This is a genomic window from Bacillus sp. 3G2, assembly GCF_044324725.1.
Classification (GTDB): Bacteria; Bacillota; Bacilli; order Bacillales; family Bacillaceae_G; genus Bacillus_A; species Bacillus_A mobilis.
The window spans coordinates 315001-372671 of record NZ_CP172246.1 but is presented as its reverse complement, the minus strand read 5'-3'; the positions used below and the strand labels follow the sequence as shown (position 1 = coordinate 372671).

The 57671-nt window shown below is 37.4% G+C and carries 49 protein-coding genes, 2 rRNA genes and 3 riboswitches (1 of these 54 running past the window's edge); of the genes, 13 read left to right on the top strand and 38 right to left on the bottom strand.

Going from position 1 to position 57671, the window contains the following annotated elements; translation table 11 throughout:
- The first annotated feature begins 271 nt into the window (after positions 1 to 271).
- Positions 272 to 901, top strand: a complete 630-nt coding sequence (locus ACHZK0_RS01955) for a hypothetical protein (protein ID WP_262741279.1) — start codon at positions 272 to 274, stop codon at positions 899 to 901.
- A gap of 55 nt (positions 902 to 956) precedes the next feature.
- Here ACHZK0_RS01955 and ACHZK0_RS01950 read toward each other — a convergent pair whose 3' ends face one another.
- From ACHZK0_RS01950 to rlmD, 4 genes are all read right to left on the bottom strand, one after another.
- Complete coding sequence (locus tag ACHZK0_RS01950; protein ID WP_395761095.1) at positions 957 to 2597, bottom strand: thiamine pyrophosphate-binding protein; 1641 nt, start codon at positions 2595 to 2597, stop codon at positions 957 to 959.
- A 24-nt stretch (positions 2598 to 2621) separates the two neighbouring features.
- Positions 2622 to 5411, bottom strand: coding sequence for an EAL domain-containing protein (locus tag ACHZK0_RS01945; RefSeq protein WP_262741277.1), 2790 nt, complete (start codon positions 5409 to 5411; stop codon positions 2622 to 2624).
- Positions 5412 to 5838: 427 nt separating this feature from the next.
- Positions 5839 to 6828 (bottom strand): tRNA dihydrouridine synthase, encoded by a 990-nt coding sequence (locus ACHZK0_RS01940; protein ID WP_270342109.1) that lies wholly within the window; start codon positions 6826 to 6828, stop codon positions 5839 to 5841.
- A 96-nt stretch (positions 6829 to 6924) separates the two neighbouring features.
- Positions 6925 to 8301: a 23S rRNA (uracil(1939)-C(5))-methyltransferase RlmD gene (gene rlmD, locus ACHZK0_RS01935; RefSeq protein ID WP_048529384.1), complete on the bottom strand. Its 1377-nt coding sequence runs from the start codon at positions 8299 to 8301 to the stop codon at positions 6925 to 6927.
- A 121-nt stretch (positions 8302 to 8422) separates the two neighbouring features.
- A riboswitch (purine riboswitch) is annotated at positions 8423 to 8524 on the top strand.
- A gap of 202 nt (positions 8525 to 8726) precedes the next feature.
- Between rlmD and ACHZK0_RS01930 the strand changes: the two genes are divergently transcribed.
- The 4 genes from ACHZK0_RS01930 to ACHZK0_RS01915 all read left to right on the top strand — a co-directional run bounded on the left by ACHZK0_RS01930 (position 8727) and on the right by ACHZK0_RS01915 (position 13978).
- A complete protein-coding gene (locus ACHZK0_RS01930) occupies positions 8727 to 9923 on the top strand; it encodes a NupC/NupG family nucleoside CNT transporter (RefSeq protein ID WP_001200509.1) in 1197 nt (398 codons plus the stop codon).
- A gap of 280 nt (positions 9924 to 10203) precedes the next feature.
- The gene (locus ACHZK0_RS01925; protein ID WP_270606268.1) at positions 10204 to 11307 is read left to right on the top strand and encodes a polysaccharide deacetylase family protein; all 1104 of its coding nucleotides are present in this window, start codon (positions 10204 to 10206) and stop codon (positions 11305 to 11307) included.
- 242 nt (positions 11308 to 11549) lie between these two features.
- Positions 11550 to 12632: a polysaccharide deacetylase family protein gene (locus ACHZK0_RS01920; protein WP_262741274.1), complete on the top strand. Its 1083-nt coding sequence runs from the start codon at positions 11550 to 11552 to the stop codon at positions 12630 to 12632.
- A 116-nt stretch (positions 12633 to 12748) separates the two neighbouring features.
- Positions 12749 to 13978: an aminopeptidase gene (locus ACHZK0_RS01915; protein WP_262741273.1), complete on the top strand. Its 1230-nt coding sequence runs from the start codon at positions 12749 to 12751 to the stop codon at positions 13976 to 13978.
- A gap of 40 nt (positions 13979 to 14018) precedes the next feature.
- On the opposite strand, the gene ACHZK0_RS01910 is transcribed toward ACHZK0_RS01915, so the two are convergent.
- The 10 genes from ACHZK0_RS01910 to ACHZK0_RS01865 form a co-directional block, all read right to left on the bottom strand.
- Complete coding sequence (locus tag ACHZK0_RS01910; protein WP_395761094.1) at positions 14019 to 14342, bottom strand: DMT family transporter; 324 nt, start codon at positions 14340 to 14342, stop codon at positions 14019 to 14021.
- A 47-nt stretch (positions 14343 to 14389) separates the two neighbouring features.
- The gene (gene gabD / locus ACHZK0_RS01905) at positions 14390 to 15841 is read right to left on the bottom strand and encodes an NADP-dependent succinate-semialdehyde dehydrogenase (protein ID WP_262741272.1); all 1452 of its coding nucleotides are present in this window, start codon (positions 15839 to 15841) and stop codon (positions 14390 to 14392) included.
- Positions 15834 to 17201 carry a sigma-54 interaction domain-containing protein gene (locus ACHZK0_RS01900; protein ID WP_061679426.1) on the bottom strand — a complete coding sequence of 456 codons (1368 nt, stop codon included), beginning with the start codon at positions 17199 to 17201 and terminating at the stop codon, positions 15834 to 15836. The genes gabD and ACHZK0_RS01900 overlap by 8 nt, the downstream gene beginning before the upstream one ends.
- A gap of 114 nt (positions 17202 to 17315) precedes the next feature.
- A complete protein-coding gene (gabT, locus tag ACHZK0_RS01895; protein WP_170956891.1) occupies positions 17316 to 18680 on the bottom strand; it encodes a 4-aminobutyrate--2-oxoglutarate transaminase in 1365 nt (454 codons plus the stop codon).
- Positions 18681 to 18834: 154 nt separating this feature from the next.
- Positions 18835 to 19581, bottom strand: a complete 747-nt coding sequence (locus ACHZK0_RS01890; protein ID WP_395761093.1) for an HAD family hydrolase — start codon at positions 19579 to 19581, stop codon at positions 18835 to 18837.
- A gap of 137 nt (positions 19582 to 19718) precedes the next feature.
- Positions 19719 to 20624, bottom strand: coding sequence for a diacylglycerol kinase (locus ACHZK0_RS01885; protein WP_061679429.1), 906 nt, complete (start codon positions 20622 to 20624; stop codon positions 19719 to 19721).
- 471 nt (positions 20625 to 21095) lie between these two features.
- Positions 21096 to 22523, bottom strand: coding sequence for an Asp-tRNA(Asn)/Glu-tRNA(Gln) amidotransferase subunit GatB (gene gatB, locus ACHZK0_RS01880; RefSeq protein WP_046958896.1), 1428 nt, complete (start codon positions 22521 to 22523; stop codon positions 21096 to 21098).
- A gap of 14 nt (positions 22524 to 22537) precedes the next feature.
- Positions 22538 to 23995, bottom strand: a complete 1458-nt coding sequence (gene gatA / locus ACHZK0_RS01875) for an Asp-tRNA(Asn)/Glu-tRNA(Gln) amidotransferase subunit GatA (protein ID WP_262741269.1) — start codon at positions 23993 to 23995, stop codon at positions 22538 to 22540.
- 15 nt (positions 23996 to 24010) lie between these two features.
- The gene (gene gatC, locus ACHZK0_RS01870; RefSeq protein WP_000086999.1) at positions 24011 to 24301 is read right to left on the bottom strand and encodes an Asp-tRNA(Asn)/Glu-tRNA(Gln) amidotransferase subunit GatC; all 291 of its coding nucleotides are present in this window, start codon (positions 24299 to 24301) and stop codon (positions 24011 to 24013) included.
- Positions 24302 to 24442: 141 nt separating this feature from the next.
- Positions 24443 to 24679: a YiaA/YiaB family inner membrane protein gene (locus tag ACHZK0_RS01865; RefSeq protein WP_001254393.1), complete on the bottom strand. Its 237-nt coding sequence runs from the start codon at positions 24677 to 24679 to the stop codon at positions 24443 to 24445.
- A gap of 231 nt (positions 24680 to 24910) precedes the next feature.
- Between ACHZK0_RS01865 and ACHZK0_RS01860 the strand changes: the two genes are divergently transcribed.
- From ACHZK0_RS01860 to ACHZK0_RS01850, 3 genes are all read left to right on the top strand, one after another.
- Positions 24911 to 25393 (top strand): MarR family winged helix-turn-helix transcriptional regulator, encoded by a 483-nt coding sequence (locus ACHZK0_RS01860; RefSeq protein WP_262741268.1) that lies wholly within the window; start codon positions 24911 to 24913, stop codon positions 25391 to 25393.
- A 75-nt stretch (positions 25394 to 25468) separates the two neighbouring features.
- The gene (locus ACHZK0_RS01855) at positions 25469 to 26650 is read left to right on the top strand and encodes an ArsA family ATPase (protein WP_262741267.1); all 1182 of its coding nucleotides are present in this window, start codon (positions 25469 to 25471) and stop codon (positions 26648 to 26650) included.
- A complete protein-coding gene (locus ACHZK0_RS01850; RefSeq protein ID WP_061679431.1) occupies positions 26643 to 26834 on the top strand; it encodes a DUF3926 domain-containing protein in 192 nt (63 codons plus the stop codon). The genes ACHZK0_RS01855 and ACHZK0_RS01850 overlap by 8 nt, the downstream gene beginning before the upstream one ends.
- Before the next feature lie 173 nt (positions 26835 to 27007).
- Here the strand turns inward: ACHZK0_RS01850 and ACHZK0_RS01845 are convergent, their stop codons facing one another.
- From ACHZK0_RS01845 to ACHZK0_RS01835, 3 genes are read right to left on the bottom strand one after another with little or no spacing between them, the layout of a single operon-like run.
- Complete coding sequence (locus ACHZK0_RS01845; RefSeq protein WP_262741266.1) at positions 27008 to 27862, bottom strand: MetQ/NlpA family ABC transporter substrate-binding protein; 855 nt, start codon at positions 27860 to 27862, stop codon at positions 27008 to 27010.
- A gap of 21 nt (positions 27863 to 27883) precedes the next feature.
- Positions 27884 to 28549, bottom strand: a complete 666-nt coding sequence (locus ACHZK0_RS01840) for a methionine ABC transporter permease (protein ID WP_001261881.1) — start codon at positions 28547 to 28549, stop codon at positions 27884 to 27886.
- Complete coding sequence (locus ACHZK0_RS01835; RefSeq protein WP_395761092.1) at positions 28539 to 29558, bottom strand: methionine ABC transporter ATP-binding protein; 1020 nt, start codon at positions 29556 to 29558, stop codon at positions 28539 to 28541. The genes ACHZK0_RS01840 and ACHZK0_RS01835 overlap by 11 nt, the downstream gene beginning before the upstream one ends.
- Before the next feature lie 123 nt (positions 29559 to 29681).
- Positions 29682 to 29787, bottom strand: a riboswitch (SAM riboswitch).
- Between the two features lie 241 nt (positions 29788 to 30028).
- Between ACHZK0_RS01835 and ACHZK0_RS01830 the strand changes: the two genes are divergently transcribed.
- Entirely contained in the window at positions 30029 to 30592 is a 564-nt protein-coding gene (locus ACHZK0_RS01830) for a cysteine hydrolase family protein (RefSeq protein WP_270342135.1), read from the top strand.
- A gap of 231 nt (positions 30593 to 30823) precedes the next feature.
- Here the strand turns inward: ACHZK0_RS01830 and ACHZK0_RS01825 are convergent, their stop codons facing one another.
- From ACHZK0_RS01825 to ACHZK0_RS01795, 7 genes are all read right to left on the bottom strand, one after another.
- Positions 30824 to 30973 (bottom strand): hypothetical protein, encoded by a 150-nt coding sequence (locus ACHZK0_RS01825; RefSeq protein WP_395761091.1) that lies wholly within the window; start codon positions 30971 to 30973, stop codon positions 30824 to 30826.
- Positions 30974 to 31166: 193 nt separating this feature from the next.
- Positions 31167 to 32714 (bottom strand): L-glutamate gamma-semialdehyde dehydrogenase, encoded by a 1548-nt coding sequence (pruA, locus tag ACHZK0_RS01820; RefSeq protein WP_000259556.1) that lies wholly within the window; start codon positions 32712 to 32714, stop codon positions 31167 to 31169.
- Positions 32715 to 32866: 152 nt separating this feature from the next.
- The gene (locus tag ACHZK0_RS01815) at positions 32867 to 33637 is read right to left on the bottom strand and encodes a TSUP family transporter (RefSeq protein ID WP_262741264.1); all 771 of its coding nucleotides are present in this window, start codon (positions 33635 to 33637) and stop codon (positions 32867 to 32869) included.
- Between the two features lie 95 nt (positions 33638 to 33732).
- Entirely contained in the window at positions 33733 to 34926 is a 1194-nt protein-coding gene (locus ACHZK0_RS01810) for a CamS family sex pheromone protein (RefSeq protein ID WP_262741263.1), read from the bottom strand.
- Positions 34927 to 34942: 16 nt separating this feature from the next.
- Positions 34943 to 36952: an NAD-dependent DNA ligase LigA gene (gene ligA / locus ACHZK0_RS01805; protein WP_395761090.1), complete on the bottom strand. Its 2010-nt coding sequence runs from the start codon at positions 36950 to 36952 to the stop codon at positions 34943 to 34945.
- Between the two features lie 15 nt (positions 36953 to 36967).
- A complete protein-coding gene (gene pcrA / locus ACHZK0_RS01800) occupies positions 36968 to 39217 on the bottom strand; it encodes a DNA helicase PcrA (RefSeq protein ID WP_270342130.1) in 2250 nt (749 codons plus the stop codon).
- Between the two features lie 12 nt (positions 39218 to 39229).
- Positions 39230 to 39919, bottom strand: a complete 690-nt coding sequence (locus ACHZK0_RS01795; RefSeq protein ID WP_270342131.1) for a heptaprenylglyceryl phosphate synthase — start codon at positions 39917 to 39919, stop codon at positions 39230 to 39232.
- Between the two features lie 337 nt (positions 39920 to 40256).
- Here ACHZK0_RS01795 and ACHZK0_RS01790 point away from each other — a divergent pair, with 337 nt between their 5' ends.
- The 4 genes from ACHZK0_RS01790 (at position 40257) to ACHZK0_RS01775 (ending at position 42470) form a co-directional block, all read left to right on the top strand.
- Positions 40257 to 40634, top strand: coding sequence for a DUF2892 domain-containing protein (locus tag ACHZK0_RS01790; RefSeq protein ID WP_000812333.1), 378 nt, complete (start codon positions 40257 to 40259; stop codon positions 40632 to 40634).
- A gap of 219 nt (positions 40635 to 40853) precedes the next feature.
- On the top strand, positions 40854 to 41699 hold the full coding sequence (locus tag ACHZK0_RS01785; RefSeq protein ID WP_000660678.1) for an SPFH domain-containing protein: 846 nt from the start codon (positions 40854 to 40856) through the stop codon (positions 41697 to 41699).
- A gap of 16 nt (positions 41700 to 41715) precedes the next feature.
- A complete protein-coding gene (locus ACHZK0_RS01780; protein WP_001085171.1) occupies positions 41716 to 41880 on the top strand; it encodes a toxin-antitoxin system HicB family antitoxin in 165 nt (54 codons plus the stop codon).
- Between the two features lie 107 nt (positions 41881 to 41987).
- Positions 41988 to 42470, top strand: a complete 483-nt coding sequence (locus ACHZK0_RS01775) for a DUF4362 domain-containing protein (protein WP_262741259.1) — start codon at positions 41988 to 41990, stop codon at positions 42468 to 42470.
- A gap of 52 nt (positions 42471 to 42522) precedes the next feature.
- Here the strand turns inward: ACHZK0_RS01775 and purD are convergent, their stop codons facing one another.
- The 14 genes from purD to ACHZK0_RS01705 all read right to left on the bottom strand — a co-directional run.
- Complete coding sequence (gene purD, locus ACHZK0_RS01770; RefSeq protein WP_395761089.1) at positions 42523 to 43794, bottom strand: phosphoribosylamine--glycine ligase; 1272 nt, start codon at positions 43792 to 43794, stop codon at positions 42523 to 42525.
- 75 nt (positions 43795 to 43869) lie between these two features.
- Positions 43870 to 45405: a bifunctional phosphoribosylaminoimidazolecarboxamide formyltransferase/IMP cyclohydrolase gene (purH, locus tag ACHZK0_RS01765; RefSeq protein ID WP_270342133.1), complete on the bottom strand. Its 1536-nt coding sequence runs from the start codon at positions 45403 to 45405 to the stop codon at positions 43870 to 43872.
- A 24-nt stretch (positions 45406 to 45429) separates the two neighbouring features.
- Positions 45430 to 46017: a phosphoribosylglycinamide formyltransferase gene (purN, locus tag ACHZK0_RS01760; protein WP_000088565.1), complete on the bottom strand. Its 588-nt coding sequence runs from the start codon at positions 46015 to 46017 to the stop codon at positions 45430 to 45432.
- Complete coding sequence (gene purM, locus ACHZK0_RS01755) at positions 46014 to 47054, bottom strand: phosphoribosylformylglycinamidine cyclo-ligase (RefSeq protein ID WP_262741256.1); 1041 nt, start codon at positions 47052 to 47054, stop codon at positions 46014 to 46016. The genes purN and purM overlap by 4 nt, the downstream gene beginning before the upstream one ends.
- Before the next feature lie 101 nt (positions 47055 to 47155).
- A complete protein-coding gene (gene purF / locus ACHZK0_RS01750; protein ID WP_000879028.1) occupies positions 47156 to 48571 on the bottom strand; it encodes an amidophosphoribosyltransferase in 1416 nt (471 codons plus the stop codon).
- The gene (gene purL / locus ACHZK0_RS01745; RefSeq protein WP_395761088.1) at positions 48556 to 50775 is read right to left on the bottom strand and encodes a phosphoribosylformylglycinamidine synthase II; all 2220 of its coding nucleotides are present in this window, start codon (positions 50773 to 50775) and stop codon (positions 48556 to 48558) included. Before purL ends, purF begins: the two co-directional genes overlap by 16 nt.
- Complete coding sequence (gene purQ / locus ACHZK0_RS01740; RefSeq protein ID WP_048375606.1) at positions 50759 to 51442, bottom strand: phosphoribosylformylglycinamidine synthase subunit PurQ; 684 nt, start codon at positions 51440 to 51442, stop codon at positions 50759 to 50761. The genes purL and purQ overlap by 17 nt, the downstream gene beginning before the upstream one ends.
- The gene (purS, locus tag ACHZK0_RS01735) at positions 51439 to 51693 is read right to left on the bottom strand and encodes a phosphoribosylformylglycinamidine synthase subunit PurS (RefSeq protein WP_000278820.1); all 255 of its coding nucleotides are present in this window, start codon (positions 51691 to 51693) and stop codon (positions 51439 to 51441) included. Before purS ends, purQ begins: the two co-directional genes overlap by 4 nt.
- Positions 51686 to 52405 carry a phosphoribosylaminoimidazolesuccinocarboxamide synthase gene (purC, locus tag ACHZK0_RS01730; protein ID WP_063261859.1) on the bottom strand — a complete coding sequence of 240 codons (720 nt, stop codon included), beginning with the start codon at positions 52403 to 52405 and terminating at the stop codon, positions 51686 to 51688. The genes purS and purC overlap by 8 nt, the downstream gene beginning before the upstream one ends.
- An 88-nt stretch (positions 52406 to 52493) precedes the next feature.
- The gene (purB, locus tag ACHZK0_RS01725) at positions 52494 to 53801 is read right to left on the bottom strand and encodes an adenylosuccinate lyase (RefSeq protein ID WP_395761087.1); all 1308 of its coding nucleotides are present in this window, start codon (positions 53799 to 53801) and stop codon (positions 52494 to 52496) included.
- Positions 53798 to 54949, bottom strand: coding sequence for a 5-(carboxyamino)imidazole ribonucleotide synthase (purK, locus tag ACHZK0_RS01720; RefSeq protein ID WP_061680296.1), 1152 nt, complete (start codon positions 54947 to 54949; stop codon positions 53798 to 53800). Before purK ends, purB begins: the two co-directional genes overlap by 4 nt.
- On the bottom strand, positions 54946 to 55431 hold the full coding sequence (gene purE, locus ACHZK0_RS01715) for a 5-(carboxyamino)imidazole ribonucleotide mutase (protein WP_000839367.1): 486 nt from the start codon (positions 55429 to 55431) through the stop codon (positions 54946 to 54948). The genes purK and purE overlap by 4 nt, the downstream gene beginning before the upstream one ends.
- A gap of 110 nt (positions 55432 to 55541) precedes the next feature.
- Positions 55542 to 55643, bottom strand: a riboswitch (purine riboswitch).
- A 462-nt stretch (positions 55644 to 56105) separates the two neighbouring features.
- Positions 56106 to 56221: ribosomal RNA gene (gene rrf / locus ACHZK0_RS01710) — 5S ribosomal RNA — on the bottom strand.
- Between the two features lie 48 nt (positions 56222 to 56269).
- Positions 56270 to 57671, bottom strand: a 23S ribosomal RNA gene (locus ACHZK0_RS01705) (it continues 1520 nt past the right edge of the window).

Below are 57671 nucleotides of genomic sequence, written 5' to 3'. Positions count from 1 at the left end.
GGTTTTGTAGTCTTAGGTGGATTAATGCGTGTAGGGATTAAACCTAAGAAGAGATTTGAATGCTTTTTGAGTCACCTTTACCTATATTATTTTTTTTATAACAATACACAAGTATTACTTAGTATAATAGAATAACAGCATTTTAAGGACTTTCAGTTAAGTGGAGAATATCCAGTCTATATTTTTGGTGGAAGGGGAAGAAAGTTTTAAACCCTTTCTATATTATTGATAAAAAAGCATACTTTATTTTTACGATTGGAGTTTGTTGTACATGTTAGAAAAAGGTTTAGACCGAGTAAAAAAAGTAGAATTAATGGACAAATATATTGATTCTCATCAAGGAAAAATAACTAGTACCGAGATTTGTAACATTGTAATGTCCATTTTCAAATTTGATTTAACAACTAAACCTGTCCTATCAAAAGAATGGATAATGGCAGGAGCGGTTTCCTCAACTGAAAATATTGCTAAAATAGCCATAGATTCTGCCCTTGCCCGTTACGGAGAAACGGTGACCGGAATAGAGATTCGCCAACTTATCAATCAAATTTTTGGTATTAACTTAGATGCGATATCCTCTTTAGAGGGAGCAAGAATTTCTTTATTTTCTAAAGATCAGTGGGTTGTTCAGGATGAACAAGACTTATTTGTTGTTCATACTGGGTTAGGAGATGTTGACGTGAAAATTTTCCCTACCGACTATTTCACTGAACAAACTGGATTAGAGGAATTGCCACAGGCCCTACAGCAATCATTAATAAGCTTTGGGTTCTCTTGCGGTGAAAGGACTGGATGTTACTATTACTCAAATCCATCTGGAGAAGCAATTCCAGATGCCTTTAAGGGTCAGATTATCGGAACGATCCTTAAGGAGATTCACGATTCATATCAATCTTTATAAAAAAATCATATAGGGATTCCCTATATGATTTTTTTAGTCGTTGAATACAACAACTTTATTTTCCGAAAGACGATAAAAATTTAACTCTATCTCCCATAGGAGGAGTATTGTTATCGACTAAAGCAACTTCTAGAACTGCTGGCCCATTTGAATTCATTAAGCCGTTTATAACATCTTGGTTAATATCTTCTAGTTCATTGATTCTGTAACTTGGTATATTCATAGACGCGGCCATTGCACTAATATTAATTGATTCCTGTTCAAAGGATGGATGAGTCCTACGGAACTGTAGCGAATGGCCGTGATATACCATTCCTAAACGGGCATTATTCATCACAACAAATAAAATTGGCAAATTGTATTCCTTTGCCGTCAATATTTCCATTCCGTGCATGAAGAAGCAACCATCACCCGTAATACATACAACAGGGCGCCCTGGTTCAGCCAGTTTTGAACCAATCGCTGAACCAATCCCGCTTCCCATTGCGCCAAAATGTACATTAATATTATAGGAATCAAAATCTATGACCTTCATGTGATGAATAACATACGCCATAAATTCACCAATATCAATGGTATACCTAGTAGTTGACGGTAAACATTTTTGAAGCGTCAGGAGAACATTTTTCGTATTATATTCCTCCGTATTCTCTTCCTCTTTCTTCTTTTCAGCGGTAAGCTCAGCGCTCTCCTTTTGCAATCCTAAAGCTTTTAATTCTTCTATTAACAATAATAAACTTAAATTTATATCGCCTAGTACTGGAATGTCCACTTTGTACTTCCTATTAAAGACAGATTGGTCAAAATCTATTTGGACAGAGAAGCGATCTTTTATCAAGTTTCCATTATAATTATTTGTCGCAGTTTCCCCCAAGCTGGAACCTACAATTAATAATGCTTTTCCATCCCCCTCATTAATCAATGCAGAAGCAGCCTCATGACCAGCAAATCCAAACACTCCGACTAAAAGCGGATGTTCCTCAGGGATATATCCCTTTGCTTGTGGAGTTGTTATAATCGGCCAATTCAGCATTTCTGCCAACTCTATTAATGACTGAGCAGAATTTCTTATTCCCTGTCCTGCAAAAATATAACCCTTATCCCTTTTTACTAGCTCTCTAGCTGTTTCTTTTATTGTACCTAGCTCAGGAACAATAGGAAGTCTTTTAGGAAGTGATGGCATTTCAACATTTTCTATATTCTCGTGTTGAATATCAATCGGTATTGCAACATGGACAGGTCCTGGCACTCCGGATAGAGCAATTTCGATAGCTAGTGCAACTTCTTTAAGTACGTCCTTTACATCATTAACCGTAACGCTATATTTTGTAACAGATCTGAAGACTGGTTCTACATCTAATTCTTGTGATGCATTCAAACCTACCGTATTCATAGGTACAGCACCTGTAATGAATAAAACGGGTAAATGCTCTCGCATTGCATTAGCAGCACCTGTTACAAGATTTGTGGCACCTGGTCCGCTACAACCAATACATACACTTAGCTGATTTGTATATTTAGCATAAGCGGCAGCCATGTAGGATGCTGCCCCTTCATGCTTTGCTACGATTGGTGTTAATTCAGGCATATCATAAAGTTCATCAAAAAACGCATTTACAGAACCAGCTGGGATACCAAATATATGTTTAACTTCATTAGCTATTAAATATTCTAATACATTTCGGGCTGCTCTCATGTGTATGCTCCATTCATTTTTAATTTATTTCTCTATTAAAAAAAGTTTTTCGATGTCTTCAGCTGGCATAGGACGGCTGAAAAAATACCCTTGCATCAAATAACAATTTCGTGCAGATAAAAATTCGACCTGTTCCTTTGTTTCAACACCTTCAGCAATAACATCAAGGTTCAAATTCTTAGCCAGCGTAATAATAGTATTCGTAATAGCTGCATCATCTTTTGTCATATCCTGTACAAAGGATTTATCAATTTTTAACGTTGAAATAGGCAATTTTTTCAAATACCCTAAAGATGAATAGCCAGTCCCGAAATCATCAATAGCGAGGTTGATTCCTAGACCTTTTAATTTCTTCATTGTTTTTAAAGTTGATTCCGTATTTTTAACAATTAAATTTTCGGTGAGTTCTAGTTGTATATACCTCGGAGATAGCTCTACTTCCTCTAAAACATTTTTGACCATAGAAAATAAATCACTTTGTTCGAATTGACGTGCAGATAAATTCACAGACATACTAATTAATGGGCAACCTTGATCGTGCCATTTCTTTAATTGCCTGCAGGCCTCTTTTAGAACCCATTCACCTATCTGGACTATTAATCCAGTTTCTTCAGCTATTGGGATAAATTGATCAGGCGGTATCATCCCATGTTCTCGATGGTTCCACCTAATTAAAGCCTCTACGCCCTCAATCTTATTCGTTTTACCATTTATTTGCGGTTGGTAATAAATCACAAGTTCTTCTTGTTCCAATGCCTTATACAAATCATTTTCTAGCTTGATGCTTTCAAAAGTTCTAGTATCCATTCCTTCACTGAAGAAATGATAGCTACTTCCTGATATTTCTTTCGATTTATACATAGCTGTGTCTGCATTTTTAACTAAGATTTCAGTCGTATCACCGTTATCAGGAAATATACTAATACCAATACTCGTTTTCATATAGATTTCATTGTCTACTAACTGAAATGGTCTTGAAAAAGAATCAATGACACGATTTACTACCTTTAACACTTCTTTTTCACTTTTGATATTCGGTAAATAAATAGTAAATTCATCCCCGCCCTGTCTCGAGACCGTAGCACTTTTAGGAACACAAGCACTTAATCGATTTGCAACTTCTCGCAACAGCAGATCACCGAAGCTATGCCCGAGCGTATCATTCACAAACTTAAACCTGTCTAAATCCAAATACAGAACTGCTAATTTTTCAGCATTTAATTGAGCATATGTCAGCCCTTGAGTTAGCCTGTCCTTTAGTAGAACTCTATTAGGTAGATCTGTTAAACTATCAAAATAAGCATGATATTTTATTTCTTCCTCCATTTGTTTCCTTTGGGTTATATCCTTAAAGGTAACGACTTCTCCGACAATTTCATTCCCTTCTTTTATAGAGGAAATGACATACTCCACCGGAAAACAGGATTGATCTTTTCTAAAAAACTGCTCAGTTTTATCGTAAAGATTCCAATTTTCATCGTAACCTGAGGCCACCTGCTTTTTCTTTCCTACTTCAATTCCGTTGAAAACCATACTGGACGGTTTTCCTATTAATTCATTTTTTATATCATAGCCTAACATGGAAGCACCAGCTGGGTTACAAAAGGTAATATTCCCATCAAGGTCTAAACCAAAAATTCCTTCTCCAGCAGAATTGAGAATCAATTCCTTCTCACGGCTAAGCTGCTGTAATTCAGTTATTACTCGTTCCAGTTCCTTATTTTTAACTGTAATTTCTGAGGTCCTCTCTTCGATAATAATTTCCTGTTTTTCCATATATAAAAGGTTTGATAGCGTGGAAGCAGTTGCATCGACAATAGATTGCGACAGCTGTATTTGCCCTTCAGAATAACTAAAATTACTATCTCCTAGATTGACCACGGATATTTGTCCTAATACCTCTCCCATTGAAACCAACGGCAACATAAAGAGTCCCTTCATACCAAAATTACGGCAAACATCATGGTTTGGGCGCGGATCTGCATAAACATCTGGAATCCAGATTGGCTTTTTTGTTTCAATGACCTCTTGCGTGACTCTATCATTACTTTTATCAAATTTTATCTTATCATGTGTCTTGATCCAATCTTCTTCTGTCCATTCTGAATCCTTACTTAACTTCACCGGTCTAATTTTCTTCTTAGCTAAAGGCTCTAGTAAATGAACCCCGATATTATAATTGTCTAAAACTTTTCCTAAATAGGAAAAACAGGTATCAAGACTTTCCTGCATGGAGGAACACATAGATAAGTCCCGTGTCACATCCAGCAAGAGCTGTTTTTCAGCAATAAGGTTTACCTTATGAGTTAAATTGTTCGCATTTTGAATCGCAACAGCCGCCATATTCACATATGCCTCAACTGTTTGAATTTCTGACTCTGTTAAGTTCATGGGAATTCCGTAATCAAATAAAAAAACTAGACCAAATAACTCTTCTTCAAAAGAGATAGGAAGAACGAATAAAGATTTAATTCGAAACCCTTCCACTGCTCTCGGATCTGGCCGGCTATCCTTAGATGTATCAGGTATATAGATGGCTTTTTTTGTTTCAATTACTTCTTTCGCCAGCAGGTCAATATCTGTATCAATGACATGCATATCCAATGTCCATCCGTTAATAACTTCCGGTTTTCCTACATACCCTCTAAAAGTCCCATCTTCCTGCGGCAAATAAATACCAACAGAATCGCATTGAACGATTTCTTCAGAAATTGCTATTGTGACTTGCTCTAAAACTTCACGTAAATCCAGCTTTGTATTAATCATTTTAGTTATATTCGCAAGTCGAGAATACCTCGTTTGTTCCTTCAACATAAAAACGAACTCCATTTCATTGAAAATATCCATTTATATCCAAAAACTTTTATCCAAAACCTATCAATACTATCATTTTACTATGCATTTATTACTAATTCGACAAAATATTTCATATTTCTCACTATTATAATGTTTTTTATAGATTTAATATAGGAATTGTTTGCATAATCATTTAATATTTTTATTACTCAGTTGCGCGATACATACGTTGTCATTACTAAAGGTCATACAGCCACAAAAATTCATTTACTGATGATACAACTCAGCTTACTTAAAATGAAACAAATACCACTACATTCAGGTAACAATGTACAACATTACTTATTGCTTTTTAATACATTAAAACAAAAAAACAGATGGGAATCCCTACTCATCTGAGTCAAGATTCCCATCTGTCTATTCAAACTACCTCTACTTCAGGGAGTTATACCGTTTCACTACCTTCTACCACATTCACACTCGCCTCAAACTTATCAAGTAATGCGCGTACTTCATCAGTTGATTTTGTGCTCATCAATTGATTTCTTAATTCAGCAGCTCCAGGGAAGCCTTTTACATAAATTTTGAAGAAGCGATGTAGTCCTGTGATGGAGCGTGGTAATACTTCTGCATATTGATCTTGAAGATCAAGTTGTAGTCTTAAAAGATCTAGGTGTTCTTTACTGCTATGCTCTCTTGGCTCTTTTTCGAAAGCAAACGGATTTTTAAAGATACCTCGTCCGATCATAACACCATCAATGCCGTATTTTTCAGCAAGTTCCAGTCCGATTTTACGGTCAGGAATGTCGCCGTTAATTGTTATTAGTGTATTTGGTGCGATACGGTCACGTAATTTTTTAATTTCCGGAATTAGTTCCCAATGCGCATCCACTTGGCTCATTTCTTCTCTTGTACGTAAGTGAATAGAAAGGTTTGCGATATCTTGTTTGAAAATATGCGTTAACCAATCTTCCCATTCGCTTAACTCTTTAAAGCCCAGCCTCGTTTTTACGCTAACAGGCAGTCCGCCCGCTTTTGCTGCTTGAATAAGTTCTGCTGCAACATCTGGACGTAGAATAAGGCCACTACCTTTTCCTCTTGATGCAACGTTCGGTACAGGGCACCCCATATTAATGTCGATGCCTTTAAATCCTAACTCTGCCATACCAATACTCATTTGACGGAAATATTCAGGATTATCTCCCCAAATATGCGCCACGATCGGTTGTTCATCTTCTGTAAAAATTAAACGGCCACGTACACTTTTCATACCTTCTGGATGACAATAGCTATCCGAGTTTGTGAACTCTGTGAAGAATACGTCTGGGCGACCAGCTTCACTTACTACGTGACGGAACACAACGTCTGTCACATCTTCCATTGGTGCAAGTACGAAAAATGGTCGTGGTAAATCACGCCAAAAATTATCTATCATTTCAAATTCAAATCCTCTCAATATGAATGCAATTTCAAACTCTCAATAAACCAAAAAGCAGATGGTATAGATTTTCCTATATCAACTGCTTTCCTATTATACCAACTTAAGCCAAGCTACACACTCTACATGCGTCGTATGCGGGAACATATCAACAGGTTGTACTTCCTGGGTTTTATATCCGCCTTCTTCTAGTACTTTTAAGTCACGTGCTAATGTTGCTGGATTGCATGAAACGTATACGACGCGTTTCGGTTTCATGTCGATGATTGTGTTTAGTAGTGCCTCATCACAACCTTTACGCGGTGGATCTACGACCATTGTGTCAGCGATTACGCCTTCTTTGTACCATTTTGGAATGACTACTTCTGCTTCTCCTACGCCAAATTCAGCGTTTGTCATGTTGTTTAGTGCTGCGTTTCGGTTTGCGTCTTCGATTGCTTCTGGGACGATTTCAACACCGTACACTTTTTTCGCTTTTTGCGCTAGGAATAAGGAGATAGATCCAATTCCGCAATAGGCATCAATTACTGTTTCGTTGCCATCTAATTTTGCATATTCTAGCGTTTTATCATATAACACTTTCGTTTGTTCTGGATTTACTTGATAGAATGAACGTGCTGAAATTGCAAATTTAATGTCACCGATAAAGTCATAAATATATTCTGATCCGTACAGTACTGTCGTTGTGTCTCCGAAGATTACGTTTGTACGTTTCGTGTTTACGTTTTGAACAATCGATTTTACTTCTGGGAATTTTGCAGCAATTTCTTCAATGATTGCTTTTTTGTTTGGTAATTCTGCTGTACGAGTAATGAAGACAAGCATAATTTCCCCTGTTACTTGTCCGTAACGAGCCATTACGTGGCGAAGTGTTCCTTTATTACGCTCTTCGTTGTATGCCGAAATACCGTGTTTTTCACAAATACGTTTTACTTCCTGGATTAATGTATCGTTTTCTTCTGCCTGAATTAAACATGATTCCATATTAATGATGTCATGTGTTCCTTGGCGATAGAAACCAGCGACAAGTCCACCTTCACGTTCTCCAATTGGTACTTGTGCTTTGTTACGGTATACCCATGGATTCTTCATGCCAAGTACAGGATGCACAGGAACATCGCTTAATCCGCCAATGCGCTGCATAACGTCACGTACTTGTTTTTCTTTCGCTTGTAATTGTCCTTCATATGTTAAGTGCTGAAGCTGACAACCGCCGCACTGATTGTACACTGGACATTCTGCATCTTTACGATATGGGCTCTCTGTATGAAGCTTCATTAAACGACCGAATGCGAAGTTTTTCTTCACTTTAATAATTTTAATTTGTGCTTCTTCACCTGGTAATCCGTTTTTAACGAAAATAGGATAGCCCTTTACTTTCGCAACACCGGCACCATCATGTGTTAAATCTTCAAATACTACATCTATAAACTCGTTTTTCTCAACTGGTGGCGTCATTTTTGTACTCATTTTCCGACCTCTCTTTTTCATAACACTGCGTTACATTTTATCATACTTATATGGTCTATTTCTATCGGAAGAAAAAAAGCTATTGACGATAGTTCTCTGTTAATGTTACGCTACTACTAATTTAATACGGACGATGTTACCTCATATATATTCGATAATATGGATCGAGAGTTTCTACCCGGCAACCTTAAATTGCTGGACTATGGGGAAAACTAATGAATATTAGCCTATGTGCAAAAAAAGACTCATATTGATTAGCTTTCTCTCATAGATGAAAGTGAATCCATATGGGTCTTTTTTTATTTTTATTTTTCTAAAAGGTCAGACATCTTACGTATGACATAAAACCTCTTTGTTTTATTTTTAGTAATATAACGAGCGTTTTATGTACAAACTTTATACGAACTTCTGAAAGGGGCAACTACATGCAATATGTAATGAGCATTATCGGTATTCTTGTCGTTTTAGGTTTATGCTTTGCTTTGTCAAACAATAGAAGTAAAATCAACTTCCGTGCAATTGCTATTATGATTGGTTTTCAAATTTTAATCGGTTGGTTTATGTTTGGCACAAAGATTGGTCAACAAATCATTATTTTCATTGGTAAAGTTTTCAACAAACTAATTAAACTTGGTACGACAGGTGTCGATTTTCTCTTTAATGGAATTCAAAGAGATTTTGTCTTTTTCTTAAACGTACTATTAATTATCGTATTTTTCTCAGCACTACTTTCTATCTTTAGTTATTTAGGTGTTTTACCATTCATCGTTCGCGTTGTCGGCGGTGCCATTTCAAAAATTACTGGTTTACCACGCGTCGAGTCATTCCACGCAGTAAACTCTGTATTCTTCGGTTCAAGTGAAGCGTTAATCGTTATTAAAAATGATTTACAACATTTCAATAAAAACCGTATGTTTATCATTTGTTGTTCTGCGATGAGTTCCGTTTCTGCTTCTGTTACAGCATCATACGTAATGATGTTAGATGCGAAATATGTACTAGCAGCTCTTCCGCTAAACTTATTCTCAAGCTTGATCGTTTGTTCGCTATTAACACCAGTTGATACGAAGAAAGAAGATGAAGTGATTCAAAAATTTGATAGAACTCTATTCGGAGACAGCTTTATCGGCGCAATGATTAACGGTGCGCTTGATGGTTTAAAAGTAGCTGGTATCGTTGCCGCATTAATGATTGCCTTCATCGGTGTGATGGAAGTTGTAAACTACGTAATTAGTGCCGCTTCAGGTGCAATGGGATATGCTGTTACTTTACAACAAATTTTCGGTTATATACTTTCTCCATTCGCATTCTTAATGGGTATTCCAACTCAAGATATTATCCCAGCTGGTGGTATCATGGGTACGAAGATTGTATTAAACGAGTTTGTAGCAATCCTTGATTTAAAAGATGTTGCATCAACATTATCTCCACGTACAGTCGGAATCGTTACAGTATTCTTAATTAGCTTCGCAAGTATTAGCCAAATTGGTGCGATTGTTGGTACAATCCGTGCCCTTTCTGAAAAACAAGGAAGCATCGTTTCTAAATTTGGTTGGAAAATGTTATTTGCATCAACACTTGCTTCCATTTTATCTGCAACAATCGCTGGATTGTTTATTTAATAAAAAACTCCACCTTACTTCTCCTTTTTCAGAAGGAAATTTAGGTGGAGTTTTTTACTTTCTTCTATATGTATGTTTATGTAAATCCCACCAGAAAAATATAAGTTATTTTTTCCGAATTATTCCAAAAATGTATTCCCCTATATATTCTATAGTGATATGATGTACAAGGGTATAATTCAAATTTTTAAAATCGAAAATTTGAGTTAGTGTCACTTATACAAATGATGATTGCATGACATAATTGATGATAATTAAAACACAATAGAAGGATGATAGAATGAAAAAATATACATATATCGCTTTACTTTCTTCTGCTATTCTCGTAGGTTGTAACACTAGTAGCACTAGTGATAAACAAATAAAAGAAGCGACGGCGAAACAAACAGTTGAACCAAAAAAAGCGAAAGCAGTTGAACTTCCTTTAACACAAGGGATTATTACATGGGACCCGTATGAATATAACGCACAAAACACCACGCTTTATACAAAGGATTTAAGAGATTCATTCAAACAAGTACGTTACAATATTTGGCGTACTGCTGATGGTCCTGAAAGCAAACAAACTTTTACTTCACAAGAAAAAGAACGTGACTTTGCCCTCCCACTACACTTAAAAGCATTTCATTTAAAACGTGGCGAATTCCAAATTGAAACAGTAGGAATCAAAGAAGATAATACTGAAACAAATCTAGTAACATCTAAAATTACATTCCAGCAAAGTGTACCCGTATTAATGTACCATGCAATTGAAAAATACCCTGGACCAAGTGATGGAGATTACGGCTTATACGTACCACCTGAGCAATTCGAAAAGCATATGCAATATTTAAAAGATAACGGTTATACGATGCTTACGTTTGAACGTTGGAATGATATAAATCGTGTAAATAAACCTGTTTTTGTAACGATGGATGATGGTCGAAAAAATAATATGAACGCTCTTCATATTTTACAAAAATTAAAGGATGATAGATTTCAACCTACGGCTACTGAATTTCTTACTGCAAATGAGATAGACAAACCAAACCGTCTATCAACAGATGAGATAAAACAAATGATGGATTCAGGTATTTTTTCTATTCAATCGCATACTGCTAATCATACGATGATGGCTCATTCCAGTAATTATGATGAGGAATTACGTAGTTCGAAAGAAAAAATCGAAGCCCTTACTGGTAAAAAGGTCATTGCTCTCGCCTATCCAGTAGGTTCTTATAATGACCTAGCTGTTGAAGAAACAAAAAAACATTATGAGTTCGCAGTAACTACTGATCACGGCAATCACATTACAAAAGGGATGCCAAACGAACAGTACTTAATTAAACGCCATTTTGTAGGGCCTAATACATCGATGGAAAAATTCATATCTCTTATAAAGTGAAACTTTAATCAGCCCTCACCTGACCTCTTTGTTTTCACTGAATTTTGAGGCGGGGTCTTACTGCCCACAAATAGCAGGATAAAGTAAACTTCACTAGAAGACGAACGAATAGATTTATTGAAAGTCACTAACCTATCTCATTACTAAAATGATATGATGAACAAGGGTATGTCCCCACCGCTCTTACAGCGGTGGGGATTTTAAATACGTATGCAACATAATACACAATAGAAGGTGATTTTATGAGAAAATACGCAGCAATCGCTTTATGTACGTCTGCCATTTTAGCTGGCTGTAACAGTAGCAATGTAAGTCCTGAACCTAAAAAAGAGAAAAAGGTTCAAGAGACTAAGAAACAAGAAGTGACCGTACAAGAACAAGGTAAAATTTCTTATCATCCAATTACACACGAATCTACAAATACCACTATTCATATGACAGATATAAAGGATACTTTAACTGAGGTACAATATAAAATTTGGCGTACAGCTGACGGAAAGGAACACACTAAATCTTTTTCTTCTAAAGAAAAAGAGAAACAGTTTACACTTCCTTTTGACATAAAAGAATTTGAAGGAAAACGCGGTGAATTCCAAATTGAAGCAATAGGAATGAAAGAAGATGGGAAAACCATTCCACTCACAAAATCTGCAATTACTTTCGAGCAAAAGGTTCCCGTTCTTATGTACCATGCAATCGATGATTATCACGGACAAGGCATTAAAGATTTATTCGTATCCCCCGCTAACTTTGAAGCTCAAATGAAATATTTAAAAGACAACGGCTATACATTACTAACTTTTGAACACTGGGGCGATATAAATAAAGTGAATAAACCTATCTTTGTTACATTTGATGACGGTATGAAAAATAATATGAATGCATTTCATATTTTGCAAAAGCTAAAAAACGATACGTTTAAACCAACAGCAACAGAATATATGATTGTTAATAATGTTGATGCTGAAGGATCTCTTTCTACATCTGATATAAAAGAAATGGTTGATTCCGGCATTTTCTCCATGCAATCTCATACTGCAACGCATGCAGACTTACCGAAGATTACAAACTATGAAGAAGAATTAAAGGGATCGAAAGAAAAGCTAGAAAAAATAACAGGTAAGCCCGTTATCGCAGTTGCTTATCCATTCGGTCATGTAGATGATAAAGTCGTTGCAGAAACAAAGAAATATTATCAATTTGCGACGACAACAAAACCCGGAAAGTTCATCACAAAAGGTGAACCCGATGAGTTGTTAAAAATGAAGCGTGTTCGCATACACAATTCGACGACTGTAGAACAATTTGCTTCTTCGATTAAATAACGATGAGAGCTCAATATATTTTGAGCTCTCTTTTTACGCTATATTTATATATATTTTTTGAATTTTCTTGTATTATATATAGTAAGAAATCTTTCAAATTAAAGGAGATTATACATATGTCATTTGAACAAACGTTAGAGAAATATGCTGCTCTTGCAGTCAATGTTGGTGTTAATATTCAACCAGGACAAACATTATCAATTAGTGCACCTCTTGAAGCTGTACAATTTGTACGCCTCGTTACAGAAAAAGCATATAAATCTGGTGCAAAACACGTATATGTCGATTGGAATGATGAGACCTTAACACGCTTAAAGTTCGATCTAGCTCCTGAAGAAGCATTCGCTGAGTTCCCATCTTGGAAAGCACACGCTCGTGAAGAATTAGCAAAAGAAGGCGCTGCATTTATGTCTATTTATGCAGAAAACCCTGATTTATTAAAAGGTGTAGAAGCAACTCGTATAGCAACAGCTCATAAAGTAGCTGGTGAAGCAATGAAAGTATACCGTGATTACGTACAAGCTGATAAAGTAAGCTGGTGTGTCATTTCTGTTCCTACGAAAGAATGGGCTGCGAAAGTATTCCCTGACGTTATACCAGAAGAACAGGAAGCAAAACTATGGGATGCTATTTTCAAAGCTACTCGTGCTGATTTAGAAAATCCTGTGGAAGCATGGAAAGAACACGATGAAACGTTACATACAAAAGTTGATTACTTAAACGAAAAGCATTATAAAGCTCTTCACTATACAGCTCCTGGAACAGATTTAACAATCGAACTTCCAGAAAAGCATGTATGGGCTGGTGCTGGTAGCTTAAATGAAAAGAACGTACCATTTATGGCGAATATTCCAACTGAAGAAGTATTTACAATGCCACTTAAAACAGGTGTAAACGGCCAAGTATCTAGCACAAAACCGTTAGCATTTGCAGGTAACATTATCGATAACTTCACGTTAACATTTGAAAACGGACGTATCGTAGACTATAAAGCAGAAACTGGTGAAGAGGCTTTAAAACATTTAGTAGAAACAGATGAAGGTTCTCACTTCTTAGGAGAAGTGGCTTTAGTACCTCATGACTCACCAATTTCAAACACAAATATTTTATTCTACAATACGCTATTTGATGAAAACGCATCTTGTCATCTTGCAATTGGAAGTGCTTATGCATTCAACTTAGTTGGCGGAAAAACAATGTCTAAAGAAGAACTTGCTGAAAATGGAGCAAATACTAGTATTACACACAACGACTTTATGATCGGATCAGCTGAGCTTGATATCGATGGTATTACAGATGATGGAAGACATGAACCAATCTTCCGTAAAGGTAACTGGGCATTTTAACACAAATAAAAGGCTATCTTCCACACTGGAAGATAGCCTTTTATGATGCCGATGAAACCTTGAGTCCAATTACTCCTAAAACAATAAAGAGAATACAAAATGCTTGGAATAAGCTAATGTGCTCTTTAAAGAAATACACGCTAATGATTGTAATAAGTAATGTTCCTACACCAGACCAAATGGCATAAGCGATACTTAAATGAATTTTTTTGACAACGATAGCAAATACGCTAAAACAAATTCCATAAAATACGAAAATCAGCACACTTGGAACGAGCTTTGTTAAACCATTCGATAATTTCATCGCAATTGTTCCAGCTACTTCAAAAATAATTGTTATGAGTAATAATAGCCAATATACCATACCAGAATCTCCTTCTCTGTTACCTTATAGAGATTCTAGTATACTACTTATAGTCCTAATGAAATATATTTAATTTCTAAATATTCCTCGATACCGAAATGGCCTCCTTCGCGGCCAATACCACTCTCTTTAAAACCACCAAACGGTGCTTGTGCAACTGATGGAAGACCATCATTTAATCCGATAATGCCGTACTCTAACGCTTCACTAATTTGGAATGCTTGACTAATATCTTTTGTGAAAATATAAGCAGCCAAGCCATATGGTGTATGATTTGCACGTTCGATTACTTCTTCAACCGTTTTAAATTTCGCAACTGGTGCCACTGGTCCGAATGTTTCTTCATTCATACAAAGCATCGTATCGTTCGCCAATCCAATTACAGTTGGTTGCATAAAGTGTCCATCTAGCTCTGCAACCTTTTGACCACCAAATAAAACTGTTCCACCCTTTTGAATAGCATCTTCAATATGTTCCTGTACTTTCGAAACTGCATTCTCGTCAATAAGTGGTCCTACAGTCGTTCCGTCACCGAAACCGTCTCCTACTTTCAACTGCCCTACTGCCTTTTGAAACTTCTCTGCAAATACTTCATACACTTCTTCCTGAACAAATACTCGGTTTGTACATATACACGTTTGTCCTGCGTTACGGAATTTCGAACCGATTACCGCCTCTACCGCTTTATCTAAGTCCGCATCGTTCATAACAATAAACGGCGCGTGACCACCTAACTCAAGTGAAACCTTTTTCATCGTTTGTGCAGCACTGGCCATTAATTCCTTCCCAATTTCCGTTGATCCTGTAAAGGAAACCTTTCGAACACGTCCATCTTCCATCCACGTATCAGCAATTGCTTTCGCACTGCCTGTTACAATATTTATTACGCCTTTTGGAATGTCCGCTTCATGAGCTAATTCAGCTAATTTTAGCGCAGTTAACGGCGTTTGACTTGCAGGTTTTACAACTGCTGTACATCCTGCTGCAAGCGCCGGGGCTACCTTTCTCGTAATCATAGCAGCCGGGAAATTCCAAGGTGTAATAGCTGCCATAACTCCAACTGGTTGCTTCATAACTAAAATACGTTTATTCGGATGAGAAGCAGGAATCATTTCACCGTATACGCGTTTTCCTTCTTCTGCATACCATTCAACAAAGCTATTTGCATAATTCACTTCACCAAGTGCTTCTGCAAATGGCTTTCCTTGTTCTCTCGTCATGATTGCTGCAATCTCTTCTTTATTTTCATCAATAAGTGTGAACCATTTTTTCAACTTCACTGCACGGTCTGCTGCTGTTAACTTAGACCATGATTTAAAAGCTTCATGGGCAGCATCAACAGCTTGCTTTGCCTCTGTTACTCCGCCCTTTGGTACCGTCGCAAATATTTCCTTCGTCGCTGGATTATTTACTTCGATTTGTTCTTGCAATGTAATCCACTCACCATTTATATACATCGCCTTTTTCTCTACATTTACAAACGTCGCTTTTTTATCCAATGTTTTCTTCCTCCTCTATAAGTTTCTTTATTTTCCTAGTGGCAGCAGATTGACTTATTTTTAAAAACTCCGCTACTTTATAACTCGATCCATATGTTTTATATGCTTTCAAAATAATATTCCGTTCTACTTCTTCTAACATTTTATAGAGACTTTGGCCGGACTGTTCAACCGTTGATTCTTGCATCGCTATTGGTAAATCTTCTATCGTAACGATATCATCAGCAGTTATAACAATTCGCTCAATCACATTTTCAATTTCTCTATTATTTCCTTCCCACGGGTAACCAACAAACATTTGCAATGTGCTAGGTGCTAATTTTACATTCCGACCATATTTCTCGTTAAAGTGCTGTAAATAATGATAAATGAGTGGCAAGATGTCTTCGGTTCTTTCCCGGAGTGGCGGAATTAAAATAGGAATGACATTCAGACGATAATATAAATCTTTCCGGAATGTTCCTTGTTTCACCATCATACTTAAATCTCGATTTGTTGCCGCTACAATTCTCACATCCACTTTTTTTAATTCTCTTCCGCCAATAGGGCGAAATGTCTTCTCCTGCAACACTTGCAAAAGCTTCGCTTGAATTTCAAGCGGCATTTCGCCAATTTCATCTAAGAAAAGAGTTCCTTTATGCGCTGACTCTAATAATCCCTTTTTCCCTTCACGATTCGCACCTGTAAACGATCCACCTGAGTATCCAAAAAGCTCTGATTCAATTAAATTCGTTGGCAATGCCGCACAGTTAATTTCATAGAAACTTTCATTCTTCCGGTTACTCACTTCATGTAAATGACGTACTAATCGACTCTTCCCTACTCCTGTCTCGCCTAAAACAAGAACTGTACTATCTACCACAGATACTTTCTTAATTGTCTCGACTATTTTTTGCATAGCGATACTTTTAAAAATAAGTCCTTCATGCTCATACGTTTCTCTTAATTCTTTTTTATATGTTTTTAACTGATTATCCATTTCCTCTACCTTTTGACGTAATTGGTAGAGTTCTGTAAGATCACGAGAATAACTAATTACTCTTCTTAAATTCCCCTCATCGTCAAAAACAGGCCTTGTACGAACATGTAAATACTCTCCTGATTTTGTCGTTTGAACGAGTTCAATCGGTCTCTTTTTTTCAATTACTTCTAACGTTGCCGATGGATAAAAAATACCATCCTTCTGCAATTCTTTTACATGCTTACCTACTAACTCTTTGGCAGCTAATTGATAGTGCCTTTCACATGTACTATTTACACGCACAACGATTCCCTTTTCGTCAGTCACAAAAATTTCGTCAAACGCATATTCAAATACATCTTGTAAATCCATTAACATTCGTTCCTTTTCTGCAACCATCCTAGCCACCCCTAACTTCCAATCCATCGATCACTTCACTACCTTTATTATAAAGTGAATTTTCTGCATTTTACATAGAGTCAGCTAGAATGTTTGCGATTTATTATTTAGCTCTTAAACATGCGCAGTATTTGCTTTCTCATAACAGACTTGCAATGATTCTTCAATAATTGTTAATCCTTCTTCAAGTTGCTCATCTGTAATCACTAATGGCATTAACACACGAATAACATTACCGTATGTCCCTGCTGATAGTAGAAGTAATCCACGTTTGTTTGCTTCTGCACACAAGTTAGCTGTTAACGTTTTATCAGGTGCTTTCGTCTTACGATCTTGAACGAGCTCGAATGCACACATTGCCCCTAAACCACGCACATCACCAATGCAATTATATTTATTTTTCATCTCTTCGAATCGGTTCATTACGACTTTTCCCAATTCTATCGCTCTATCATTTAAATTCTCTTTCTCTATTACATCAAGTACTGCCAATGCTGCTGCACATCCTAGCGGGCTTCCTGCGTACGTTCCACCAAGCTCTCCCGGCGCAGACTCATTCATAATTTCCTTGCGCCCAATAACGCCACTAATTGGTACACCAGCGCCTAATGATTTAGATACCGTAATTAAATCTGGAACGACATCATAATGATCAATGGCAAAATATTTTCCTGTACGACTAAATCCTGTTTGAATTTCATCCGCTACAAATAGGATGCCGTGTTCTGAACAAATATTGCGCACTTCTTGCACAAACTTCTTACTTGGAACGATAAATCCGCCTTCCCCTTGAACAGGTTCCATTACAACGGCTGCAATGGTTTCTGGTGCTACTTCTGATATGAAGAAATTCTTAAACTCTTCAATCATAAAGTCATCATACTGCTCTTCCGTTAATCCTTCTGGGCGGCGATATTCGTACGGGAATGGCGCTTTATAGACTTCAGGCGCAAATGGGCCAAATCCAAATTTATATGGTTTTACTTTACTTGTCATCGTCATTGTCATTAATGTACGCCCGTGGAATCCTTTAGAAAACGCGATAATACCAGGTCTTTTTGTATATTTACGAGCGATTTTTACAGCGTTCTCAACTGCTTCTGCACCACTATTTAAAAATAGTACTTGCTTATCAAAACTTCCCGGTGCTAATGCTGCAAGTTTTTCTGCTAATTCAATATATGGCTCATACATCATGACATTAAATCCAGTATGAATGTATTGATCTACTTGTTTATGGAGCGCCTCTTTAACAGCTGGATGACAATGCCCTACGTTTATTGTTCCGATTGCTCCTGCGAAATCAATGTACTGATTGCCATCAACATCTGTTACAAGAGAACCATTTGCAGATTGTACAAACGTTGGGATGCCGTTACTTACTCCTTTTGGTACTATATTTTGGCGGCGTTCTAATAAAGACGCTGCTTTTGGTCCAGGAATTTGTTCATTTACTTTAGCAAATTTTTTTGTATTCATTAAGTACCCCATCCTTTTCTTTACATTGTTTTCTCTTTTCATTGCAAAATTTATGCCAACATTCTTTTCCAGCATTCATCCTACATGCCTTCTATTTCAGCATAAAAAATAAGTCCATAGAGACTCATTAAGAGTCCCTATAGACTTATTTTTCTTACACATTAGACTTTCCTTGTTCCCAAATAAACTCGCCTGAATGAGAAATAAAATCCCCAACAGATTGTACTACTAAATCCGCAAGTGGTTCTAAAGTTTGACGATCTCCTGTACCAGATAGTACTCCAATTGCATAGCAATCGCCGCCATTTTTCGCTAAATGTAAATCAGTTGGAGTATCTCCAACGACTGCTACTTCACACGCCTCTAAATGAAACATTTCACAAAACGATTCTACAATTCTTTTATCTGGTTTTTGTGCCGGAAACGTATCTGAAGCTACAACATAATCAAAATAAGACTCTAATTGATACTGTTTTAAAAATAATTCCGTCGGTGCGAAATCATCAGCTGTAACAACGCCTAAAATAAATCCTCTATCCTTTAAGCTTTGTAAAATTCTTGGTAAATCCGCCGTCATTCTCATATAGGAACGGTGCTCGTACATAAGGGAAAATAATTTTTCACTTACCCACTCATGCATCTCTTCTTCCTTAGATGACGTAATATACTTACAAAGCCCTTTTGCAACATCAAGGCTTGTTCCTGACGCTATTGCGCTATGAGGGTTCACAAGTGCCCCCTCCACACCGATCTCTTTTAATAAATCCTGCTGCATTGACTTTGGAAGTTGATATAAATTTATACATTCCGCCACAAGTTCTTCAGCTACTTTTATCCAAATTGAATGAAAATCCATTAATGTCCCATCTTTATCAAATAGTATTGCTTTTACCTTCTCCATAGCACCCTACCTCTCGTTTCTTATCTCCTCCAGTGTATCAATAAAGTATGGATATAAAATAAACGAATTGTAAAAATACCATAAAAATCAAACTAACTTCCAATTTACAATTCCTCTATATAATAAAAAGGATGCCTTTACAGGGCATCCTCTTGATGTTCAGGAACAAATAGTTCCAGACAATGGTATATATTTTCGAATTCCATCGGTGCATCTCCACCGTATTCACCATCTAAGTTAATCATTAATTTATCTGGTGAATGCACTTTAATTCGATTTGCTTGTGTGTATAGCACTTTTGGATTGTTAATATGTTCACCACGCTGCGCTTGTGTTGCTGCTTTAATTAAGTCAGCAATAGAACCTTTTTTCAGTACTAATAAATCAAATAATCCATCGTTAATTGATGCATATGGTGCTACCTTTTCAAAGCCACCAACTGAACGAGTATTCGTAATTAAAAACATCGTAATTTCTTCCTGTAGCATCTTTCCATCATACTCAATTTCAACATATGTTGGATGTAATGATGGTAACATTTCGATTCCTTTTAAATAGTAAGCAAGTTGGCCTAATACTGTCTTTAGCTTACTCGGTACTTCATATGTTAATTCTGTTATACGGCCGCCACCAGCGATATTAATGAAATATGTATCATTCGCTCTACCAAGATCTAACGGAACTGTTTTTCCTTCACAAATAATATCCGCAGCCTCTTCAATTGCACGAGGTACACCGATCGCACGCGCAAAATCATTTGTCGTTCCAACTGGAATAATTCCAAACTTCGGACGATGTTCATGTCCGACTAAACCGTTCACCACTTCATTTAATGTACCATCACCACCAGCTGCGATAACAACATCAAATTTACGATCCGCAGCTTGCCTCGCTGCCACAGTCGCATCTCCAGGACCAGTTGTCGCATGACAAGACGCTTCATATCCAGCTTGTTCTAATTTTTGTAATACTTCCGGTAAGCTCTTCTTAAATAGCTCGCGCCCAGAAGTAGGATTATAAATAATTCTTGCTCGCTTCATCATTTATTAGCACAGGAAATTTCTTTATGTTTCAAAAAAGAACATACCGAACCTCTATTCAGTATTCCCATGCCTACCTCCTCTCATCTTCCTATCCTTCTTTTATCCCGCTCAAACAGGCAGTAAGAACCCGATTCGTGTAGTCCATCAAAAGTAAATATTCATTTCAATGGTTTTGTTTTATTTGACAAAAAATTTATGTCCATCTATTTCCTCACAACAATTTACATATAACGAATAATAATTATCTATTATTTCATGAGATGAAAAAAAACCTCTATGTCTAGATTTATCATTATTCCCACCTTTTTGCAACTATCATACCATAGTTGCTATACAAACATTTTTCCACTTTTGACAGTTAATCAAACGTTTGTTTAAACGATCTTCTCTCATTTAAACAAACGTTTGATTAACCTAGAAAAACACCCATGTACGGGTGTTTTTCTGCTTAATCTTTAAAAGTTGTTACTATTATCGCTTATTAATCTCTTCAAGTAAGATTTTGTTAACAAGCGGTGGATTTGCTTGTCCTTTTGTAGCCTTCATAATTTGACCAACTAAGAAGCCAATTGCACGGTCTTTACCGTTTTTAAAGTCTTCGATAGATTGTTCATTGTTATCAAGAATTTCTGTTACAACTTTACGAAGTGTACCCTCGTCAGAAATTTGAACAAGACCTTTCGCTTTAACGATTTCTTCTGGGTCTCCACCTTTTTCAATTAATTCGTTAAATACTTTCTTCGCGATTTTAGAAGAAATTGTACCTTTTTCAATTAATTGAACCATTTTAGATAAACCAGCAGGCGTTAATGCAACGTCTTTTAATTCTTTTTGTTGCTTGTTTAAGTATGCAAGCACTTCACCCATTAACCAATTTGATGTTAATTTCGCATCAGCACCATCTGCAACAGTTGCTTCAAAGAAATCAGACATCTCTTTCGTTAATGTTAATACGTGTGCATCATAAGCCGGTAAGCCAATTTCTGCAACGTAGCGAGCTTTACGTGCATCTGGAAGTTCTGGAATCGAAGCACGAATTTCTTCTTTCCACTCATCATCGATGTAAAGTTCAACTAAGTCTGGCTCTGGGAAGTAACGGTAATCGTCAGATCCCTCTTTCACACGCATTAAGATTGTTTTCTTCGTTGCTTCATCATAACGACGTGTTTCTTGTTGGATGATACCACCAGATAACAATTCTTTCTCTTGGCGCACTTGCTCGTGCTCAAGACCTTTTTGTACGTAAGTGAATGAGTTTAAGTTTTTCAGTTCCGCTTTTGTACCGAACTTCTCTTGTCCAACAGGACGAAGGGAAATGTTCGCATCACAACGCAAGGAACCTTCTTCCATCTTACAATCAGATACGCCAGTGTATTGAATGATTGATTTTAACTTCTCTAAGTATGCATATGCTTCTTCTGGCGTACGCATATCTGGCTCAGATACGATCTCGATTAAAGGCATACCTTGACGGTTGTAGTCTACTAATGAACCATCAGCTGTATGCGTTGATTTACCAGCATCTTCTTCTAAATGAAGACGTGTAATACCGATACGTTTCTTTTTACCGTCTACTTCGATTTCAATCCAACCATTTTCACCGATTGGCTTATCGAATTGAGAAATTTGGTAAGCTTTCGGATTATCTGGGTAGAAATAGTTTTTACGGTCAAACTTCGTTTCCGTTGCGATTTCACAGTTTAATGCCATTGCAGCTTTCATTGCAAAGTTAACTGCTTCTTTATTTAAAGTAGGAAGTACCCCTGGGTATCCTAAGTCAATTACACTTGTTTGTGTATTTGGCTCCGCTCCGAATTCTGTTGGACTCGCAGAGAAAATTTTCGAATTTGTTTTTAACTCAACGTGAACCTCTAAACCAATAATTGTTTCTAAATTCATCTATGCTCGCCTCCTTACAGACTTGCTTTTTTTGTATGATAGTCTGTTGCTTGCTCAAACGCATGTGCAACGCGGTAAATTGTCGCTTCATCGAAGTGTTTACCAATGATTTGTAGACCAAGTGGCATGTTGTTAGCACCAAATCCACATGGAACAGAAATCGCTGGAACACCCGCTAAGTTTACTGGGATTGTTAAAATGTCGTTTGCATACATTGTCATTGGATCATCAACTTTTTCGCCCACTTTAAATGCCGGAGTTGGCGTTGTTGGTCCAATAATAACATCGTAGTTAGCAAATACATTTTCAAAGTCGTTTTTAATTAATGTACGTACTTGTTGTGCTTTCTTGTAGTATGCATCATAGTAACCAGAGCTAAGTGCAAATGTACCAAGCATAATACGGCGTTTTACTTCATCACCGAAACCTTCGCTACGTGTGTTTTTGTAAAGGTCTAATAAATTATTTACATTATCAGAACGAACACCGTAACGTACGCCATCAAAGCGTGAAAGGTTAGCAGATGCTTCAGAAGAAGATAATAAGTAATACGTTGCTAGAGCGTATTTAGAGTGTGGAAGAGATACTTCCTCCCAAGTTGCGCCCATACCTTCTAATACTTTTAAAGCAGCTAGTACTGACTCACGAGCTTCTTCGCCAACACCTTCTCCCAAGTATTCTTTCGGTACAGCAATACGTAAACCTTTAACGTCGCCTGTTAAACCAGCTAAGTAGTTTCCTACTTCAACGTTTGCAGAAGTTGCATCCATACGGTCAATACCTGAAATAGCTTGTAATAAGTATGCATTATCTTCTACTGTACGTGTAATCGGTCCGATTTGGTCAAGTGAAGATGCGAATGCAACTAATCCGTAACGAGATACACGTCCGTAAGTTGGTTTTAAACCTACAACGCCGCAATATGCAGCTGGCTGACGGATAGAACCACCCGTATCAGAACCTAGAGAGAATAATACTTCTCCTGCCGCTACAGCTGCTGCAGAACCACCACTAGATCCGCCTGGAACGTAATCTAAGTTCCATGGATTTTTCGTAGCGTAGAAACCTGAGTTTTCATTTGAAGAACCCATTGCAAACTCGTCCATATTTAATTTACCGATTGTAACTGTGTCAGCAGCTTTTAGCTTTTGCACAACTGTTGCATCATAAATTGGATCAAAGTTTGCTAACATTTTGCTCGCACAAGTAGTACGAAGACCGTTAGTTACAATGTTATCTTTCACACCAATTGGCATACCGAATAATAAACCATTATCTTCAGCACCAATTTTCGCGTCTAATTCTTTCGCTTTCACGCGTGCGTTTTCTTCATCTAATGTAAGAAAAGCTTTTACGTTATCTTCAACATCCGCAATACGTTTGTAAGATTCTTCTACTAAATCCGTAACGGAAATTTCTTTGTTGTTTAACTTCTTATGTAACTCTGATACGGAATGATCAAATAATGACATCGAAATTCCCCTCCTCTATTCTAATACTGCTGGAACACGGATTTGATTATCTTTGTGATCCGGTGCATTTTTTAATACTTCTTCGACTGGTAAACCTTTTTCTGGTACATCTTCACGCATAACATTTTTCATAGTTAATACATGAGTTGTTGGTTTTACATCTGTTGTATCTAATTCATTTAACTGTTCTGCAAATGTAACAATTGCATCTAGTTGTTTTTGAAATTTTTCAGCTTCTTGATCAGTAATTGCAAGACGTGCTAAATGTGCTACGTGCTTTACATTCTCAACGGAAATTCTTGACACGGCTAGGCCACCTCCATAATATATCGTTCAATCTACAATACTATTGATGATACCAAATTTTCAGTACTTCAAGCAAGTCAACACACGGCACTTACTGCATTTTTACATAAAAAAAGAAAGGCGAATGCCTTTCTTTACGATTTACTCTTTATCTAACGGTTTATTTTTCGGAAATCTCTCGTTATCTTCTTCATTATCACGAATTGTTTTTTGTAATACAAAACAAGACATCGTTAAAAATAATGTTCCAATTAAATAATATCCTTTTACACTAAGCGTTTCATCTAACGTATAAATTCCAATTAGCATACCTGAAAGCGCGCAAACAAATGAAGTCCATGCTAAAAACGTGAACGCTTGCGTATTACGTCTTCTCATCGTTCTCCCCCTCGTTAGCTGTACATCCATTATAGATAAGTATATTTACCATGATGGATTTTTATGTAAATTCTAGTTTTATATTTATAAATCTACCATAAAACAATACTATTTTAAAGTTAGTTTTCTGTCTAATCTGAAAAAACAGTTAAAATTATTGACATTTATTTCTATTCTACATAAAATAAAAATAAATATTACGAACCTCGAAATATACGGGAGTGGAATTAATTGTTGCAATACGAACATTTTTTAGACTTACTGCTAGATAACGCCAAGAAACTTTTCTATCCTGAGGAATGGGTAAGCCTAGATTTAACACTTTCTAAAACAGAAATATTTTGTTTACTTTGGATGGAGCGAAATACAGATATTACAATGACAAAAATCACTGACCTTCTTGATATACCAATGAGTACAACGACGGGTGTTGTAAATCGCCTTGTAAAAAAGGGATATATCGAAAGGTATCGTGATGAAAATGACCGACGCATTGTATTAATTCGTTTAACAGAAAACGGCGTAATGCTCGTTCAAGAAGTAAAACAAAATGCAGCCCATTACTTTAGCCTAGTGACAGAAGCATTATCAGAAGAAGAAAAAGCATTCTTACTACAAATCTTCCAAAAGATTATGAACCACATTGCTACGTCACAGCAAAAAACAGAAGAAAAGGTTTCTACACCTAAAATGAAAAACATTCCGATTGAATAAAACCCTACTAGGGTTTTTATTCAAAAAAATATTTCGTAACTCGTAATATCCGACACTCGAAATAAAGGGGATAGAATGATGAGAATTATTTTGTATACAGGTAAAGGCGGCGTAGGAAAAACTAGCATTTCAGCAGCAACAGCACTTCAAAGCGCAAAACAAGGATTAAAAACATTAGTAATGAGCACAGACCCAGCCCATAGTTTAGGAGACTCATTTGGTATAAAGTTATCTTCTGAGCCACTAGAAATTCGTGAAAATTTGTGGGCACAAGAAATTAATACGATTTATGAGATGGAAAAAGGCTGGGGAAAATTACAGAAATATATTACACTACTCTTCACTTCCAAAGCAGCTGATGATATTACAACAGAAGAGTTAACGATGTTTCCTGGTATGGAAGATTTAATTAGCTTACTCCGCGTACTCGATTATTATAAACAAAACACATATGATGTTATTATCATTGATTGTGCTCCAACAGGAGAAACATTAGCAATGCTCAGCTTTCCAGACATGCTTGGCTGGTGGATGGAAAAACTCTTTCCTATTAAAAGAAAAATTTTAAAAGTTGTTCGCCCTGTAGCTCAACCACTTCTTGGTGTCCCCCTTCCAACCGATGATATTATGGACGAATTAACAAATACACTTGAACAGCTTGGAGAAATGAGAGATATTTTATCAAACCGAGACGTCACAAGTATCCGCATCGTTGTAAATCCCGAAAAAATGGTCATTAAAGAGGCTCAGCGCAGCTTCACGTATTTAAATTTATACGATTATAACGTAGATGCGATTATGATTAACCGCGTCATCCCTAACACTGTCACCGATCCTTATTTTCAAGCTTGGAAAGATACGCAAAAGAAATATAAAACATTAATTCAAAATAGTTTTGATCCACTTCCTATTTACGAAGCTCCTATGTTTGAACAAGAAGTTGTTGGTTTGTCTATGTTAGAGCGTGTAGGAGATGCTTTATTTAAATCAGATTCTTCTCCCACGAAAGTGAAATTTAACGGTCGCACTCAATATGTAAAAAAAGATGGCGATGAGTATATTTTCGTTCTGTCTATTCCCTTCTCTAACAAAAGTGAACTTGCATTAAATCAAAAAGGTGACGAGCTTATCATTCGTGCTGGTTCTGTTAAACGAAACATCACATTACCCAAAACGTTAACACACCTTTCTATTCAAGGGGCAAAATTCGAAGATGATGTACTAAACATTCGATTTGGAGGTGTAGTGCATGCGTGAGGAATTACTAAGAAAGGTAATTCATGCAAAAATAAAAGTCGGTATGAATATATTAGAAGAGTTACCTGCACCAATCCAGCAATCAGCTAAGCAAATGCTAAACATTTTACAAGAGGAGCTAGCTGCTTATCCGAAAGAACGAGAGGATCACGAAGATAATTTAAAAAGTATCATAATTGAATAACTACAAAAAAAGACCAGGAAAACTCCTGGTCCATCACTCTACTTAACAAACATTGGATTCTACGTTATACAAAATTGGAAGGTACAGAATTAGGGTTTTGTTTGTTAAGTAGATTATATGTTGAACGAGCTAACAGCGGAGGGGTTCCTACTGTTAATCGTTAAACCCAATAATTATTTTACGATTTTTTCAAGCTCCTCAAGTGAAAGATCTACTGAAATGGAACCATCATTTGTTTCTTTCTTAATTGCATCTGTTACTTCTTTTGAATGATAGAGTTCAATTACTTTTTTCAGTGTTGGATCATCTTTATCTTTCGTACGAGCTGCAAAAATATTAATATATGGCTTCGCATTTTCATTCTTTGGATCTTCTAAGAAAATCGGATCCTTCGCTGGATCTAATCCAGCTTGACCAGCAACACCGTTATTAATAACTGAAGCTGCTACATCTTTTAATACACGAGGTGTTTGCTGTGCGATAACTGGTGTAATTTTTAACTTCTTCGGATTTTCAGCAATGCCACTTGGATCTCCGAATAGGCCAAAGTCTTTCTTAAGCTTTACTAATCCGGCTGCATCAAGAAGTTTTAATGCGCGCGCTTGATTCGTTGGATCATTTGGAATCGCAATTTCTGAACCATCTGGAATTTCACTTGCTTTCTTATGTTTTTCAGAGTATAAGCCCATTGGCGCAATTTGCGTTGTACCGACAGCTGTAATATCTAGCTTATGCTCCTTCTTAAATTGCTCTAGGAAAGCAATATGCTGGAATGAGTTTAGTTCAATATCTCCATCAGCTAACGCTTTATTTGGCGTTGTGTAATCAGAGAACTCAACCAGTTTAATTTTAATTCCTTCTTTTGCAGCTTTTTTCTTTAAAATTTCCCAAGCGTCTCCATCTGTTCCGGTTACACCTACGCGAACTGTTTTCTCTTTCGCTCCTGCTCCCGTGTCCCCACTTGAGCAGCCGCTTAACGCTGAAATTCCTACAATCGCTGATAATGCAAATGCTAAAATTTTCTTCATTTTCTTTTCCCCTCTTCCTGTTTATGATCTGCGTAAAAAGACTTTCGCAAAGTAGTTTCCTAAGTTTTGAGCTACCTGTACGAGAATAATAAGTAAAACGACCGTTACGAACATAACTGATGTATCAAAACGTTGATAACCATATGTCATCGCTAAGTCACCAAGGCCGCCACCACCGACAAGCCCAGCAACTGCAGAAAATTCAATTAAACCAACTGTCATAAATGTAACCCCTAAGATCAATGGCGCTAACGCTTCTGGGACAAGAATTTCAAAAACAATTCTAATTGGTGAAGCACCCATTGCTTGCGCTGCTTCAATGACCCCCTTTGGAACTGAAACAAGATTTGTTTCAACCATTCTCGCAATACCGATTGATGCAACTAACGTCATTGGGAAAATCGCTGCTGCTGTTCCAATCGTCGTTCCAATAACGCTTCTTGTTAGTGGACTTAAAGCTACTAAGAAGATAATGAATGGAACCGGACGAATTGTATTAATAATGATATTAAGAATAGAAAAGACCCATTTATTTTCTAAAAAGTTTCCTTTTCTCGTTACATACAACAGTAAACCTAGAGGTATACCAAGGATTGTAGCGAATATAAGGGTTACGATTACCATTAAGAGGGTATCCCCCGTCGCATCTACTATGCGTGGCCAAAATATACTCCAATCAACTCGCATGAGCCTCTACCTCCTTCAGCTGCACTTGCAGTCTTAGATGTTGTAATGCTTTTTGAATTTCTTTTTGCTCACCTTGCAGTTCTACAAGTAAATTTCCAAATAGCACATTTTGAAGTTCAATAATATTTCCGTAAAGCACGTTTACATCGACGTTATAATTTTTTGCGATATATGATAGTACTGGTCGCCCTGTCTCCTCACCAGTAAATGTTAAGCGATAAATCTGTCCTCCATTTTGAATTTTCGCTAGAACACTTTCTGGTAAATGATCATTGATAATAGAACGTACAAAGTTTTGAGTCGTCTTTGTTTTCGGTTGTGTGAAAACGTCAAACAGTTTTCCTTCTTCAATAACTCTCCCCTTCTCCATTACAGCTACACGATGACAAATCTCCTTCACAACATGCATTTCATGTGTAATGAGTAGAATCGTTACATTGTACTCTCGATTTACTTTCTTTAATAAGTTTAATATCTCTGTCGTCGTTTCTGGATCTAAAGCTGATGTTGCCTCATCACATATAAGGATATCCGGTGATGTTGCAAGTGCTCTTGCAATACCAACACGCTGCTTTTGTCCGCCTGATAGTTGCTCTGGATAATAGTTTGCTTTATCTTCTAATCCTACAAACTTCAGCAGTTCATTTACTCTTTCTTTTATCTCATTCTTTGGTACTTTCGCTAACTTTAATGGGTACGCAATATTTCCAAACACTGTTCTTGAATTAAATAAATTAAAACTTTGAAAAATCATCCCGATTCTTTGTCTTAGCTTCCGTAATTCTTTCGTCGATAGTAATGTAATATCTTTATCATCTATTGAAATCGTTCCTGCCGTCGGTCTCTCTAACATATTTACTAAGCGTAACAACGTACTCTTTCCAGCGCCACTAAAACCGATAATGCCAAAAATTTCGCCCTTCTCAACTGATAATGTTACATCTTCCACCGCATGAACAGATTGCCCACCTGATTCATATACTTTACTTACGTTCTTAAAAGAAATCATTTTCTTCCCTCCTATATGCTGTAAAAACTTGAAGTAGAGCTTTCGAGGTAAAATAAAAAGTGCTCTCCCTCTTATCAAACATAAAGATAAGAAGGAGAGCACTTGTATGTACTCGGTCACATCTTCTCATCTTCCAAGCCTTTATAAGGCTTGCTGGAGTTAGCACGGTATTAAAAAACCCGTTGCTGAGGTATCGTAGGGCCAGTCCCTCCACCTCTCTGGATAAGAATGTATCGATTTAATTGTCGTTTAATTAATTCTCATTATAGAACTCAGAATAATAAGAGTCAATACATTTTTTAGAAAAATATTAATTATTTCTTTATTAAAATTTTCAAATAAAAAATCGCAATATAATATTGGTTTTTAAAGTTATGTAAAATTCTTCTCCTTCATATTTTTTAAAAGGAGAATCCTCTCTATAAATTGAATACCATTATTTGAATATGAAATCGGAGGAAGATAAATATATGAAAACAGCTCTTTTACTCGTTGATATTCAAAATGATTATTTTCCACATGGAAAGATGGAATTACGTAATCCAATAGAAGCAAGTGACTATGCTAGTCAGCTACTACAACTCTTTAGAACGAAAAACGAACCTATTTTTCATATCCAACATGTAGCAATAAAAGATGACGCTACTTTTTTCCTACCCAATACAGAAGGTGTACATATTCATGAAAGCGTACGTCCACTTAGAGAAGAAACTGTTATACTCAAACATTATCCAAATAGTTTTCGGGAAACTGATCTTCTAGAACAATTACAACGTTTAGCTATTAAGCACGTCGTCATATGCGGGATGATGACTCATATGTGTATCGATGCTACCGTAAGGGCTGCTTTTGATTTCGGCTTTAAATGTACCGTTATACATGATGCTTGTGCGACAAAAGATCTTTCTTTTAAGAATGCTACGATACCAGCCGTTTATATTCATAACACAATTTTGGCTAGTTTAAATGGAGTATATGCAACTGTAATGAGTACAGAGGAGTTTTTTGCTACAAAAAAACACTCCCTTCAGTGAGCAAAACCGAAAAGAGTGTTTCTTGTCAAACCATAGATTTTCTTTCAAATTGTATTATACAGGAAATCCTTAAAATGAATACTAAAAAATATGACTAATAAATCAACTTTTCTCGTTGTTTTGTTTCTATTTACATGTTTATCCCGATATTAATAGGGTTTTGCTAGTTCTAAATATCGAATGGTAATATATGGTGCTTAGAACTAGTTTCTCCTATCCAAAACAAACATATTATTTATCTGTTTGTTTTTGCTTCTTTTTTAAATACTCCGCACGCAAATTTTCAATTTGCTGCTTTTTATCAAATTTGGCAGGCGTCTTTTTTTCATGAAACTTTGCCACAGCTACCTGACTCTTGTAATCCAATTGATATTTTCCCACTTTGTTCACCTACTTTTCTTATCCTTAAAGAGAATCTATTCAACAAATATAATATATCTTATTTGCTGAAGTAAACCTTATTACTTTATTAGTTTTTCTACTCATATCTATCTTGATCCAAATATAGAAATTTTTTCAAAAAAAAAAAAAAAAAGAGATCTTCGCAGACTGCGAAGATCTCTCCTACTATTTCTTATAAAGTTTCAGAAGTAGTTTTTGCTTGCATGTGAAGTGCTAAGTAGTCAGGGCCACCAGCTTTAGAGTCTGTACCAGACATGTTAAAGCCACCGAATGGTTGGTAACCTACGATTGCACCAGTACATCCACGGTTAAAGTATAAGTTACCCACATGGAATTCTTCACGTGCTTTTTCAATATGGTCACGGTTATTAGTAACAACAGCACCTGTTAAACCGTATTCTGTATTGTTTGCAATTGCTAGTGCATGATCAAAGTCTTTTGCTTTACAGAATGCTACTACTGGTCCGAAGATTTCTTCTTTCATTAAGCGAGCATCTTCTGCAACGTCAGCAACGATTGTTGGTTGGATGAACCAGCCTTTAGAATCGTCTCCTTCGCCACCTGCTAAGATTCTACCTTCTTCTTTACCAATTGCAACATAGCTCATTACTTTATCGAATGCAGCTTGGTCATTAACAGGACCCATGTTTGTACCTAATACAGCTGGGTTAGCAACTGTTAATTCTTTCGTTAATTCAACAGCACGATTTAATACGTGATCGTATACATCTTCATGGATTACTGCACGAGAACATGCAGAACATTTTTGTCCTGAGAATCCGAATGCTGATGCAACGATAGATTTAGCTGCTAATTCAAGATCTGCTTCTTTATCAACAACGATTGTATCTTTACCACCCATTTCAGCGATAACGCGTTTTAACCAAATTTGGCCTGGGTTTACTTTCGCTGCACGCTCATAAATACGGATACCTACATCACGAGATCCAGTAAAGCTCACGAAACGTGTACGAGGGTGATCTACTAAGTAGTCACCAACTTCAGAACCATTACCTGGAACGAAGTTTACTACGCCAGCTGGTAAGCCAGCTTCTTCTAATACTTCCATGAATTTCGCTGCTACTACAGGAGTTGTACTAGCTGGTTTTAGTAATACTGTGTTACCAGAAACTAAAGCAGCTGTTGTCATACCTGCCATAATTGCGAATGGGAAGTTCCAAGGAGAAATGATAACACCTACTCCTAATGGAATGTAAGAGAAACGATTATATTCAATTGGACGGCTTTCTACTGGAATACCGTCTTTTAATTTTAACATTTGACGACCATAATATTCCATAAAGTCGATTGCTTCTGCTGTATCAGCATCTGCCTCATTCCATGGTTTACCTGCTTCTTTTACAAGAATAGCAGAGAATTCATGTTTTCTGCGACGAACGATTGCTGCAGCGCGGAATAAAATGTCTGCACGCATTTCTGGCTTTGATTTTCTCCAAGTTTGGAATGTTTCATCCGCTACTTGCATTGCTTTTTCAGCTAACTCACGGCTTGCTTTTGAAACGCGACCAACAAGTTCCTCTTTATTTGCAGGGTTTACAGAAACAATTTTGTCTTCTGTAGTGATTTTTTCTCCCCCAATAATTAATGGATAGTCTTGTCCAAGATAAGATTCTACTTTCTTTAAACCTTCTTCAAACGCTAATTTGTTAGCCTCCACTGAAAAATCTGTAAATGGCTCATGTTTGTATGCTACTACCATCCTTTTAGCCTCCCCTTAGAAAAACGTTTACATTTTACAACATTATTCTACACGATAATTTAGATTTATTCAAATATTCCTAGACTTATATTTTAAAAATTAATTAATTTTTAAAATATAATAAAAAAATAGAGTTATACATACGTATAACTCTACAAAATATGAGTATATTCCAAAACATTTTTTCCAATTAATAAAATAGTTACTAATAAAAATAAAGTTCTTACATATCCAACACCTTTTTGAACTGCAAACTTCGATCCAAAATAAGCGCCAAAAATCATCGACAATCCCATAATAATACCGTATTCAAAATGAATTACGTCCAAAAATAAAAAAGTAATTAAAGATACGATATTACTAACAAAGTTCAAAAGTTTTCCAGATGCTGCCGCTTGAATAAAATCCAAACCAATTAATAAAAATGCAAAAATTAAAAAGGATCCTGTCCCTGGCCCAAAAAATCCATCGTAAAACCCTATCATTAAAATAACAAAGAAAAATATTAATGTTTTTCCTTTCGTCATCTTCTTATAGGTAGATACACTTCCCCAATCCTTTTTTGCAATAATATAAATAGCAATAAACACCAACATCACAAGCACTAACGGACGTAAAATATCCGGCGGAATAAACTTTACTACTAAAGCACCTGAGACCGCCCCTATAATAGTTAACGGGATTAACTTTCCTACAATTTTAAAATCGACCTTTCCTGATCGAATAAAATAAATTGCACTCGTAAACGTCCCCATCGTTGCCGCTAATTTATTTGTTGCAATTGCCGAAGCTGGTGGTAAACCAACAAACATAAGTGCAGGAAGCGAAATTAATCCTCCACCGCCAACAACTGAATCAATAAAAGCTGCTAAAAAGCCGAATGCAATTAATAAAATAATGACTTGAAAACTTAATTCTTCCATGTGCTTACCCCTTACCCCTATTATTTATAACATTTTAAATTATAACAAAATTATTCGAGAAAAAAAGCCGTTCCATAAAGGAACGGCCCTCCTATTTAATCTAAAATTTTCACAAATGGTTCATCTTGCTTCGCTTCACGTATAATAATCGCTTCTGGGCGTTCTACAGATTTAATCGTTACTTGTACTTTCATATAATTCGGGAAGTATTCTGTAACAAGCCCAGCTACATATTGTGTAAAGCCAATTATTTCTGCTTTCCCATTAAACTGGACCGGAATATCCAGCTTTATTTCCCTTAATTCATCGTCTCTATACATACCAGTACCGATAACAGCTGTATAGTCGCCTTGGAAATAATCGCTTAGTTTCGCTTTAAAGTTCGATACTCTCGCAAGATCTTCACGTTTATTATCTGTTTTCGCTTGTTCAGATGGGAACAAATAATACTTCTCATTAATTTGTTTCCAATCCTCAACCTTTTCACTACCTTTTTCTACATTCGTATAAGAGACAAAGTTACCTGGTACGAGCGAAGACTTTGGAGCCTGACGATAAATCGCAAACGTTATCGGAACATTTTTTGTGTCAGGTTTTTTTTCATGCATAAATTTCAAGACTTCTTGCGCCATTTTTTTCCCTTCAGCTAACATTTTTTCTTGCTCGATTTTAGCTTCACGCGGATAACCATGCTCTTCCTCGTAATAATGAACCGAATTCATTGCTAAACCAACTACAATGCCTTGGAGTTCATCTGTTTCGCCTTTTTTCACATAATAATCATGCTCTAAAATATTTGAAATATATATTGGATTTTTTTTATTTTTTGCCTCTAATGATTCAGATCCTCCACCTAACGCTGGGTTTAGCCCAATGTTTGGAAATTTAACGGCATCTTTTTTTAATGTATCTTCTAATTCTTTTTGCTGTGCATCTGTACGCTTTCTTTTAACAAGCATCTGCAAATTTTGAGTATCTAGAGCACTTCCACCTTTAAAGAAATGATCTTTCGTACTAAAGGATTCTTTTGCAATACGCATTAATCCTGTTTCAAATTCATCTATATCAAGACGATTACTTACTCCTTGTACAACTAAACCACGTGCAGCTCCTGCGTCAAATGGAATAGTCGTCTTATAATATTCATCCGAAATAGCGTACTTCGGAACGATTGCTTGTTCTTTTGCTTTCCCCGATTTCTCAACCACTTTTTCATCTTTATCGGCACCTGCACTACATCCACTTACAAGTAGACCAAGGCTTAATACCGCTAATGCTATTTTTTTCATGGTAAGTTTGCACCTCTTACTTATTTAGCTCTTGTAAGAACCTCTCTTCATTCCAAACCTCAACATTATGCTTCTCCGCTTGTGCTAATTTCGAACCCGCTGCTTCACCTGCAACAACTAAATCCGTACTTTTACTAACACTTCCTGTTACTTTCCCACCTAATGCCTCAATCTTCTTCTTCGCTTCACTACGTCCCATAACTTCTAATTTACCCGTTAAAACGACAGTTTTTCCTGCGAAGTACGACTCAACATTTTGCAAATCAGCAATTTTTATACCTTTGTATGCCATATTCACGCCATACTCTTTAAATTGTTGTAATAACTCTAATACGTCTTCATTATCAAAATACGTCACGACGGATTGAGCCATTTTTTCACCAATCTCATTAATTGCTTTTAGTTCTTCTTCCGTTGCTGTCACAAGCGCATCCATCGTTTCGAAATGCTCTGCAAATGTACGTGCTGCTTTCGCTCCAACGTGGCGAATACCAAGACCAAATAATAATCGCTCTAATGAGTTTTCTTTAGAATTCTCAATTGCTTGTACTAAATTCATTGCTGATTTTTCACCGAATCGTTCTAACTGTAATAATTGCTCTTTCGTCAACGAATATAAATCAGCAAATGTACGAATATAATCCGCATCAAAGAGTTGTGTAATGACACGTTCTCCAAGTCCATCAATATTCATTGCATTTCTTGAAACGAAATGGATTAACCCTTCACGAATTTGAGCCGGACAAGTTGGATTTATACAACGAAGTGCTACCTCTTCTTCTAAACGAACTAGTTCACTCTCACATGCTGGGCAATGCGTTGGCATATGATATTCTTCTTCCTCACCAGTACGCTTATCAAAAATAACGTTCACAACTTCAGGAATAATATCTCCAGCCTTCTTCACAACAACGTAGTCACCAATTCGAATGTCTTTTTCACGGATTAAATCTTCGTTATGTAAAGAAGCACGACGAACGATAGTACCAGCCACTCGCACTGGCTCTAGCTCTGCAGTCGGTGTTACAACCCCTGTGCGACCAACACTTAATTCAATGCCGGTTAATCTTGTTACAACTTCTTCAGCCGGAAATTTATAAGCAATTGCCCATCTTGGACTCTTTGCTGTAGTTCCTAAACTTTCTTGAAGAGAAACATCATCTACTTTTATAACGATTCCATCAATCTCATAATCAAGATGCGGACGTTTTTCTTGCCATTCTTCTACATAAGCGATAACTTCTTCAATTGTTTCACATGTGCGTCGATTTGGATTTGTTTTGAATCCAAGTTCACCTAAGAAATCAAGCGATTCACTATGTGATGGAATTGTTTTTTCTTCTACATTCGCAAGACCGTACACAAACATAGATAAGTTACGCTTCGCTGCAATTTTTGGATCCAATTGGCGTATTGAACCTGCTGCCGCATTACGCGGATTCGCAAATACATCTTCACCATTTTGTTCTTTCTCTTCATTTAACTTAACGAATGAACGCTTCGGCATATAAGCTTCGCCTCGTGCTTCTAATGTTACTTCTTCATTTAAACGGAGCGGGATCGCTTTAATCGTTTTTAAATTTTGGGTAATATCTTCACCTGTTATACCATCACCACGTGTTGCTCCTTGAATGAAGCGTCCTTTTTCATAATGAAGTGAAACAGCAAGTCCGTCAATTTTTAATTCGCATATATATCTTACATTCGCATCATCAATTCCTTGGCGTACTCGCCTGTCGAAATCACGTAAATCTCCTTCGTTAAATGCATTTCCTAAACTTAACATCGGTGATTTATGTGTTACTTTTTCAAATATATCAAGAACAGTTCCCCCAACGCGAATGGAGGGAGAGTCCTCACTCATAAACTCTGGATTCTCTGCTTCTAATTTTATAAGCTCCTGCATATTACGGTCATACTCCGCATCAGAAACAGAAGGATTGTCTAATACGTGATACTGATAGTTAAATGTATTTAACAAATCACGCAGTTCTTCTATACGTTGTTTTGCTATCTCTTTTGACATATCCTCATTCCTTTCCTATTGTTTCGTCACAGGTGCAAATTTTGCTAACAAACGTTTAACACCAATTGGGCTTGGGAACGCAATATCTAATTCTTTTGCATCACCTTCACCTTTTACACTGACAACTGTACCGACTCCCCATTTTTGGTGGGAAGCTTTATCTCCTACTGCCCAGCCGATTTGCTCGCCACCTGTCGTCTTAGCTGCAGGACTCGCGAAAGCTGAACGAGGGCGTGTTGTAGTTGTCATTGTCGTTCTGCTGCTACTAGCCGTTCTGCCTTTTGCACCAAACGAAGTTTCACGCTTCGGCGCTGTTTCATTTAACGATTCTACTAGCTCTGCCGGGATTTCTGTAATAAATCGAGAGGCAGCGTTCATACTTGTTCGACCAAATAAAGTACGCATTTGTGCATTGGATAAATATAATTCTTCTTCTGCACGCGTAATACCTACATAAGCAAGGCGACGCTCTTCTTGCATTTCATCTTCTTCCATTAGAGAACGAGTATGCGGGAATATTCCTTCCTCTAACCCAACAATAAAGACAACTGGGAACTCTAACCCTTTCGCTGAGTGCATCGTCATTAAAATAACTTCCTCACCAGCAGTTGGATCTTCATCGACACGATCAATATCAGCAACAAGCGCTAAGTCTGTTAAGAATGCAACGAGGCTCTTATCTTCGCTTTGAGATTCAAATGTTTGCGTAACAGATAAAAACTCATCTAAGTTCTCTAAACGACCTTCCGCTTCTAAAGTACGCTCGTTTTTCAACATATCACGATAGCCTGTTTTTTCAATAACTTCTTCTACCAATTCTGTAACAGATAAATACTCTTGCATATTTACCCAGTTGTGTAATAAACCTGCGAATTCTTTTACTGCCTTTGTAATTTTTGCACTTACTCCAACATGCTCAATCTCATCGAATACAGCTGTTAATGAAATTCCATTTTGTACGCCGTAATTAATAATTTTATCAATAGAAGTCGCACCAATTCCGCGCTTTGGCATGTTTATAATACGTGCGAAACTAATCTCATCATCTGGATTCCCAATTAAACGTAAATACGCCAAAATGTCCTTAATCTCTTTACGATCGTAGAACTTCGTACCGCCGACAATTTTGTAAGGAATATTAGATTTCAGGAAAATCTCCTCGACCATACGAGACTGCGCATTTGTACGATATAATACTGCAAAATCAGTATATTTTCGTTTCCCCATTTGAATATCGTCACGAATTTTTTTGGCAACAAAGTATGCTTCGTCTTTTTCCGTTGCAGCACGATAATACGAGATTTTGCTTCCGACTTGATTATCTGTCCATAATTTCTTCGGTTTGCGATTCGTATTTTTTTCAATAACAGCATTCGCTGCATTTAAAATATTTTGTGACGAACGATAGTTTTGTTCTAACAGAATAACTTGCGCATTCTCATAGTCTTTTTCAAATGACAAAATGTTAGAAATGTCAGCCCCGCGCCAGCGGTAAATAGACTGATCTGAGTCACCTACGACGCATAAATTTTTAAAACGTGCTGCTAAATGTTTCACAAGAAGGTACTGCGCTTTGTTCGTATCTTGATACTCATCCACGTGAATATATTGGAACTTGCGCTGATAAAACTCTAGTACTTCTGGAACACGTTCAAATAAATGAATCGTTGTCATAATTAAATCATCAAAGTCTAATGAGTTATTTTTCAGAAGACGTTTTTGATATTCTGTATATACATCGCTCGTTAATTTTTCATATGGATCAGCTATTGTAATTTTCTTTGCATATTTATCTGCAGATAATAATTCATTTTTCGCATTACTAATACCCGCTAAAATAGAGCGTGGCTCAAATTTCTTCGGATCAATATTACGTTCTTTCATGATTTTCTTCACAACCGTTAACTGATCGCCTGAATCTAAGATTGTAAAGTTACGATTAATACCAATACGATCGATATCACGTCGTAAAATACGTACACACATAGAGTGGAACGTAGAAATCCAAATATCTTCTGCTTCTGGTCCGACAAGTGTATCAATACGCTCACGCATTTCACGAGCAGCTTTATTTGTAAAGGTAATAGCTAGTACATTCCATGGTGCTACACCTTTTTCACCAAGTAAATACGCAATACGATGTGTTAACACACGTGTTTTACCACTACCTGCACCTGCCATTAATAGAAGTGGTCCGTTCGTTGTTTGTACTGCTTTTTGTTGCTGCGGATTTAAACCATTCAATAATCTGTCTGTCTTACTCATATATGCCTGCACCTACTCTCCTTTTACTGCTTTAACTGTTTTTAACGCGGATTTTATATCATCATAAATAATATTTCCAACAACTACTGTATCAGCATACCGCGCCATTTCTTTCGCTTGTTCTGCATTAGAAATACCGCCTCCGTAATACAACTTAGCTTGTTTTAATTCTGCTTTTACATTTTTAACAAGTTCAACATCTCCATACGTACCGCTATATTCTAAATAAAATATCGGTAAACGTAATAGCTTGTCTGCTAAACGCGCGTATGCAATCACATCATCTTCTGTTACATCACATTTCGCATCTGTAAGCTGGGCTACTTTCGCTTCAGGATTTAAAACACAATACCCTTCCATGAAAATTTCGTCCCAATCCATAATATCCCCAAATTCTTTCAAAGCCTCATGATGAACGCCTGTTACCCATTCCACTTTTCGGCTATTTAAAACGCTTGGGATGTAATAAAAATCAAATCCTGGTGTAATTGCTTCTACATCAGAAACCTCTAACACACAAGGAACTGCATATCTACGAATGCTAACTAGCATGTGCAGTACATTATCAATTGTCACTCCATCACTTCCGCCCACAATAACAGCATCTGTTCCAGACTCACAAATCATTTCTAAATGTTCATCACTTAACTCCTTATTTGGATCAAGCTTAAATACATGTTTCCACCCGGAAATATCGTACATGAAAACACCCCTTCTTTTCTCTATTTATATATATTTCTGTTCAAAATAATAGTTTATTTTCATTAGGATTTTTTAACTTCATCTTAAATATTTGTTTAAAACGGAGAATTAAGTTTGGAATTCCCTCTTCCATATTTTTTCAAACTAGAGGATTTAATTTTGAACTTCCTTTTATGCATTCTTTCATTATAACAAAAAAAGCTACTTACACACACGCACATTCCAACATCTTTTTCAACGTCAAATGTTGGATTACATATCCCAAAAATCACACGGGATACTAATAAGAGAAATAGTATTATCTATTTCAACTTTAATAAAAAGGAGTGTTTTTCTAATGAAGCAAAACATCGGTACAATAAATGCCCTAATTCGAATTACACTCGGACTTATCCTCTTCGGCTGTAGTAGCGCTAAACTTGTACGCAAGCCGTGGTGCACTTGGTCTAACGTCTTGCTATGGATTGGTGCAATGAAAATTGCAGAGGGAATTGTTCGTTTCTGCCCTGTTGTTGAAATGTGGAAATTCGGAAAATACATGAATATGGGGGCATTTAAAATGCCTAGCATGAATTTTACTGAAAAGGGACATGCTAAAGAAGAAGTGAATCAAACTTCCAATCACGACAAACCACGGTCAAATGGAAGTTTTGACGCTTCTGACAAAGAGATTGAGTCAGCGATTGAAGATATAATCCTGGCAAAACCGCTTTGAATCATTTGTCACGATGCAAGATGCTCTCAAAGGGACTTAGCTGCTGCAGTGGGCGGTTAAGTCTTCTTTATTTTATCACAAAACAGAACGTACATTCTTATTTTAAACCTTAAAATATACATAAGAGATACCCAATCAATAAAATTCAGAAAATTAGGTGTAAACCCTTGCTTAAAGTGATATAAAAGTGATATCATTTTTATATCAGGAGGCGATCATATGAAAGAAAAACAAGTGTTTTATGTTAATGGTTTTCTTGGGATTATTGGAATTTTGATTTTAGCCGCTATCGGTGTATTTTTCCTTATACAAGAAATTTTCATAGGAGCAGCATTAACTATTATTTTAGCCGCAGTTCTTGCTACAGGTATTGGTATTGTTCAACCAAACCAAGCGAAAGTCATTACATTTTTCGGTAATTACTTAGGAACAATTCGTCAAAATGGTTTATTTTTAACGATTCCGTTCGCATTCCGTCAAACTGTATCGTTACGTGTTGAAAACTTTAATAGTAAGAAATTAAAAGTAAATGATGTTGAAGGAAATCCGATTGAAATTGCAGCCGTTATCGTATATAAAGTTGTTGATTCTGCAAAAGCAATGTTCGGTGTTGAACATTACGATCGATTTGTAGAAATTCAAAGTGAAACAGCAATCCGCCACGTCGCAACAAAATATCCTTATGACAATTTCCAAGATGAAACTTGCATCACGTTACGCGGAAATACGGAAGAAATCTCTGAAGAATTAAAACGTGAGTTAGAAGCACGCCTTGAAATCGCTGGCGTAGAAGTATTAGAAACTCGTTTAACACATTTAGCTTACGCAACAGAAATTGCCCATGCAATGCTCCAACGTCAACAAGCAAAAGCAGTATTAGCTGCTAGAAAAGAGATTGTTGAAGGTGCTGTGAAGATGGCAAAAGATTCAATCCATATGTTAGATGAGGAAGGCGTACTAGAACTCGATGACGAGCGTAAAGCAAATATGGTAAACAATTTATTAGTTGCCATCGTCTCAGATAAAGGTGCGCAACCAGTTATTAATACAGGAAGCCTATACTAAAAGGTTGTAAATCATTATGGCTAAAAAGAAAAGCTTTCCATTACGTATTGATCCTGAATTACACGCTGTCATCGAAAAATGGGCGAATGATGAGTTTCGTAGCGTCAATGCACACATCGAATATTTGCTTCGAGAAATGGCAAAGCAAAAAGGAAAATTAAAAAAAGATAAAGATGCATAAAAAATCCCGCTGAGAAATCAGCGGGATTTTTTAATACAATGATGATGTTTTCTTTGTAATTATATTGCAAAATACAAATATAACATTATTAATAGAGGTGGTTCGCTTTGCCTATAAAACATTACTATAAAAAAACGAGTTTATTCTTCATTGCACTACTCTCATTCAATCTTGTCGCTTGCTCAAATAAACGACCAACGATTGATACATCCAATAAAGAATATAGTTTTGAAACCGCCGAAAAATATGGTGATGTCATTCAAAAGAATGACACAGTTTACAATATCGAAAAATTAGATACCTTCATTAAAAAATATAATTCAAATAAGAGTCACTCTGTTCGAATCACTCGATTTAATGAAAAAGATGAGCCTCTCATCATAGATTTAACAGTAAAAAAAGGAAAAGAAACAACATCTTTGTATTATGATGTTGATTACTCAAAAATAAGCGACCGAAATACAGAAAACCAAAAAAATCAATATTCCAATAGCAGTTGCCAAAAAATTTCAAAGAAAGTTTCATTAACAGCAATAACTTATCAATTACAATGCCCTGACATTATCGATCTTGTAAAAGTTCCTAAATAAAATAACATGAAAAGCGGAGAATGAACTACATCATTCTCCGCTTTTCTTATTACTAGCTTCTTGTCAACTCATGCCCAATTGCACGATATCCTATATCACTTCGGTAAAATAGACCATCGCTCTCAATTTTGCCGATTTCTTTATACACCTTATCTTTCGCTTCTTGTAAAGTATTTGCCTTACAAGCAACAAATAGTACACGGCCACCGTTTGTTACAAAGTCACCATGCTTCATCGCTGTGCCTGAATGGAAAACAATTACATCTCGCAATGCGTCTAATCCGTTAATAATTTCACCTTTTTTATATGCTTCTGGATATCCTTTCGAAGCAAGTACAACACCAATTACCGCTTCCTCTGACCATTGTAACGTTAACTCACTTTCATCTAATACAGCGTTACATACATCAACTAAATCATTTTCTAAGCGAGGTAATACTACTTCTGTTTCAGGATCGCCAAAGCGGGCATTAAATTCAATCACCTTTGGGCCATCATTTGTTAAAATAAGTCCCGCATATAAAATTCCTGTAAATGAACGGTTTTCTGCAATCATCGCTTTAGCAGTTGGATGTAATACCGTTTTTATCGCCTCTTGAACTGCTGATTCTGAAATTTGTTGTACTGGAGAGTACGCGCCCATTCCGCCTGTATTTGGACCTTTATCACCATCAAAAGCACGTTTATGATCTTGCGCAATTACCATCGGATGCACAGTTGTCCCATTCACAAATGCCATTAATGAAAATTCTTGTCCATCTAAAAACTCTTCAATAACAACCTTCTTACTTGCTTCGCCGAACTTTACATCTTGTAACATTTCCTTCGCAGCTTGTAGTGCCTCTTCAAGTGTCATTGCTACTGTTACACCTTTACCAGCAGCTAATCCATCTGCCTTAATAACAATCGGTGCACCAATTTTTTGAATGTACTGTACTGCTTCTTCATAATCTGTAAAAGTTTCATATGCCGCAGTTGGAATATCATACTTTTTCATCAATTCTTTCGTAAAAGCCTTACTACCTTCAATAACAGCAGCCGCCTTATTTGGACCAAATACACGAAGTCCCTCTTCTTTAAAACGATCAACAATTCCATTCATAAGTGGAATTTCTGGTCCAACAAAAGTTAACTCAACCTTATTCTCTTTAGCAAATAGAACTAATGCATCAAAATCATTTTCATCAATATCAACTGGTGTTGCAACATCGCGCATACCTTCATTACCCGGTGCTACATATACCTTTTCCACCTTTTCAGATTGCGCAAACTTCCAAGCTAAAGCATGCTCACGCCCACCGCGTCCGATTACTAAAACATTCATATTTCATCCCCCAATACTTAAATAAGTACAAACTAGAAGCTATGCTCCTAGTTTGTTTTTTCTACAATTACTCTATTAGTGTTTGAAATGACGTACGCCAGTGAACACCATAGCAATCCCATACTTATCTGCCACTTTGATAGAATCTTCGTCACGGATTGATCCGCCTGGTTGAATGATTGCTGTAATTCCTGCTTTTGCTGCTTCTTCTACTGTATCTGGCATTGGGAAGAAAGCATCAGATGCAAGTGCGCTACCTTGTGCCTTTTCGCCAGCTTGTGTAATTGCGATTTTCGCTGAACCCACGCGGTTCATCTGTCCCGCGCCTACACCAACTGTCATGTTATCATTCGCTAAAACAATTGCATTTGATTTCACATGTTTTACAACTTTCCAAGCTAGTTTTAAATCTTTCCACTCTTGCTCTGACGGTTCACGTTTTGTCGGAATTGAAATTGTACTTTCATCTAATGATAACGTATCTTCCTCTTGAACGAGAAGACCACCTTGTACAGAAGTTAATTTTTTACTTGCACTTGTCGATTTTTCAATATCTACAGTTAGTAAGCGTAAGTTCTTCTTGCTTTGCAATACGTCTAAAGCTTCTTGTGAGAATGAAGGAGCAATAACAATTTCTAAGAAAATTTCATGTAACTTTTCAGCTGTAGCTTTGTCAATTTCACGATTTGCTGCAATAATACCACCAAAAATGGATACTGGATCTGCTTCATAAGCGCGTGTGTATGCTTCATGAATATCAGTTCCTACTCCAACACCACATGGATTCATATGTTTTACCGCTACTACTGCTGGTTCTGTAAATTCTTTCACGATACTAAGCGCTGCATCTGCATCGTTAATATTGTTATAAGATAATTCTTTACCGTGTAATTGTTCTGCGTATGCAACAGAAGAAGTTACAGCGAATGGTGCTTTATAGAATGTTGCTTTTTGATGTGGATTTTCTCCATAACGTAAATCTTGTTTTTTCTCAAATGTCACTGTTAATGTTTCTGGGCTTTCTTCACCCATTTGCTCTGTTAAATAGTTAGAGATTAACGCATCATATGCCGCTGTATGGCGGAATACTTTCGCTGCTAATTTACGTTTCGTTTCTTCTTTTACTTCACCGTTCTCTTTCAGTTCTCTTAATACAACATCGTAATCTACTGGATCTACAATTACCGATACAAATTTATGATTTTTCGCAGCAGAGCGAATCATTGTTGGACCACCGATATCAATATTTTCAATTGCATCAGCAAATGTTACATCAGGCTTAGCGATTGTTTCTTTGAATGGGTATAAGTTAACAACAACATAATCAATTGGCTCCATACCTAACTCATTCATTTGCGCTACATGCGTTTCATTATCGCGAACTGCTAATAGACCACCATGAATATTTGGATGTAATGTTTTTACACGACCATCCATAATTTCCGGGAACCCAGTTACTTCAGAAATACCGATTACTTGTAAGCCGTTTTCTTCTAGTAATTTTTTCGTACCACCTGTTGATATAACTTCGATCCCTTGTTCTAGTAATCCTTTAACAAATTCTACTACTCCTGTTTTATCTGAAACACTTACTAATGCACGCTTTTTCATCTATCCTTCACCCCTGGTTGTATGTTAGTTAACAGTTGGTTCTTTCACAGATTGAACAATTTGATTCACTGTATTTACGTATAATTTATGTTCAACTTGTTGAATCTTCTTTTGTAAGCTTTCTCTCGTATCCCCTTCAGAAACAACTACCGCTTCTTGCGCAATAATTGGCCCTGTATCCATACCTGCATCTACATAATGAATCGTTACTCCAGTTACTTTTACACCTGCTTCTAACGCTTGACCAACAGCATCTTTCCCTGGAAAACTCGGCAGTAGTGATGGATGAATATTAATAATCCTTCCGCCGTAAGCTTCTAGTAAAGTCGGTCCAATTAAACGCATATATCCAGCTAAAATAACATAATCAATTTCATACTCTTCTAGCTTCTTTAATATTTCTTTTTCAAACGCTTCTTTTGACCCATATGCTTTCGCTGAAAAAGCGAAACATGGGATATGATGATAATGTGCTCGTCCAACAGCGCGTGCTTCTGGTTTATCACATACTAATAAACTAATATCGGCGTCTAATCTTTTTTCTTCTACCGCATTGATAAGAGATTGAAAGTTAGAGCCGCTCCCAGAAGCAAAAACTGCTAATCTACTCATAGTGTCGCTCCCCCATTAAAGGTAACGCCAGCCCCTTGTACAGTACGTCCAATAATACTAGCTGTTTCTCCTTGCTCTTCAAGTAGACGAACGATATCTTTTGCCTCTTCTTCCTTCACCGCTACTACCATACCAATACCCATGTTAAAAATATTGAACATTTCTTTCTCTTCTAGTTTTCCAACTTCTTGAAGTAAACTGAAGATCGGTTGAATTTTCCAAGATCCTAATTCAATTTCTGCACCGATTCCTTCTGGTAACATACGTGGAATATTTTCAATGAATCCGCCACCTGTAATATGCGCCATACCGTATACTTCATATTTCTTCAATAGTTCTAAAATAGGTTTGACATAAATTTTCGTTGGTTTTAATAATTCTTCACCAAGAGGTAGTTCTAAGCGCCCGTAAATGCGATCTAAAGATAGTGCTCTATCTTCTAGTAATACTTTTCGTACTAAAGAATAACCGTTACTATGAATACCGCTAGATGCCAAGCCAATTAATACGTGACCCGCTTCAATTTTTTCACCTGTTACAATTTTCTTTTTATCAACAATACCAACTGTAAAACCAGCTAAATCGTATTCTTCCGTAGAATACATCCCTGGCATTTCAGCTGTTTCTCCACCAATTAATGCACAACCAGCTTGGCGACAGCCCTCTGATATACCTTTGACGATGTTTTCAATTTTACTAGGTTCAGCTTTACCACAAGCAATATAATCAAGGAAGAAAAGCGGCTCTGCTCCTTGGACAACAATATCATTTACACACATTGCTACTGCATCAATACCAATTGTGTCATGTTTATCTGCCATAAAAGCGAGCATCAATTTCGTTCCCACGCCATCTGTTCCAGATACTAATACAGGTTCTTCTAATGCAAATTTTGATAGATCAAACATACCTCCAAAACCGCCTAAACCGCCTAGTACTTCTTTTCTCATTGTTGTTTGTACGTGTTTTTTCATGCGAGATACCGCTTCATATCCAGCTTCAATATCTACTCCTGCTTGCTTATATGCATTCGCCATCGTTATCTACACCTCGTCTTTTAATTTCTCCCTATCTAGGGCCGGCCGTTGTAAGAAAGAAGCTAGCTTCTACATCAAAAGAAGTAGAAGCCTTTTTCTTCTTATTTCATACTTTCTAAAAGCTCTTGCTCATAATCATAAAGAGCTGTTGGGTAATCTCCATTGAAGTACGCCATACATAGACCGCCATATTTCCCTTCATATGGACGTCCAATTGCATCTACTAATCCATCTTCACTTAAAAATGTTAATGAGTCTGCACCGATTATTTCACGAATTTCTTCTACTGTATGATTTGCTGCAATTAATTCTTTTCTCGTTTGAATATCAATGCCATAGAAGCATGGATATTTCAGAGGTGGTGACGCAATTCTTACGTGAACTTCTGTCGCTCCAGCCTCACGAAGCATACGAACAATTCGTTTACTCGTTGTTCCTCTTACGATAGAATCGTCAATCATAACAACTCGTTTTCCTTCAACTACACCTCTTACTGCTGAAAGCTTCATCTTAACCCCTTGCTCTCGCAGTTCTTGAGAAGGTTGAATAAACGTACGTCCAACGTAACGATTTTTAATTAATCCTAACTCATATGGAATACCTGTTGCCTCCGCATAACCAATTGCTGCCGAAATACTAGAGTCTGGCACGCCAGTAACAACATCAGCTTCAATAGGAGCTTCTGCCGCCAAACGTTTTCCCATGTTTTTACGTGCTGCATGGACGTTAATACCTGCAATATTAGAATCTGGACGTGCAAAGTAAATGTACTCCATACTACAAATTGCATGATCTACTTCATTTGTAAAACGATCTACGTGAATTCCTTCATCATTGATGATAAGTAGTTCACCTGGTTCTACATCACGAATGTATGTTGCACCTACTACATCGAAAGCACATGTTTCCGATGCTACAACGTAAGCATCCCCCATCTTTCCAATTGAAAGCGGACGGAATCCATTCGGATCTAGCGCAACGATCATTTCATTTCCAGTTAGTAAAAGATATGCAAACGCACCTTTCACTTTATTTAGAGCCTCTTTTACACTCTCAATTAATGAATCTTTCGTACTACGTTTAATAAGATGTAAAAGTACTTCTGTATCTGAACTTGTTTGAAAAATACTTCCCTCTGCTTCTAATTCGCGGCGAAGCATTTTTGCATTAATTAAGTTTCCGTTATGAGCTAATGCCATACTATGATCAGAAAAACGGAATAATAATGGTTGAACGTTAGCAACTTCACTTCCGCCAGCTGTCGCATATCGTACGTGTCCAATTGCTGATTTTCCGTTTAAGCCTTCTAGCTCACCTCTTGAAAATACTTCCGATATTAAACCTAACCCCTTGTGACCGACAATTTTCTCACCATTATTTACGACGATGCCTGCGCCTTCTTGTCCACGGTGCTGCAAACTATGCAATCCGTAATACGAAACTTGTGCTGCATTTTCATGCCCCCAAATTCCAAAAACGCCACATTCTTCATTTAACCCCTTTATTTCAGCAAGCATGGGATTGCCCCTTTCCAAGCCTTTCTCATTTCATCTACATTTGCTGTAAGTAATACTTCATTTTCTTCATTATGAATTGTTACTTCATTTGTATTTGTCACTTCTCCAACTTGAATTGCTTCTACCGCTTTCTCGAACGCTTCCTTATTTTCACGTTTTACAGTTATAACGAAGCGAGATTGTGATTCAGCGAATAATACGGCTGTTGCTTCTCCATCTAATTTCACAGTAGCACCTAAGCCCTTAGCACCAATCGCACTTTCTGAAATCGCAACTGCTAAACCACCTTCTGCAACATCATGAGCAGATTGAACAAGGCCAGCTTGAATCGCTGCTAATACTTGTTTTTGACGCTTTAATTCTACATCTAGATCGATGCTTGGTGATTGACCGAAAATTTTGCCGTGAATCATTTTCTGTAATTCACTTCCACCAAACTCAGCTTTCGTCTCTCCAATTACATAAACTAAATCGCCAGCTTGCTTAAATTCTTGTGTTGTTACATGTTTTAAATCGTGTACAAGTCCAACCATCCCAACTGTCGGTGTTGGATATACAGCTTCACCACTACGTTCGTTATACATTGATACGTTTCCGCCGATAACTGGCGTTTGTAATGTACGACAAGCTTCACTCATACCATCTACTGATTTCTCAATTTGCCAGAAAATCTCTGGTTTTTCTGGATTACCGAAGTTTAAGCAATCTGTAATTGCAAGTGGCTCTCCCCCAGAACATACGATATTACGTGCTGCCTCTGCTACTGCAATTTTACCGCCCACTTCTGGATCTAAATAAATGTAGCGAGAGTTACAATCTGTCGTCATTGCTAATCCTTTTTCCGTACCGCGTACACGTACAACTGCTGCATCTGAACCTGGTGTAACAACTGTGCTTGTGCGAACTTGATAATCATATTGATCATAAACCCACTCTTTACTTGCAATCGTCGGTTGTTGTAATAGAGCGAATAACGTTTCTTTATAATTTTCTACTTTTGGTGTTTCCATTTTCATTGCCTGGAATTCAGCAAAGTATGCTGCTTCTTTTGATGGTTTATGATAAATCGGTGCTTCTTCTGCAAGAGCATCTGCTGGTACTTCAGCTACCTTTTCACCTTTATGGAATAAGCGAAGCATTTTGTCTTCCGTTACTTTCCCCATCGTAACGGCTGCAAGACCATACTTCTCAAATAAATCTACTATCTCTTGCTCTCTACCCTTTTTCACAACAATTAGCATACGTTCTTGTGATTCAGATAGCATCATTTCATATGGTGTCATTCCCGTTTCACGCTGCGGTACATCATCTAAGTACATTTCAATACCCATTCCCGCTTTACTTGCCATTTCTGCAGAAGATGATGTTAAACCAGCTGCACCCATATCTTGAATTCCAACAAGTGCATCCGACTGAATAAGTTCTAAGCAAGCTTCAATCAGAAGTTTCTCCATAAATGGATCTCCTACTTGAACTGCTGGGCGCTTCGCTTCTGAGCTTTCAGATAACTCTTCAGATGCGAATGTTGCACCGTGAATACCGTCACGACCAGTTGCTGCTCCTACGTACATTACTGTATTTCCAGCACCGTGCGCTTGCCCTTTTTTAATATCTTCGTGGTTAATTAAGCCTACGCACATTGCATTTACAAGTGGATTCCCTTCATAACATGGATCAAACTGTACTTCGCCGCCAACAGTCGGAATGCCGATACAGTTACCGTATCCTGCAATCCCTGCTACTACTTCTTCGAATAAATATTTCACACGTGGTGACTGTAATTCACCGAAGCGAAGTGAGTTTAATAGAGCTACTGGGCGTGCTCCCATAGAGAATACGTCGCGGATAATACCACCAACGCCTGTTGCTGCTCCTTGATATGGTTCAATAGCAGATGGGTGGTTGTGACTTTCCATTTTAAATACAACCGCTTGATTATCACCGATATCTACAATTCCAGCACCTTCCCCAGGTCCTTGCAGAACGCGCTCACCTGTTGTTGGGAATTTTCGAAGTACTGGTTTTGAATTTTTATAACTGCAATGTTCAGACCACATAACAGAGAATAATCCTGTTTCTGTATAATTCGGCAGACGGCCTAAAATCTTTTCAACCATGGCAAACTCTTCGTCTGTTAGCCCCATTTCCGCATATATGCGCTCTTCTTTAATTTGTGTTGGATTTGGTTCAAGCATTAACGACATATGTTTCCCTCCACTGTTTTAAGATAGATTGAAAGACTTTTAACCCTTCAGCACCGCCAAGTAATTCGTCTACAGCACGCTCTGGGTGTGGCATCATACCAAGTACATTTCCTTTTTCGTTTACAATACCAGCAATATCTGAAACGCTTCCATTCGGATTTTCTACGTAACGGAATGCGATTTGATTATTCTCTTCTAATCTTTTTAGCGTTTCTTCATCACAATAGTAATTCCCCTCACCATGCGCGATTGGAATATTGATTACTTCATCTTTTTCATATTGTGATGTAAACATCGTTTCATTATTTTCAACTCGCAACTGAACAGTGCGACACATGAATTTTAAGTTTTCGTTTCTCATTAACGCTCCTGGTAGTAATCCTGATTCAACAAGAATCTGGAATCCATTACATACACCTAAAATCGGCTTTCCTTGCTCAGCAGCTTTTTGCACTGCTTTCATTGCATTCGCAAAGCGAGAAATAGCACCGCAGCGTAAGTAGTCACCGTAAGAGAATCCACCTGGCAGTAAAATTGCATCATATTCATCTAAATTCTCTGTATCGTGCCAAACGTAATCTACTTCTTCGCCGAGCTCATCTTTAATTGCATGGAACATATCAACATCACAGTTCGAACCTGGAAATACTATTACTGCAAATTTCACTGTGCGACAACCTCCTCAACTTCATAACGGAAGTCTTCCATTACAACGTTTGCTAATAGTTTTTCACACATTTCTTTTACCTTTGCGTCAAGGTCAGATACCGATTTATCAATTGTTAATTCCATGTATTTTCCGATTCGAACGTCTTGTACTTCTGTAAATGAAAGACTATGAAGTGCTCCTTTTACCGCTGTTCCTTGTGGATCTAATACGCTTTCTCTTAATGTTACATATACCTTAACTTTATACATGTGAAATTCCCCCTAAACGTTTTAAAATCTCTTCATAAGCATCTGTTAAATTTCCAAGATCGCGACGGAATACGTCTTTATCAAACTTTTCATTGCTCGTTTCATCCCATAAACGGCAAGTATCTGGTGAAATTTCATCTGCTAAAATAATTTCTCCCTCTTCCGTTACACCAAACTCTAATTTGAAATCTACTAATCTTACACGACAGCTTGCGAAATGATCAATCAACACTTGATTGATTTGTAGAGCCATTTCTCGTAATACGCTTACTTGCTCTGGCGATGCAACGTTTAATACACGAATATGATCTTCCGTTACAAGCGGATCTCCTAAATCATCATCTTTGAAGTAAAATTCTACGATTGGTTCTGCAAGTACAGTTCCCTCTTCCATTCCTAATCGTTTTGAAAGACTTCCTGCAATTACATTTCTTGTGACAACTTCTAAAGGAATAATACTCACTTTTTTAACAAGTTGCTCTATCTCAGATAACTTCTCAACAAAATGTGTTTTAATTCCTACTTCTTGTAACTTTCTGAACAATAAAGTTGTAATCTCATTGTTCAAACGACCTTTTCCTGTAATCGTCTCTTTTTTCTCCCCATTGAAAGCAGTCGCACTATCTTTATACTCTACCCAAACCATATCTGCTGATTCTGTACGATAAATTCTTTTTGCCTTACCTTCATACAGCAATTCTAGCTTTTGCATTTCGCAAGCCCCCTGTAGTTTGAAAAATGTGAATAATGTTTTTATAAAGAATGGCACAGAATGACTCTATTCTGTGCCATATGAAATTTTACGCTTCGTTTAATCCTAGGCGTTCAAAGATTGTATCAACGTGTTGCATATGATGCTCATAGTTGAAGCATTCATTAATTTCTTCTTGTGTTAACTTGCTCGTAATACGCTCATCAGCTTCTACAAGCTCTTTAAATTGTACTTGTGTTTCCCAAGCTTCCATCGCTTTAGGCTGTACGATATCATAAGCTTCTTCACGTACCATACCTTTATCGATTAATGTAAGCATTACGCGCTGAGAATAAATTAAGCCGTATGTTCTTGTCATATTGCGTTTCATATTCTCTGGGTATACAGTTAAGTTTTTAATGATATTACCAAAACGATTTAACATGTAATTTAACGCGATTGTAGCATCTGGTAAAATTACGCGTTCTGCTGAAGAGTGAGAAATATCACGCTCATGCCATAATGGAACATTTTCATAAGCTGTCATCATATAACCACGGATAACACGAGCTAAACCAGTCATGTTTTCAGATCCGATTGGATTACGCTTATGTGGCATTGCAGAAGAACCTTTTTGACCTTTTGCAAAAGCTTCTTCAACTTCACGTGTTTCACTCTTTTGTAAACCACGGATCTCAACTGCCATCTTTTCGATAGATGTTGCAATTAGTGCAAGTGTTGACATGTAATGAGCATGGCGATCACGTTGCAATGTTTGTGTTGAAATTGGCGCTGCTTCTAAGCCTAAGTTTTCACAAACATACTTTTCTACGAATGGATCGATATTTGCGTATGTACCAACCGCACCAGATAATTTACCAACGCGAACTGTATCAGCAGCTTGCTTGAAACGCTCTACATTACGTTTCATTTCTTCATACCAAAGACCAAGTTTTAAACCAAATGTTGTTGGTTCTGCATGAACACCGTGTGTTCTTCCCATCATGATCGTGTACTTATGCTCTTTCGCTTTGTTAGCTAAAATGCTTACAAAGTTTTCTAAGTCTTTTAATATGATTTCATTCGCTTGTTTTAAGATATAAGATAACGCTGTATCTACTACGTCTGTAGATGTTAAACCGTAATGAACCCATTTACGTTCCTCGCCTAATGTTGGTGTTTCTGATACAGCACGAGTGAATGCAACTACGTCATGACGTGTCTCTTTTTCAATTTCATAAATACGATCAATATCAAATGATGCATGCTCACGAATTTTTTTAACATCTTCTTTTGGAATATCGCCAAGCTCAGCCCATGCTTCACAAGCTAAAATCTCAACTTCTAACCACGCTTTAAATTTGTTCTCTTCCGTCCAAATTGCACCCATTTCTGGGCGTGTATAACGACTAATCATTTTTTTCCCTCCAACAGTTGTTCTTGATGGTCCCAAATATGCAAACTCTTCGCTTTTTCTAGAGCGACTTCAATATTATCATTTAAAATATTAACATGCCCCATTTTTCGCTGCGCTTTTGCTTCTTCTTTTCCATACAAGTGTAAATAGCACCCGGTTAATCTATTCACTTGTCTTAGGACCCCTTCTATATGTTCGCCTAAAATGTTTACCATGACAACTGGTTTTAACAAATTTGTTTCTCCAAGAGGTAAATTACAGATTGCTCGAATATGTTGACCAAATTGACTCGTTTCACATGCATCCTGTGTATAGTGTCCTGAATTGTGAGGTCTTGGCGCTAATTCATTAATGTAAATTTCACCATCAGCTGTAGCAAACATCTCTACCGCTAGTGTTCCCACAAGTTCTAGTTCATCCGCGAGCACTTTTGCATAAGCAATTGCTTTTTGAGAAAGTTCTTCTGTAATGCGTGCTGGAACGATAGATTCATGCAAAATGTTATTTACATGAATATTTTCCGCTACCGGAAATACTTTCGTTTCACCACTTACACTACGAATGACAATAACTGATACTTCTTTTTCAAAAGGCACCCATTTCTCTAAAATACACTCTGCTGCATTTGCAAGCTCTCGCGCCTTATCAACGTCAGCTTCACTTCTTAAAACAACTTGCCCTTTCCCATCATATCCACCTGTCGTTGTTTTTAAGACGGAAGGATATGATAACTCGGCGATTGCTTCAGTAAGCTGCTCTTGCGTTTGAACCAATCTATACGTTGCTACTGGTAATCCCGCTTTTTCAATTGCATTCTTTTCTGTAAAACGATTTTGCGTTTTACTTAACAACTGACTGCCTTGCGGTAAGTAAGCATGTTTTTCTAGCCATTGTAAACATCTATAATCAATATTCTCAAATTCATATGTGACGACATCACTGATCTCTGCTAAATGCTGAATTGCTTTTAAATCATCATATGATGCAACAATTTCAATATCAGCAACTTGCGCACATGGTGAATTTTTTGTAGGATCTAAAACAGCAATTTTATATCCCATCTCCTTAGCTGCCAATGCCATCATTCTTCCTAGCTGGCCGCCTCCAATAATGCCGATTGTTTTTCCAGGTAAAATGATTCTCGTCATACTAGCTCACTACCTTCGCGCACATCTTTTTCAATTGCTTCTCTTCTCAATTCTAATGCATCATGTATATCATCATGGAATGATCCGAGTATTTGTGCAGCAAGTAAACCAGCATTTGTTGAACCAGCCTTACCAATTGCAACAGTTGCAACCGGAACCCCTCCTGGCATTTGGACGATGGATAATAATGAATCTAAGCCGTTTAACGCTTTTGATTGAACTGGAACTCCGATTACAGGAAGATTCGTCTTCGCTGCAACCATTCCTGGTAAATGCGCTGCTCCACCAGCTCCAGCAATAATAACTTTCAATCCACGTTCACGAGCCGTTTCTGCATATTCAAACATATAATCCGGAGTCCGATGAGCTGATACAACTTTTTTCTCATACGGTATATTTAATTCATCTAAAATGTCACAAGCATATTTCATTGTTTCCCAGTCTGACGTGCTTCCCATTATGACTCCAACTAGTGATTTCATATTAGAATCCCCCCGATTCAAATAAAAAAAGCCTGAAATAGAACAGTTTCTCTTTTACTATGAGAGAAAGTGCTCTACTCAGGCATACGTATCCCTTGTGAATAGAAAAATACCGAGTGACTTTCCCTCATAGTCTAACGAATAACGGTCGTTAGGTAGAGACTTGCAGGCCATATCCCCGCGATTATATGAGGTCTTATATATTATTCTTTCTATGGCTATATTAACAATATTTCATAAACAATGTCAATAAATAATCGAATGTTTTTTTATTACTTACCAATAACGTTCGTGTTTTAGTTATATTCAAAAGAATAATTGTAACTATATGCAAGAAGGATAAGAAATTAGAACATATATTTCTAGAGATCTATCGTACATATAATCGTTTATATTCATTTTATAAAGAGAACCATAACAAAAAAACAACTACACTCTTTCACATTTATTCCTTTGTATCGCGGTCATTGCTGTAATGATCGAATACTCCTTTATATCACATCACACTTTTAACGTTTCCTATCATAAGGATTATTTTAGGATCACTCGGAAAACCTGAAAAACAAAAAATCATTGCTATTACTTTGAATCGCCTTATTTTCATTCTTTTTTCTTCTTTAAGGTTATATAAAAATAAACACAAAAAAACCTAAGTCGAATCGACTTAGGTTTTTGCTTGGCGACGTCCTACTCTCACAGGGACAAGGTCCCAACTACCATCGGCGCTAGAGAGCTTAACTTCCGTGTTCGGTATGGGAACGGGTGTGACCTCTCTGCCATCATCACCAAACTATGAAGGCATATTCCTTCAAAACTAGATAACATTGCTACATATTATATGGTTAAGTCCTCGATCTATTAGTATTCGTCAGCTCCACATGTCACCATGCTTCCACCTCGAACCTATCAACCTGATCATCTTTCAGGGATCTTACTAGCTTACGCTATGGGAAATCTCATCTTGAGGGGGGCTTCATGCTTAGATGCTTTCAGCACTTATCCCTTCCGCACATAGCTACCCAGCTATGCCCTTGGCAGAACAACTGGTACACCAGCGGTGCGTCCATCCCGGTCCTCTCGTACTAAGGACAGCTCCTCTCAAATTTCCTACGCCCACGACGGATAGGGACCGAACTGTCTCACGACGTTCTGAACCCAGCTCGCGTACCGCTTTAATGGGCGAACAGCCCAACCCTTGGGACCGACTACAGCCCCAGGATGCGATGAGCCGACATCGAGGTGCCAAACCTCCCCGTCGATGTGGACTCTTGGGGGAGATAAGCCTGTTATCCCCGGGGTAGCTTTTATCCGTTGAGCGATGGCCCTTCCATGCGGAACCACCGGATCACTAAGCCCGACTTTCGTCCCTGCTCGACTTGTAGGTCTCGCAGTCAAGCTCCCTTATGCCTTTGCACTCTACGAATGATTTCCAACCATTCTGAGGGAACCTTTGGGCGCCTCCGTTACACTTTAGGAGGCGACCGCCCCAGTCAAACTGCCCACCTGACACTGTCTCCCGGGTCGATAAGACCCGTAGGTTAGAATTTCAATACAGTCAGGGCGGTATCCCACCAGCGCCTCCACCGAAGCTAGCGCTCCGGTTTCAATGGCTCCCGCCTATCCTGTACAAACTGTACCAAAATTCAATATCAGGCTACAGTAAAGCTCCACGGGGTCTTTCCGTCCTGTCGCGGGTAACCTGCATCTTCACAGGTACTATAATTTCACCGAGTCTCTGGTTGAGACAGTGCCCAAATCGTTACACCTTTCGTGCGGGTCGGAACTTACCCGACAAGGAATTTCGCTACCTTAGGACCGTTATAGTTACGGCCGCCGTTTACTGGGGCTTCAGTTCAGAGCTTCGCTTACGCTAACCCCTCTCCTTAACCTTCCAGCACCGGGCAGGTGTCACCCCCTATACTTCGCCTTACGGCTTCGCAGAGAGCTGTGTTTTTGCTAAACAGTCGCTTGGGCCTATTCACTGCGGCTTTCCGTTAAGAAAGCACCCCTTCTCCCGAAGTTACGGGGTCATTTTGCCGAGTTCCTTAACCAGAGTTCTCTCGCACACCTTAGGATTCTCTCCTCGCCTACCTGTGTCGGTTTGCGGTACAGGCACCTTTTATCTCGCTAGAAGCTTTTCTTGGCAGCGGGGAATCAAAGACTTCGCTCCATAAGGAGCTTCCCCATCACAACTCAGCCTTCACGATAAGCGGATTTGCCTACTTATCAGCCTAATTGCT

Coding starts and splice junctions, on each gene's coding strand:
- purK (WP_061680296.1), bottom strand. CDS start 54,949: ATGACGAGAATCATTTTACCTGGAAAAACAATCGGCATTATTGGAGGC.
- purE (WP_000839367.1), bottom strand. CDS start 55,431: ATGAAATCACTAGTTGGAGTCATAATGGGAAGCACGTCAGACTGGGAA.
- rlmD (WP_048529384.1), bottom strand. CDS start 8,301: ATGAGTACAAAAATGACGCCACCAGTTGAGAAAAACGAGTTTATAGAT.
- ACHZK0_RS01890 (WP_395761093.1), bottom strand. CDS start 19,581: ATGGAGAAGGTAAAAGCAATACTATTTGATAAAGATGGGACATTAATG.
- ACHZK0_RS01955 (WP_262741279.1), top strand. CDS start 272: ATGTTAGAAAAAGGTTTAGACCGAGTAAAAAAAGTAGAATTAATGGAC.
- gatA (WP_262741269.1), bottom strand. CDS start 23,995: ATGTCATTATTTGATCATTCCGTATCAGAGTTACATAAGAAGTTAAAC.
- ACHZK0_RS01845 (WP_262741266.1), bottom strand. CDS start 27,862: ATGAAGAAAATTTTAGCATTTGCATTATCAGCGATTGTAGGAATTTCA.
- purL (WP_395761088.1), bottom strand. CDS start 50,775: ATGTCGTTAATGCTTGAACCAAATCCAACACAAATTAAAGAAGAGCGC.
- ACHZK0_RS01835 (WP_395761092.1), bottom strand. CDS start 29,558: ATGATTTCTTTTAAGAACGTAAGTAAAGTATATGAATCAGGTGGGCAA.
- ACHZK0_RS01900 (WP_061679426.1), bottom strand. CDS start 17,201: ATGGTTGCAGAAAAGGAACGAATGTTAATGGATTTACAAGATGTATTT.
- ACHZK0_RS01930 (WP_001200509.1), top strand. CDS start 8,727: ATGCAATATGTAATGAGCATTATCGGTATTCTTGTCGTTTTAGGTTTA.
- ligA (WP_395761090.1), bottom strand. CDS start 36,952: ATGTCAAAAGAGATAGCAAAACAACGTATAGAAGAACTGCGTGATTTG.
- ACHZK0_RS01790 (WP_000812333.1), top strand. CDS start 40,257: ATGAAGCAAAACATCGGTACAATAAATGCCCTAATTCGAATTACACTC.
- gabT (WP_170956891.1), bottom strand. CDS start 18,680: ATGAATACAAAAAAATTTGCTAAAGTAAATGAACAAATTCCTGGACCA.
- ACHZK0_RS01865 (WP_001254393.1), bottom strand. CDS start 24,679: ATGAGAAGACGTAATACGCAAGCGTTCACGTTTTTAGCATGGACTTCA.
- gatB (WP_046958896.1), bottom strand. CDS start 22,523: ATGAATTTAGAAACAATTATTGGTTTAGAGGTTCACGTTGAGTTAAAA.
- ACHZK0_RS01785 (WP_000660678.1), top strand. CDS start 40,854: ATGAAAGAAAAACAAGTGTTTTATGTTAATGGTTTTCTTGGGATTATT.
- pruA (WP_000259556.1), bottom strand. CDS start 32,714: ATGGTAGTAGCATACAAACATGAGCCATTTACAGATTTTTCAGTGGAG.
- ACHZK0_RS01795 (WP_270342131.1), bottom strand. CDS start 39,919: ATGTACGATATTTCCGGGTGGAAACATGTATTTAAGCTTGATCCAAAT.
- ACHZK0_RS01950 (WP_395761095.1), bottom strand. CDS start 2,597: ATGAGAGCAGCCCGAAATGTATTAGAATATTTAATAGCTAATGAAGTT.
- purH (WP_270342133.1), bottom strand. CDS start 45,405: ATGAAAAAGCGTGCATTAGTAAGTGTTTCAGATAAAACAGGAGTAGTA.
- ACHZK0_RS01940 (WP_270342109.1), bottom strand. CDS start 6,828: ATGATAGATAATTTTTGGCGTGATTTACCACGACCATTTTTCGTACTT.
- ACHZK0_RS01910 (WP_395761094.1), bottom strand. CDS start 14,342: ATGGTATATTGGCTATTATTACTCATAACAATTATTTTTGAAGTAGCT.
- pcrA (WP_270342130.1), bottom strand. CDS start 39,217: ATGAGTAAGACAGACAGATTATTGAATGGTTTAAATCCGCAGCAACAA.
- ACHZK0_RS01810 (WP_262741263.1), bottom strand. CDS start 34,926: ATGAAAAAAATAGCATTAGCGGTATTAAGCCTTGGTCTACTTGTAAGT.
- ACHZK0_RS01850 (WP_061679431.1), top strand. CDS start 26,643: ATGCGTGAGGAATTACTAAGAAAGGTAATTCATGCAAAAATAAAAGTC.
- ACHZK0_RS01815 (WP_262741264.1), bottom strand. CDS start 33,637: ATGGAAGAATTAAGTTTTCAAGTCATTATTTTATTAATTGCATTCGGC.
- purM (WP_262741256.1), bottom strand. CDS start 47,054: ATGGCGAATGCATATAAGCAAGCAGGAGTAGATATTGAAGCTGGATAT.
- purC (WP_063261859.1), bottom strand. CDS start 52,405: ATGCAAAAGCTAGAATTGCTGTATGAAGGTAAGGCAAAAAGAATTTAT.
- purD (WP_395761089.1), bottom strand. CDS start 43,794: ATGAATGTTTTAGTAATCGGACGCGGTGGGCGTGAGCATGCTTTAGCT.
- purN (WP_000088565.1), bottom strand. CDS start 46,017: ATGAGTAGATTAGCAGTTTTTGCTTCTGGGAGCGGCTCTAACTTTCAA.
- ACHZK0_RS01925 (WP_270606268.1), top strand. CDS start 10,204: ATGAAAAAATATACATATATCGCTTTACTTTCTTCTGCTATTCTCGTA.
- ACHZK0_RS01840 (WP_001261881.1), bottom strand. CDS start 28,549: ATGCGAGTTGATTGGAGTATATTTTGGCCACGCATAGTAGATGCGACG.
- purS (WP_000278820.1), bottom strand. CDS start 51,693: ATGTATAAAGTTAAGGTATATGTAACATTAAGAGAAAGCGTATTAGAT.
- ACHZK0_RS01780 (WP_001085171.1), top strand. CDS start 41,716: ATGGCTAAAAAGAAAAGCTTTCCATTACGTATTGATCCTGAATTACAC.
- ACHZK0_RS01885 (WP_061679429.1), bottom strand. CDS start 20,624: ATGATGAAGCGAGCAAGAATTATTTATAATCCTACTTCTGGGCGCGAG.
- ACHZK0_RS01855 (WP_262741267.1), top strand. CDS start 25,469: ATGATGAGAATTATTTTGTATACAGGTAAAGGCGGCGTAGGAAAAACT.
- ACHZK0_RS01920 (WP_262741274.1), top strand. CDS start 11,550: ATGAGAAAATACGCAGCAATCGCTTTATGTACGTCTGCCATTTTAGCT.
- ACHZK0_RS01945 (WP_262741277.1), bottom strand. CDS start 5,411: ATGTTGAAGGAACAAACGAGGTATTCTCGACTTGCGAATATAACTAAA.
- purF (WP_000879028.1), bottom strand. CDS start 48,571: ATGCTTGCTGAAATAAAGGGGTTAAATGAAGAATGTGGCGTTTTTGGA.
- purB (WP_395761087.1), bottom strand. CDS start 53,801: ATGATTAGTCGTTATACACGCCCAGAAATGGGTGCAATTTGGACGGAA.
- ACHZK0_RS01915 (WP_262741273.1), top strand. CDS start 12,749: ATGTCATTTGAACAAACGTTAGAGAAATATGCTGCTCTTGCAGTCAAT.
- ACHZK0_RS01830 (WP_270342135.1), top strand. CDS start 30,029: ATGAAAACAGCTCTTTTACTCGTTGATATTCAAAATGATTATTTTCCA.